The sequence below is a fragment of the Paenibacillus xylanivorans genome (assembly GCF_001280595.1).
GTDB classification, from domain to species: domain Bacteria; phylum Bacillota; class Bacilli; order Paenibacillales; family Paenibacillaceae; genus Paenibacillus; species Paenibacillus xylanivorans.
Map to the genome: position 1 here is coordinate 300,132 of NZ_LITU01000081.1, position 57,671 is coordinate 357,802.

Sequence of the window (57,671 nt, forward strand, 5' to 3'; positions counted from 1 at the left end):
GAGTGTAGAGGAAAAGGAAGTCAACACAGGGCGGGAGATTAAGCCGTTGATTGAATTGAATCTGCCCACAGCTGACGCTATCGCACTACTGGAGAAAGCTTATGCTGATTGGAATATTCTGCATCAGGAACATGTAACACAGACGATCGAAGAGGAAAAGTATCATGAACCGACACAGTTCCGTTGTGAACTGCTTCGTTTCGCAGCACAGAAGCAATAACAGCTCTGTCGGGATCGAGTAGTGAGGTCCCGGCAGTTCGTATGACTTGGTAGCGTAGCCTATAAACCGGGAGGACAACAGATTCATTACATTACCAGTAATGTGCCGGCAGTCGGAGGTGCGCTGCTGAATGCATATCATTTGGCAGGAATCCAGGTGCCTGAAGGTATCACGTCTGAACTCCAATGGGAGTTGAAACGTCATACGACTTGAACTTTTAAAGGCTAACGACTACAATACGATAACGGAATCAAGCAAGTTATAGGAGGAATCAGGGTGTTAATTCATTTGAAATCACGCATACAGGAGCCGGAAGTGCAAGAGCTGTTGTCCTACTCGGTCTTTCCTGACCCGGATCATCTGAATCGCGCGTTACAACAATATGTTGACAAGGACGAGCTGCATTTGGACGGTTATGAAGACGAAGGCCAACTGATTGGCCTGATTGGATATGAGAATACAGGAACGAGTGAGGTCACCATTCATCATATCGCAGTTCTGCCAGAAAACCGTTTTAAAAATTATGGTCGTGGCATGATTTCACAGGTGCTGGCCAAATATAATCCCGACAGGTTGATCGCGGAGACCGACGTGGAAGCTGTAGAGTTTTATCGCAATACGGGATTCGTGGTATATAGCCTGGGTGAATTATATCCGGGTGTGGAGCGATTCCGTTGTGTACTGGAGAAGGACGAGGGGCAAGACGAAGACTAGTATCTGCCTACTACTTTGTAACATAAAGAGAGCATATCATAACAGGATGTTGGATTTGGCGAAGCAGCTGAGTCGGACGTCCTGTTTTTTTGTCGTTTACTTAAAAAAATAGGAAAAACGTATTGCTTTGCAATATAGTTTCATTATAGAATAGTTTCATTGAAGAATAGTTCTATGAGTGAACTATATTTTAGGGGAGGAGAAATCAAGGATGAACACACCGGATGCCAAAAGTTTGGTTAACCGCTATTTGGATGCTTCTTTCCTAGTAACCAAACGGTTTGATACCCAGATACGTGAACGCCTGGGCCAAACCATTACCACAGATCAGTTCTGTGCACTTCGTATGATTAAGGAGAAACCGCTTTGTACGCCCTCCGATCTGGCAGAGCTTCTGTGTGTGGGCAAGAGCAGTATCACCGCACTGGTCAACAAGCTGGTGGATCGGGATCTGGTCCATCGGGCCGGGGATGAGCGCGACCGCAGAGTCGTGTATTTAACTCTGACGGATAACGGACGGGAAGTATACAGGGAAACGGAACAGGAAATACAGCAGCTTCTGGAGCCATATCTGGTTCATTTTAAACCGGAAGAGGTCCAAAATTTCATTGAATCATTTGAGAAGCTTGCAGCTTTGTTAACGCATGAAGGAGGACAGGAGAACGAATGAGAACGATTTTGAAAGCGCGATGGTGGTTGATGGGGCTATGGGTCGTTGTAGCCGCCGTATTGATGTTCACCGCTCCTAACATGAGTGAATTGATTCGGGAAAAGGGACAATTCTCGGTTCCTGAAGGACACTCCTCCACCCAGGCAGCGGCGATTCTGGACGAAGCCGCAGCACAAAAGGGAGAGCAGCAGGGTAGCCAGCTGGCTCTTGTATTTTATAATCCGGATGGTTTGGGTGCCGATGGTAAAGAAGAGGCAGAACAGGCCGTTAAGAAACTGGAGGCCGAAAAAGAGAAACTGGGCATTCTGTCCATACTGGAACCATTCTCTCAGCCTGAGTTGTCAGACAAAATGATCTCTGCCGATGGCAAGACGATCTTAACATCGCTTTCCATTGATCAGGGAGACCGTACAGTCAAGGAAATGCGCGAAGACCTCAATGGAGCGCTGTCATCGGTTAATGTGGAGCATTACATAACCGGTAAAGGCTTAATTGATGAGGATACGGTGGAGAGTTCCCAAGAGGGGCTCAAAAAATCGGAGTACATTACCGTTGTATTTATTTTGCTCATTCTGTTCGTTGTATTCCGCTCTTTTGTAGCTCCATTTGTTCCACTGCTTACGGTGGGGATTAGCTACATTGTTTCACAGCAGATTGTCGCGTTCCTTGTGGACGGACTAGACTTCCCTATTTCGACGTTTACGCAGATCTTTATGGTGGCGGTCATGTTCGGGATTGGTACGGACTATTGCATCCTATTGATTAGCCGGTTCAAGGAAGAATTGGCTCATCATGAAAATACGTGGGATGCCATCATTGCTACCTATCGCACAGCAGGCAAAACAGTATTCTTCTCCGCACTCGCCGTGCTGGTTGGATTCATTGCCATTGGTTTTGCACAGTTTATGCTGTATCGTTCCGCGGTAGCTGTTGCTGTCGGTATTGCCGTGATGATGCTGGCATTAGTCACGATTGTTCCATTTTTTATGGCAGTGCTGGGCAAAAGGTTGTTCTGGCCTTCCAAGGGTTCACTGGAGCATGCCGAGAGCCGGATTTATGGTGCAGCCGGTCGTTTCTCCCTGAAACGTCCTTGGGCAGCACTGCTCATCGTTGCAGCGGTATGTGTGCCATTACTGGCGACTTACGACGGCAAACTGTCGTTTAACAGTCTCGATGAAATTGGTGACAAATATGATTCGGTCAAAGCATTCAATATCATTTCGGACAGCTTCGGTCCAGGTGAATCCTTGCCGGGTCAGGTCGTAATCCAGAATGATGAAGCAATGGACAACGCCAAGTATATGGCGCTCGCCGAGAAGATCAGCCGGGAAGTGGAGAAGGTGCCAGGCATCTCTGGTGTCCGCAGCATGACACGTCCAACCGGTGATGAGATCAAGGATTTTGAAGTAACACAGCAAGTGGGGACATTATCTGATGGATTGGGCGAAGGTAAAACGGGTCTGGATAAAATCCGTGATGGTCTGAGCGAAGCCAGCAGTCAGTTAAGCAAAAATGAACCACAACTCAAAGAAGCTGCTGACGGAGCAGGAGAACTGTCGAAGGGTACTTCCCAGCTGCAATCGGGGATTACACAGTTATCTGAAGGACTTCAGCAGATTGAAAAAGGAATCCGTGACGGCTCTTCAGGTGCCGGTGAACTGAAAGCAGGACTTCAGAAAGCCAAAACGAGTGCAGATCAACTTGCACAGGCGAACAATCAACTGCTTCAAGCCTATCGTCAGGCAGGAGCAGGTGTCGCTGCGCTGGGTGATGGTGTAGGTGAACTGCAACAACAGCTCACAGGTGTATCTACAGCGTTGACCAGCCTGAACGAATCGTTTATTGCGCTTGAGGAGCGCTATCCTGATTTGTTGCAAGACGCCGATTATCAGCGTGTCAAAGGCACCCTTGGTGAGACGGGTACCGGAACGGCACAGCTCGCTCAAGGTTTGGGTCAAATTCAATCCAAGCTGGGCGAAGCCGCGGCTGGAATCAATCAGGCTAACAAAGGCTTTGCCTCCGCAGCATCCGGACAGAAGGCACTTGCCGATGGTTTGGGTCAGATTGTGACGGGAATCAGTCAGTTGCAATCCGGTCTCAAACAGGCCGCTGACGGTCAAGGTAAAGTCATTAGTGAAATTCCTTCCATCCAGAACGGACTTGGCCAGCTTCAGGGCGGTCAGGAGAAAATTCAACAAGGCTTCTCGGATCTGAGTGGTCAACTGACTCAATTGACGGATGGTCTTAATCAGAGTGTCGATGGAATCGAACAGGTTTCAGGTGGACTCGATTCAGCGCAGGACTACCTGACACAATTGCAAAATTCTCCTGATTCCGACCTGGCAGGCTGGTATGTTCCTGAAGAAGCTCTGAACAGTAAGGATTTCACGCAGGTATTTGATACGTATCTGTCCAAAGATCGGAAAACGATGACGATTGACGTTATTTTTGCCGAGAATCCATATGGAACAGAAGCCATTGATCGTGTTCCGGATATCGAAGCTGCTGTACATCGTGCCGTACAGGGAAGTGCACTTGAAAAAGCGGATATTGCCATTGGCGGGGTAACCAGTACGTTTGCAGATCTGCAGGAAGTCTCCAACAACGACTACACACGCACGGTTATGCTGATGCTTGCAGGAACGTTTATCATTCTGGTCCTGCTGCTCCGTTCGGTTATTATGCCGCTGTATCTGATTGTTTCGTTGTTGCTGGCTTATTTCACATCCATGGCCCTGACTGAAGCGATATTTGTGAATATACTTGGATTCTCGGGTATCAGTTGGGTTACGCCGTTCTTCGGCTTTGTCATGCTGATTGCACTCGGGGTGGATTACAGCATCTTCCTGATGGATCGTTTCAATGAGAACAAAGGCATGAAAGTACAGGATGCCATGCTGTATGCCATGAAAAACATGGGTACGGTCATCCTGTCTGCAGCCGTCATTCTGAGCGGTACCTTTGCCGCGATGTATCCATCGGGAGTTCTTTCGATGATGCAGATTGCGACGGTTGTACTCAGCGGTCTAATCTTGTATTCTCTTCTATTCCTGCCATTCTTCGTTCCTGTAATGGTGAAAATGTTTGGCCGTGCCAACTGGTGGCCATTCCCGAACAAGGAGCAAGCAGATTCCGTTGAATCGGATCGTAATATAGGCATGTAATCAAATGATTAATGAACAGCTCCGCTGGCATTGCCGGCGGGGCTTTCTGTATTGTTTTATGCAAGAAAACCGTGAAACGACAAATAAATGTGTATGCCTACGGACACCATCCCGCGCCTTGTCTGCGTTCCTCTCATACGATATATAGGAATTGTATATGGAGTGGTTTATAACATGGCAGAGAGGGGCGGCGGGATGGTATATCGATATGTGGCTATAGGAGATTCATTAACGGTAGGTACAGGAGCGCTGCTGGGCACCGGCTTTGTTCCTTTATATCGGAGAATGGCAGAAACGAATGTACGTACGTTTGTATCGATGGATAACTTGGGTGTGAATGGACTTACGTCAGGGGAAATGCTGCAGATGATATCCAACAATCCAAGAGTACGGCAATCACTGCGTGAAGCAGATATTATTACGTTATCGATTGGTGGAAACGATCTGATTCGTACGTTCAAAGCGAGTGGCGGGATCCCGAACGCAAGTAAAATGACACAGGTGCTTGGCGAAACGCGTAGTAACGTGTCCCAGATAATGAGGCACATCCGGCAGTTGAAAGGGAACAGTGTATATATGGTTCGTACGATTGGGTTGTACAACCCGTATCCGCAAGCAGCCGAAGCATCATATTGGGTGCGGCAATATAACTCCTTTCTGAATGGTGTGGGATCAGGGAACTATGCCTGTGCTCAGGTCTATGACCGGTTTGAAGGACGTGAACGTGAACTGTTATTTTGGGACAGGGTTCATCCAAATGCAAAAGGCTATCGCGTAATTGCAGAACAGCTAAATCGTACAGGATACTATCCTTTTGCCTGATCAGCAGGGAAGAAGCGTAGAATAACGAATATTACCTCGGAGCCGACTAGACCGAAAGAAGTACTTCCGTTAAGATGAGGACATATAGGGGTTGTATTACGTGAGACAAAGGAGTTATTTTTGGTGCACATCATCGATTCAGGTTCCCTAAACGATCCAGAACAGCAGCTCATATCCACTGTCTTATCCTCATATGGTTTCACGTCCAATTGGAATGCTCAGCGCGGAAGGGGAGGCATGAACAACTCTACCTTCATGGTAGAGATAGACCAAGGATGTTACGTGCTGAGGCAGTATGAGACGCATAATGATCTAATGAAAATTGCTTTTGAACACGAGGTGCTGGCTGCATTGTCACGTTCAGATTTTGAGCTTCATGTGCCTGCGCCCGTTAACCTTCCTGATAATAAGGATGCTACATTTCTTGTTGTGCAGGATCGTTCCTCGGGCAGGAGCAAAATTGTGACGTTGTTCCATTATCGTGTGGGCCATAATCCCGTGTGGAATACACCCGAGCAGCTGAGTGGGCTGGGCAAGGCAGCAGGCAAGTTGTCTTCTGTTATGGCGAGCCTTCCCATATCTCTGGCTCCCGTTTACCCTCCCTATTATCAAATTCAGGAGGCTTACCCGCTCTGTTCGCCTGAGAAACTGTTACAATTGTGTACCTCACCCCCGGATACGCTGATGGCATGTGCGGATGACCTGCAGAATCTAAAAGTTGTGTTACCAGACTTGTTCGATACGCTGCGAGGTATGGAGGTTTTGCCGCATCAACTGGTACATGGGGATTTGAATGCATCCAATGTATTGGCAGACTCTCAGGAAGGCATATGTGCCATATTGGATTTTGAATTTGCTACATGGGATCTGCGGGTGATGGAGCTTGCTGTTCCCATGTCTGACCTTCTGACGATGGACAAGGAGGAGGCATGGGTGTGGGCTGCTTTGGAGGGATTGATCCAGGGATTCAGACAACAGGTCAGCTTGGAACCAAAGGAACTGAGCGTGATTCCAGAGTTGATCTTGCTTCGAAGTCTGGATGTGGTAATGCATTTTATCAGTCGGTTGTTCGAAGGTACAGATGAGCCTGAAGTGGCTGTGCAGCAAATCAGGAAGCTGAGAGAACGGGTACACTGGATGAAAGTCAATGAGGAACGGCTGCGTGAGCTGCTAATCTAACTCGACAAGTTAAACGTTGTGGTGGTATTATTCGAATCCATCCGAATCTTCCTATTAAATTGGAATGGATAACAATTGGAATGAATTTTCAATGTGCAAAAAAGTGCACTGGCCCTGCCTCAAGGCAGGAACCAGTGCACTTTTATTTGGTGAAATCGTTTATCATGTGTGGTTGTAGACACTCATATCACGTAATATCTAACTGCTAAATCTAGGGAATTCAGCAGCTTTACAGTCCGCGCTTGCGGAACCAGCTGCGTACAGCCCAGCGACGCTCCTGACGCTTCTTATATTTTGGCAGGGAACGATATACGTTCAGTGATTGCTCGTAGGCTTGTTTTGCATCTGTGTTACGCCCAAGGGAGCGGTACACAGAGCCGAGCAAATAATACGCTTCACTGGATGAGGAATGAATCTCCTGGAACTGCTGAACGTATGCCAGCGCTTTGTCCCGGTGAGTATCCTTAAACGCACCTGCAAGTGTCAGATAAGGACGTCCATATTTTACTCTTGGATTAATATCCAGTGCCTGCAAAATATGACGCTCACCTTTTTCTGTTTGGCCCAGATGAAGTTCAGTTGTGCCCAGCGCCTCCCAGTATTCGGCTGATTGCTCGTAAGGACGCTCCAGTTCCAGCAGCAAGGCATGAGCTTCGCTATAACGTTTGCGTTCAATCAACAGACGGGCCAGATCCAGCTTGGAAGAGACTTCATTCGGACTCATGGCAAGCTGTTGCCGGAGCCGTGAGATGTTACGCATACGCTTAAGTGGCTTCATGAAGCTTGGCATCACCCCAACATAGCGACGATCCAGGAAATACAGAATGATGAGGAAAATAAGAACCGCCAGGAATGGATTGCCTACAATCCGCCATAGCAGGCCAAAGATTAGAAATTTAATCAGCACGACAAAGTCAACTCCAATTATGATGTAATCGCATTCCGAACACTTAAAATATATTTGGATTGGTCCAGCGGGTTAACTCCTCTGCGTTTGCGCGTATGGGTCACATCCGAAGGACAATCCTGATACCCGGCAAAAGAAGTGGTCAGCACCCCACGGCCGCTCGTCTCTGAACGCAGCTTCACCGGATAATCCATGGAGGTCGCCAGAGGCATGCGTCCTTCAACGATGCATCGTCCGCCTCCGATAATCGGTGCTTCAAAGGTTGCCCGCATATGTACCAGATCACTGAGCGCTTTGCCACCGTACTCCTCCGGGACCGTTAACCGGAAATTCAGAATCGGTTCCAGCAGGGTTGTACCTGTGCTTGCCAATCCGTCCATAATCCCCATCGGGGTGGCTACCACAAAATCAAGTGGATGGGTATGCCAGACATGGTGCTCTCCTTCAATTAGCGTGATGCGCAGGTCGGTAACTTCCCATCCCGACAACCCCTGAGATAGTGCTTCGGGAATGCGGCGCTCCACTTCATTTTGATAGCGAAGCAGGAGATGATCCGTCCGGACTGTTGATGAATAGATCAGACCGCTGCCACGCGGCAAAGGCTCAATGCTGAATCGAAGAATGGCCCAACAGGGCTTGGGCATCGTATACGCGATGAATCCCTCCCCAGAAGAACGGGGAGTTTCCTTATAGATGACGGACGGCGGATCGAATATGACATCCAGTCCGAAACGACTCATTAGCAAGCTGGACAGAATCTCAAGCTGAATGGTTCCCATGACTTTAAGATGCAGTTCCCGTTCTTCAGGCAACCATTGCAGATCAAGCAAGGGATCTTCATCCGTCAACTCCTGCAATGCCGCTACAAGGTCAGGATAACGTGCCGTGTCTTTACCATGGACCTGCACGGTCAATAAGGGAACAGCCATCTGAGGTATAGGGGGCACACCTTCGGGGTTGCCAATAATGTCACCAACATGTGTTTCGCTTAGTCCGTACAGGGCAGCGATTTGCCCGGCATGAACAGCGCCCGTATCCATCCATTTCCGACCATCCATCCGACGAATCTGTGTCACTTTCTCTTCCAGTTCCCGAGTAGAGTTATAGATCGTATCCCGATTATGCACGCTGCCACCATACATGCGAACATAGGCAGTACGGCCCATCGTTTTGTCCCGTTCAATTTTGAATACAACCCCGGATACCGAAGGTTCTTGAGGCTGTGCAGGTGCAGGAAGAAATTCGATAATGGCATCCAGCAGTTCAGTTACGCCGATCCCTTTGCCCGAAGCACCATAACAAATGGGGAACACGTCGCCCTTATGCACATGTTTGCGAAACGCTTCATTTAACAGGTGAGAAGGAAGCGTTTCACCATTGATGTAGGATTCCATCAGATCTTCGTCCAGTTCGGCAAGTAATTCAAAAAGACCGGGTATAGATGAAGGGGAGCCCATTACCTCCGTTTGGCTTGTGTTCCAGAGGGTGTCAATGCCGTCGAACACATCTTCATTCATCCGATAGGATTGAATTCCGCATACGAAGGGAGAGAGACTGGAGCGGATCTGATCGATAACCGTCTCAGCAGAGGCGCCAATCCGATCCATTTTGTTAATATAGATCAGGGTAGGAATTCCAAGCGAGCGGAGAGCATGCCAGATGGTCTCGCTCTGGGATTGAACCCCTTCTACAGCGGACACAATCAGAATGGCTCCATCCATAACACGCAGGGATCGCTCTACTTCAGAGCTGAAATCAATATGTCCCGGCGTATCAATCAGATCAATAATCGTATCTTTCCAGATCAAAGAGGTCATCGCCGCTTGAACGGAAATGCCTCGTTCCTTTTCAATATCCAGAGAATCCGTTGCTGTTGTTCCGTCATCTACGCGACCTGGACTACGTACGACACCGCTTTGAAATAACATATGTTCCGTCGTTGTTGTTTTCCCTGCATCGACGTGTGCGAAGATGCCGATATTTCTGCGATTCAATTCGTTTAACATGGGGTGTAAGGCTCCTCTGGAGGCAGAAACACATCGTTTCCGACTTTGTAATTCAGTATTATATCATACCACATGAAGGGTATGGAAAAATATGTTACACTCAGGCAATTCTCTACATTTCAGGATGTCATGATAATCACGTTTGATCCTGACTCTTCATGGTTTTACGGTAGGCAGCCGGTGTGGTACCCGTCAGTTTCTTGAATTGTCGATAAAAATGGGGCAGGCTCTCAAAGCCGCAGGCATCGGCAACAACGGCCATCGTCTCATCACTTCGTAGCAGGTGCTCTTTCGCCATAATGACCCGGCGGGCCAAGGCATAGTCCGTTAGCGTCATGCCGGTATACCTTTTGAACGCACGGCTGAAGTGAGCCGGGGATACGGCTGCCTGTCGTGCCAGTTCCGGCAAGGAAAGGCCACTGCGCAGCTCCTCATCCATATGAATCAACGTAGAGGAGAGCCAGCCTGGTCCAGGAACACTTCTCGCAGGACTCGCTGGACCGACTGCCTCCAAGCGCTCCAGATAAATAAGTAAGAGCTGTAACCGAAGCAGAGCTGCGTGGGCACTCAGGTGATGTTCCAACTGGAATTCTGCATGAATGTCGTCAATGAGTACAGCAACCTGGGCTTGTTCCTTGGTGTCCAGATGCCTCTTGTACACCCTACGTTTGCGACAGCGTTCAAACAGAGAGAGCATGGCTGACGCGCTGCCTCCCGCTGTGGAGGCCAGTAACCCTGGACTGAAGAACAATGCCGACGAAGTCACCGGATTCCCGGCATCCGGCAATGCGCGATGTACCGTGCTGCCTGGAATGATGAATAAATCACCCTCCTGCATATCTTCAAGACTGGCATCAATGAAAATGGTGCCCTGACCCCGATATACATAAATAATTTCATGCCAGTCATGAAGATGATCCGGCAGCTCGTTCTGGGGGGACTTGGTATCTGTATACACCAGACGAAAGGGTATCCCCGATTCCGCCTGAATGGTCTTACGAACGGGCAAACGTTCCATCCGATCTCCTTTCAAAACATTGGTCCCAGAAAAGATAGTACACCTGGTCATGAAAGAGTACATTTAACGCAATATAAGCAATTAAATTTCCTTTTATTGATGATACAATGAATTTAAAGCGTTTTCAATGGAAGTGTAAGCGGCTGTATGGCGTGCAGCGGCACATCTGATGATGACAAATAAAACGATGAGGTGAGTGTTCATGTCGGCGAGCACGAAAAGACCAAGACTAAACCTGAATCTGCTCGGAAATGATAGCCAGCGCAAGTGCAAAGAAGTGATGGAACGTCCCGTAAAGGTACTACAGATTGGGGAAGGCAACTTTTTGCGTGGATTTGCAGACTGGATGCTTCATGAGAGTGCCAGACAAGGCAAATTCCATGGCAGTGTTGCTGTGACCCAGCCTCGGCCTGGGGGAAAGGCAAAGCTGGAACAAATTCGTGATCAGGACGGATTGTATACGATGATTACCCGAGGTCTTTCACAGGGCAAAGCGGTGGAACGCACGGAAATAATCTCGATTTTTTCACAGTGTATTAACCCTTACGAAGAATGGCAGGATTTTCTGAGACTTGCAGAATTGCCTTCCCTGGAGTTTGTCATCTCCAATACAACCGAGTCGGGATTGAAATATACGTATTCAGAGTACTCGCAGGGTGAACCGGTACAATCGTTTCCGGGTAAATTGACGGTCTTTCTGCATCAGCGTTATCTGCGGTTTGATGGGGACCCATCCAGAGGATTGATTCACCTGCCGTGTGAGTTGCTTGAAGGCAATGGGGATGTACTGCGTAGTTGTGTACTGCGGCATAGTGAAGATTTTGGTTATACTGAAGGGTTCCGTTCATGGATTGAGAACCATAACTTGTTCTTGAACAATCTGGTTGACCGGATTGTCACGGGTGCACCGACCAAGGAAGAAGCCGATTCCCTGACCAATCGCTGGGGGTACGAGGATCAACTGATCAATACGGCAGAGCCATATCATTTCTGGGCCATTCAGGCAGATGAAGCACTGGACAAAAAACTACCCTTGAAACAGGCGGGACTCAACGTACACTGGGTGAAGGATCTGAAGCCTTTTCAGCTGCGAAAGGTTCGTATTCTGAATGGTGCCCATACACTCATGTCATCGCTCGGCATTTTGCAAGGCAAGGTGCATGTGAGAGAGACAATGGAAGACCCGCAGTTTGGCTCATGGGTCAGAGAAGCGGTACATCAGGAGATCGTGCCTGCACTGGATATGCCGGATCATAATCTGGATGAGTATGCAGCAGAAGTGTTTGAGCGTTTTCTCAATCCGTATATTAATCACAAGCTGCAGGATATTGCATTGAACACAGTAGGGAAATTCAAGGTTCGTGTACTGCCGACACTTTTGGCCTGTGAACAAAATCAGGGATCCTGGCCTGTTCGGCTCGTGAAGGGATTTGCCGGATTATTGTATCTTTATCGTCCGGTGAACACGCCAGATGGTTATATGGGACAGCGTTTGAACGGTGAGTCCGTCCTGCTTCGGGATGATGTGGATGTATTGGCTGCACTCGCCAAGCATTGGGACAGTTATGAGCCACAGAAGAGGGATAAGCAGCAATTAGAACACCGTGTAGCTGCTGTGTTGTCTGATGTATCGATCTGGGGAGAGAACCTGGATGATCGAGAGGGACTTCGCGAAGCACTCGTTCACGAAATAGGTTTGCTGGAAGGTGAGAGTTGATGAACACAACACATACAGTCAATGACTGGATTGCGATTCAGCCGCAGGATGATGTCATTATAGCCCTTCGGGATTACGTAAAAGGGGAAAGCATCACGCTGCCAGACAGTTCTACTTTTACACTAAGGGATGATGTGCCCAAAGGCCATAAAATTGCTGTGCATACCCTCGCACCAGGCGAGGATGTGATGAAATATGGTTTTTCCATTGGGATCGCCAAGGAACAGATCGAACAAGGTAGCTGGATTCATAGCCACAATCTGAAAACAGGACTTCACGGATTGCTGGAATATCAGTATCAGCCAGCACCGCCTGTTCAGACAGACATGCCTCCGGAACATCTGCGCTCCTTCGATGGATATTTGCGACCTAACGGTGAAGCAGGTATCCGTAATGAAATCTGGATTGTCAATACGGTCGGATGTATTAATAAAGTATGTGAGGCGTTGGCTCGTATGGGGCAGTCCCAGTTCGGCAGCAGGGTGGATGGTGTTTACCATTTTCCGCACCCGTTTGGATGCTCGCAATTGGGGGATGACCTGAAATATACACAGCAGGTACTGGCTTCCCTGGTGGAACACCCGAATGCCGGCGGCGTGCTGGTCATTGGGCTGGGCTGTGAAAACAATCAGGTAGACCAGTTCCGCGAATGTATCGCACCGGAATATCAGGAAAAAGTACGTTTTCTTAAAGCGCAGGAAACGGATGACGAGCTTGAAGAAGGACTGCGTCTGATGGAAGAGCTAGTGATACTCGTCGAACATGAAGAGCGTCAGCCGCTGCCCCTGAGCAAGCTCAAAATTGGATTGAAGTGCGGCGGTTCGGACGGTCTGTCAGGGATTACGGCAAATCCGCTAGTTGGCTCCGTTGCGGATATGCTGGTCGCTGCTGGAGGCACGGCCATATTGACCGAAGTTCCCGAGATGTTCGGTGCAGAGACCATTCTGATGAATCGGGCGGCCAATGAGCAGGTATTTGATGATTTGGTAGACTTGGTCAATGGCTTCAAACAATACTTTGTGAACCACGGTCAGAATATATATGAAAATCCTTCACCAGGGAATAAAGCAGGCGGCATTACTACGCTGGAAGAAAAGTCTTTGGGATGCACGCAAAAGGGAGGGCGTTCTGAAGTAGTTGATGTACTTCGTTATGGCAAACGTGTCAATCAAACCGGCCTGAACATTGTGGAAGCCCCGGGGAATGATCTCGTGTCTGTTACGGCACTGTCTGCTGCGGGGGCACACATTGTTCTCTTCACAACAGGTCGTGGGACACCGTTTGGAGGCCCGGTGCCTACGGTCAAGATTGCAACCCAATCGGATCTGGCAAATCGGAAAAAGCACTGGATCGATTTTAACGCAGGTCAGCTGCTGGAAGGCAAGACGATGGACGACATGAAAGTACAGCTGTTCAGCCAACTGATCGAAATTGCTTCAGGACGGGCGCATACGCTCAGCGAGCAGCATGGATTTCGGGAAATTGCGATATTCAAGGATGGAGTCATCCTGTAATCATGTGTCGGTTCGTTGCCATGCTCTTTGGCTCATCCATTATAAACGTAGCAAATCAAATCCCGGTAGCCCTCTCTGGCTTCCGGGATTTGTCGTATACACATATTTTAATCAATGTATCGCAAAGGCCTTTTTGATTTTGGTCAGTGCAGCAGCAGAAGCGTGTTTCTCCAATTGTTGTACCAGGAGTTCGTTCGCGTCCGCAACGCTGCCCTCAAACGGCTCAATACCTTGACGCTTCATCCAACAGCCTGAGGTCTCATAAGCAGAGCTGTTCCAGGCGACCTTGCCTTCAGCAAGGCCTTCTTTTTCTTTGGTGCCACAGATGACAATGGCGCCAGCGCTCTGGAGGTCCAGCAGCCCCTGGTCAAATGCCTTTTTATCCTCTTTGGCTCCAAAACCTGCCTGTGAACGCAGCGTCCGTCCATCAATCCCTTCTTGGTTCTCGATTATTTCATACAGTTTGAATGCTTCTCGAGAAAGCAATCCCACGTCATATTGTTCTTCCATGGTTCTGGAGTCCGCTAGCAGACGGTGCACCCATGGGAAATATTCGCGTGAGACCAAGATGGCTTTCTTTTTGACAAATTTGCCATAGGCAGCGATCCCTTCCTCGGCCAGACGTGAACGCCACAACCAGGGATCAAGCGCGTTATCCTTGTGCCAGTTTTCTTTAGGGGTAATGGAGGACAGTGACGGGTATTCAGGGAATAAAGGTGCGAGTGGGAGCAGTCCCACAGCTTCTATTCGCTGAACAGCTTCTTCGTAAGTTACGATGGATTCATTCTCATTCATCATGAATTTGGCAAGCTCCTTTTTAGCGTGTGTTACAACGATTATTGTTGGAAGCGAGATACATCTGGCTTACTTCCTCGGCATGTTGGCGAATCTCGCAGCGAAGGTTCTCGGGTTCAAGTACTTCTGCCTCACGTCCAAGTCGATAAAAGAATCGTACGGCCCAAGCCCACTCACCAGGAGGGCACAGAAAGGACAGTTCCCAGACATCCGGAGCAATCTCGGTCATCCGTTCGCCAATATGCTTGTCCTGTTCTGCCTCGATCATTCCGCTGTAACTCAAACGTGCCGTAACACGCGTTGGAGAACGCTCGGTAGATTTCGGTTTGCTGCGCTGCCGTTCAGCCTGTTCAGCCAGCTTTTGTGATTCGATCAGCTCAACCGGCGTAACGTCCAAAATTCGGTCTGCCCTGAACAGGCGCTGTTCACCATGCTCCTCCGAATACGCTTCACAATACCAGAAACCGGCAGAAGCATAGATTCGAATGGGGCAGATCGTAAGCCAGCGTTGGCGGGAAGCAGAGCGGTATAACATACGCAGCCACCCTTGTTCCGGGATACAATTCAGAAGCGGTTCCAGATGATGAAGGATGTAGTTCCGCTCCGGAACATCATGCTTTAGTTGTTTGAGCATGGGGTCCATCCTTGCCTTGACATCATCTGGAATAATACTTTTGATTTTGTCCATCAAAGTCCAGCGTTTCTCTTGAAAAGGGGTATCTGCATAATGGCTTAGGCCTTCAAGAGCAAAGATGAGAGTAGCTGCTTCAACCGGGTCCAATTGCAGTGGGGGCAGTACATACCCCTCCATAAGTCTGAAGCCGCCTCCGGGACCGGAGATAGCAATGATCGGGACATTCATCTCCGAGAGTGATTGGATATCCCGCAGGATGGTACGGCGGGAAACTTCAAACTTTTCTGCAAGTGAATGTGCCGTTTCGTGACCGTGCTGCAATGCCATAACGATGGCGGCAAGCCGATTTGTTCTATTCATGTCAGCCACTCCGTTTCGAAGGTTGCGCCGCCGGAAAGGATGCTGGAGTGTTCCTCCCATTGTAGCAGTGTATAAGTGACATCATGATTGTCACCAATATTTCGCAGCATTATATTATCTATTCAATATAGCGCAGCGCCTGCATACAGAGGGGCTGCTTCCTTTTTCCGGCAGGGCGTCGTTAAATTGTGTGTCTAGTCCAATTCGCTTTGCTTCTCGGTATTTCCTTCTAACCGAGAGCCTCACAAATAATGACAAAAACCCGTATCCGGTCTAAACGGATACGGGAAGTAGCAGATTGAAACAAGTTCATCCATATAATACTTTAAATTTTAACAATTGACACGCTTTTAATCCTCAACTATGGATCAATGCGATATACATGTAACATGTTGTATCATCTGTTATATCATCAATTTTCAAATATTATTTCATTTCAAGCAGTTGTACACCGCGGCCTTCAATCTCAATCATGCCTGAAAGGGGGCGATCTGTGAGCAAATCATGAGCCTCACCCTTGCCCAGATCATAGGATTGAGCAGTAGCATTGTGATTCATGACAAACAGGTACTGCTGTCCATCCTTGGTACGAGCAGTCACTTCAACACCTTCCGGAGTATCCAGAAGGGAATCAATATTTTTGTTGGCAGCCAGTTGTCCCAGCAATCCGTCCAGGAATCGATCTTCCGGATCGGAAGCTACATACCAGGCTTCACCTTGACCAAATGTGTTACGAGTTACCACAGGCATGCCTTTATAGAAGTCGTCACCATATTCGGCGATAATTTCCGCACCTTCACTGTGCAGCAAGTCACACAACATGCCGCAACCATATTCTCCTTGAAGATCGCCAAAAGCCTCTTTCAGGATAATACTGTTTTTTTGCTCAGGCAGCAGGGCATCAATTTCTTCGACCCAGATACCGAGCAGTTTGCGAAGCTCACCTGGATAACCCCCGGTAGTTACGATGTCACTCTCATTGACGATACCACTGAAGAAGGTTGTCAGGAATGTACCGCCTGCTTCAACGAATTTTTCCAGTTTGGTCGCAAAGCCTGGTTTGACCATATAGAGTACCGGAGCGAGCACGATGTCGTATTTGTTGATATCCATATCCACGCTAATGATGTCGACCTGAATGTTGCGGCGGAAGAAGGCAGCGTAGTATTTGTGAATTTGGTCTACATAGTTCAGTGCAACGGTAGGCCCACTTGATTTCTCAATTGCCCACCAGTTTTCCCAGTCGAACACAATTGCCACTTTGGCATCAACGGTGGCATCCAGCGTCTTGTTACCGAGCAGCTGCAATTCCTTGCCCAGCTCTGCGACTTCACGGAACACGCGCGTATTCTCATGGCCTACATGTTCAATTACAGCGCCGTGGTACTTCTCGCAGGCGCCGATGGAACGGCGAAGCTGGAAGAACATGATCGTATCCGCGCCGTGAGCGACGGACTGGTAACTCCACAGGCGCATGACACCAGGTCGTTTCAATGAGTTATAAGGCTGCCAGTTCTGCTGGCTTGGTGTCTGTTCCATCAGCATGAACGGTTGACCGTCCTTCAGTCCACGCATCAAATCATGGGCCATAGCAGTGTAACTTACCGGAGTTGCCAGGCCGGGATAACTGTCCCAAGAAATGATATCCATATGCTTAGCCCATTTGAAGTAGTCCAGCGGTTTGTAGAAGCCCATCAAGTTAGTCGTAACAACTGAATCCGGAATATGTTTTTTGATGGCATCATACTCCAGACGATAGCAGGCGAGGATGCTGTCAGAGTTAAAACGAGAGTAATCGAGCGAAATCCCCTGAAATGTGGAACTGTTGTTGCCCGAATGCTCGCTAAGGTTACTTGGCAGTACGATCTCGTCCCACTCGTAGAACGTGTGGCCCCAGAAATTGGTGTTCCAAGCCTTGTTGACCTGATCCAACGTCTGGTAACGTTCTTTCAGCCACACGCGGAAAGCTTTCTCGCAGTTGTCGCAGTAACAATCGTCACTGTATTCATTGGAGACATGCCAGACAAGAACTGCGGGATGATCTTTGTACCGCTCTGCGAGTTTGTCTGCAATTTTCTCCGAATATTTGCGATAGGTTGGACTGTTCGGGCAGGAGTTGTGACGTCCTCCGAATTTACGCTTGCGTCCATTGGTATCCACGCGGAGCACATCCGGATATTTTTTCGCCATCCATGCCGGATGTGCAGCTGTACTTGTTGCGAGGCAGGTATAGATACCGCTTTCATAAAGATTATTGATATATTGGTCAAGTTCTTCAAAATGGTAAGTGACTTCATCTGGCTGAATCAGTGCCCAGGAAAATACGTTGATGGTTGCAATATCAATACCTGCCAATTTGAACATGCGCAGGTCTTCAAGTTGGGTCTCATGATCCCATTGTTCAGGGTTATAGTCGCCGCCGTAGAACATTTTGGGTAATTTGCTGCTAATCAAATGTGTTCACCTCTTGTATAATAATAATTCTATATTATAGGATTCATAGGACTTTTAAAATATAATAAAAGTAATGAAATATATAAGAATATGGAACTAGAATTGTGGATTTTGTTCAAAGGAGGAATCCCTATACTTATCTCACCCGACCATCGGCGCTATTTAATGACCTCGCGGGATCAGCCGCTTCCGATCTATATCGAGAGTATCGGATATAACGGAAATCAGGAGAGTGTCTCCAGACCAGCGGGATATCCCTGCTATCACTGGCTTCAGACGGTGAAGGGAGCCGGAGAGTTCAGATTTGCAGGTTCAACTGTACTGCTGGGAGAGACATCCGGCATTTTGCTTCCGCCGAATGAGCCGCACGAGTATGTACGCTCGCAAGGAGAGTGGCAGACACTTTACATTACATTTGGAGGTTCCCAGTGTCCGGCCATCACAGAATCACTTGGTTTGGGGGAGGCTGCCCTTCATCAATGGGATTCAGAGAGCCCGCTTGAATACTATGGCAGGGAAGTGTTGGGTTCCATCAGCAGTGACCAGGATTTATCCGGCTTGGAAGCGTCAGCGGATATGTACCGATTTCTGATTTTGCTCAAAAAGCATGGCATGACCGGCAGTCGTTCTTCGATCTCCCATGCCGTGGAACGGCTAGCTCCGTTAATTTCATTTATGAATGAACACTACGCCGATCCCGAAATCGGCCTTGAACAGATGGCAGCCATACCGGGCATTACGCCCAGGCATTTGAATACCCTTTTCAAACAATCCTTTGGCATGACAGCCTACAGTTATTTCATACTCCTTCGCATCCGCAAATCGAAAGAATGGATGACAGGGAACAGTAAACTGACTGTCAAGGAAACGGCAGCGAAGGTTGGTTTTCGGGATGCGAGCCATTTTGTGGCTACATTTCGGCGGATTGAGGGCGTAACTCCGGAACAGTATCGAACGTTATATTAATCATTCAGAGATAATCAATGTGCTATAAAACACTGTTCAAGTAGGAACATTCGGTGTAACCTGTTACAAATTGAATAAAAAGTGATGCCAGGAAGGTATTGATGCGTAAGGGTGCTTCCCGTTATGATGGTATCGATTCCTTAGATTGGAAAACGATTATACGGATCAATGTATCCGTTCAATTTAGAGAGGATGATAGAAGTGACATCAACTATACCATTGTGGGACCATGCAGCACCTTATGCGGCCAAGGGGCATGAGGATGAAATGCCCCATCTGATTCCATTTATTCAGCCTGGTTCCGAGAGCGCTGTCATTATATGTCCCGGTGGAGGCTATGGATTTTTGGCTGACCATGAGGGAGCTCCAATCGCTGAATTGCTGAACCGTGCGGGAATTAGTGCATTTGTGCTGAAATACCGTGTGGCGCCTCACCAGCATCCGGCACCAATGACAGATGGTCAGCGTGCGATCCGTTATGTACGCGCTCATGCCGAGCAACTTGGCATCCAGCCTTCCAAAATTGCCGTGCTTGGATTCTCGGCGGGCGGTCATCTTACAGCGACGTTGGGAACTTTGTATGACGAGGGTCAACCAGATCATGAAGACCCTATTGAACGCGAGAGTTCACGCCCGGATCGGGTTATTCTTTGTTATCCGGTAATTACGATGGACTCCTATGGACATGCCGGTTCTCGTGAAAATCTGCTTGGGTCAGATGTGACTGCCGAACAGATCAAGGCCTTCAGTGCAGAGCAGCAGGTGAAAGCCGACGCTCCTGAAACATTCATCTGGCATACGAGTGATGATCAGGCAGTCCCTGTGGAGAACAGTTTGCGTTACGCGCTCGCCCTGGGTGCACACGGCATTCCCTATGATTTGCATGTATTTGAAAAAGGTTCACATGGTCTGGGATTGGCAGAGGATGACCATGCCGTTCGGGCCTGGTCTGATCTTTGCCTGACCTGGCTTAAGAATCAAGGGTGGTAACTCTGCAGCTGGCGGAGCTCTGTCTTTCCTGATTATGAAATATGAATATGAGTGATCTCACATATTTTAACGCTTATGAGAGCGAAGGAGAAAACGACAAAATGAAATTGCAAAAGAATGATAAGCTGCTTTTTATCGGAGATTCAATCACAGATTGTGGACGTGAGCATCCTGTTGGTGAAGGGAGTTCTGGACTGGGGCACGGCTATGTGGCGCAAGTGTATGCCTTGCTGCGTTCCATCTATCCGGAATTGATGCTGCGGATTCAAAATGTGGGCAATAGTGGGAATACGATCCGTGATTTGAAACAGCGCTGGGACCGAGATGTGCTTGATCTCAAACCGGACTGGTTAACTATCATGATCGGGATCAATGATGTATGGCGCCAATTTGACAATCCGTTATCTACGGACTCGCAAGTTTTCCTGGAAGAGTATGAATCCACACTGCGTGATCTGGTTGCTTCTGTTCGTCCTGGCTTGAAAGGACTTGTTCTAATGTCTCCTTATTATTTGGAAGCCAACCCGGAAGATCCGATGCGGGCTACGATGGACCTATACGGTGAAGCTGTTCGCAGAGTAGCCGCGGAATACGATGCCATTTTCGTGGATACACAGGCTGCATTTACTCCATTCTGGGATCATTTCTATACGTCTGTGCTGACTTACGATCGGGTTCATCCCGATGCAACAGGCCATATGGTGCTTTCCAAAGCGTTCCTGGATGCCATTGGTTTCGAATGGTCAGGCGGCGTCAAATCATAAAAGGATGTGATAGCATGGGCAAATTGAACATTGCGGTACATACCCCGGCTCTGCTGGGCGAAGGTCCAAGCTGGGATGCTGAACACAATCGATTATTATGGGTGGATATTGAAAGCTACAAGGTCCATGTATATATTCCGGCTACAGGAGAGGATCGGACTTATGATGTTGGCGAGCATGTAGGTGCGGTTGTTCCATACCATGGTGATGAGGTTGTCGTTGCTTTGCGCAGTGGTTTCCACACCTATAACCTGCTCACGGGAGAGCTGCAGCCGATTGAGGATCCGGAGAAAGGCAAGGACAACAACCGTTTCAATGATGGGAAATGTGACGCGCTCGGCCGCTTCTGGGCAGGGACGATGAGCTTGAAGAACGAAAGCAAGACGGGGGCATTTTATTGTCTGGAGGAAGGAAAGCCTGTTCGAACGATGTTCAGGGATGTGTCCACGTCCAATGGATTGGGCTGGAGTCCGGATCAGCAAACGATGTATTACATTGATACGCCAACACGTTCTGTTGATCGATTTGATTTTGATCTGGCTGCTGGAGAACTTACGAACCGGACAAGTGCTATTGCTATACCAGAGGAATTTGGTTTTCCGGATGGAATGACTGTAGACAGTGAGGGAATGCTGTGGGTTGCCCACTGGGGCGGAGGAAGAGTCACACGCTGGAATCCGCATACGGCAGAGCTGCTGCAACAGATTGAGATACCTGCAGATCAGGTAACTTCCTGCTGTTTCGGAGGACCTGATTTGGAAGACTTATATATTACGACTGCAAGAGTTGGTATTCGAGAAGAGCGGCTGACGGAGACGCCGAATGCTGGATCTCTATTTGTGATTAGACCGGGTGTGAAAGGGCAGAAAACCTACGCTTTTGGCGGGGGAGCACAGTCTGATACAAAATAAATGAAGGACCGTGTTACTGGACTGTGTTCTTCGTTTATAAAGTATTATCAATGAAGAAGGGTGCTGGTTTAAGCAGCATCCTTTTTTTACGTTTTCAAAAGCGATATGCAGAAAAAATTACAAAAAATAGAATTTAGGCAGAAGGGGTTTTTTAATTGCCATCGAATGTTATTTATTGAAAGTATAGTCCAATGAATGGTAATCGAAATCAATTTATGAAAGCGTTTTATAAAATGGAAAGGGGGTGGGGCTGGTTGTCTGATCCAATGCATTAAATCTTTGACACTGCACTCATGAACATGATGACACAGCAGGGTATACCGGATGCGATGAACATATTGAAGAGGAGGCTAAGAAATTATGAAAACGTTTTTGGGAAAACTGCGGGTGATGAGTTTGACGGTTGCCGTTGCAGCCGTTTCACTGGGCGTGCTCGCTGGAACAACAGATGCGGCGCCGAGTGATTCATACCAGTGGAAAAATGTCGTGACCGGGGCTGGTGGTGGTTTTGTGCCGGGGATTATTTTCAATGAGTCAGAGAAAGATCTGATCTATGCCCGGACAGATATCGGGGGAGCCTATCGCTGGAATCCTGTGAATGAGAGCTGGATTCCGCTCACCGATTTTGTCGGCTGGGATGACTGGAACAAAAACGGTGTTGATGCGCTGGCAACAGATCCGGTGGATCCGAATCGAGTGTATATGGCTGTCGGCACGTACACGAATTCATGGGACAAAAACAACGGCTCCATTCTGCGTTCTACGGACCGCGGTGATACTTGGCAGACAACCACTCTTCCGTTCAAAGTCGGCAGTAACATGCCGGGACATTCCATGGGGGAGCGCCTGATCGTTGATCCGAATAAAAATAGCATTTTGTATTTTGGTGCACGTAGTGGCAACGGACTCTGGAAAAGTACGGATTACGGCGTAACCTGGAACAAAGTAACGAGCTTCCCAAATCCGGGTACGTATGTCGAGGACCCGTCTTATGAGTATACCAGTGACATCGTAGGTCTTTCTTGGATCACGTTTGACAAATCAACAGGTTCTGCTGGACAGGCAACACAGACCCTCTATGTCGGGGTAGCCGACAAAAATCAAAGTATATACCGCAGTTCGAATGGAGGCGCAACGTGGACTGCTGTCGCTGGACAGCCTACAGGCTATCTGCCTCATCACGGGGAACTGGATGCCAATGGAAATCTCTATATTTCATACAGTGATGGTGCAGGCCCTTATGATGGGGAAAAGGGAGACCTCTGGAAATTAAATACGACTACAGGGGTATGGACCAACATTAGTCCGGTACCAAGCAGCAGCTCGGACAATTATTTTGGATACGGTGGACTGGCTGTAGATGCGCAGCATCCAGGTACACTCATGGTGGCCTGATGCGAATCTGTTCCGCAGTACCGACAGTGGAGCTACTTGGACCCGCATCTGGGAATTTGAAGGATATCCAAACCGCAAAATGCGCTATACACAGGATATTTCGGCTGCGCCTTGGTTGACCTTTGGGACGAATCCTGCACCGCCTGAAGTTTCTCCAAAGCTGGGCTGGATGATTGGTGATCTGGAGATTGACCCATTTGATTCTGACCGTATGATGTATGGAACAGGCGCGACCATCTACGGCACCAAAAATCTGACAGACTGGGATAACGGCAATAAAATCAATATTTCAGTGATGGCCAAAGGGGTCGAGGAGATCGCGGTTCTGGATCTGGTCAGCCCGCCAAGCGGGGCACATTTGTTAAGTGGAGTAGGGGATGTCTCGGGATTCCGTCATAACGATCTGGATCAGGCACCAGCTACGATGTTTACCAGCCCCAACTACTCTTCTACCGAAAGTCTGGATTTTGCAGAGTTAAGTCCGAATACCATGGTTCGCGTAGGGAAAGCAGATTATACTGCTGATCCGAACGCAAAATCCATTGGTTTATCCAGCGACGGTGGTACCACATGGTATAAGGCAAACGCAGAGCCTGCCGGTACAACCGGAGGAGGAACCGTAGCTATCTCTGCAAATGGTAACCGACTTGTATGGAGTACGTCAGACAAGGGTGTGCATTATTCCACTGGCGGCAACTCATGGACAGCGAGTTCAGGTATACCCGCACAGGCCAAAGTGATCTCTGACCGGGTAAATTCGAACAAATTCTATGGATTTGCTGCCGGTAAAGTCTATGTGAGCACCAATGGTGGTGCCTCCTTTACCGCATTTCCTTCTACCGGGCTTCCGGTAGAAGGAAATGCGGATCTGGACGCTGTTCCAGGTACGGAAGGCGAACTTTGGTTTGCAGGCGGCAGTGAAGAGGAAGGGCCATATGGTCTGTGGCATTCCACCGATTCAGGATCGACCTTTACCAAGCTTGCGAATGTGGAGGAAGCGGACAGCATCGGTTTTGGTAAAGCGGCACTTGGGCAGAACGTGGTCGCGCTGTACACGATTGCAAAGATCGATGGAACACGTGGATTTTTCCGTTCCGATGATGGTGGGGCAAATTGGGTACAGATTAACGATAATCAGCATCAATATGCACGTGTAACCACGATTACAGGTGATCCACGTCTGTATGGAAGAGTGTATCTGGGTACGAATGGACGGGGCATTTTATATGCTGACCGTATTGGTGGGAACAATGGAGGTGGAGAAGGTGGAGGCGAGTCTCCGGTGACCAGTTCGGCCATCACACCAGTCACTGCGGAATTTGACAAGAACACAGGCAACCAGACCAATATTCCTGTAACGTTGACACTGAACGGAAACACACTTAATGCAATACGTAATGGCAGTACAACGCTGGTTCCAGGTACGGATTACACATTATCGGGCAATCAGGTTGTGTTGAGTAAAACCTATCTGGCTTCGTTGCCCAAGGGAAGCGCAGCGTTAACCTTCCATTTCAGTGCTGGCAATGATGCGATCCTGAATCTGACTATTAAAGACACGACGGCTGTACCCGCGGGAGCCATTCGAATTGAGATGTTTAATGGAACGACTTCAGCAACGGGTAACACCATTAATCCCAAGATCAAATTAACGAATACAGGCACTACGGCGATCAATCTTTCTGATGTTAAAATTCGTTACTACTATACGATCAATGGCGCTCAGACTCAAAACTTTTTCAGTGATTGGGCAACAGCTGGAAACGATAATGTTACAGGGGCGTTTAGTACGCTGTCGACCCCAGTGACCGGAGCAGATTCCGTGCTGGAGATTGGGTTTAATGCTTCTGCGGGTTCACTGGCAGCGGGGCAAAGTACTGAAATTCAGGCCCGTTTCTCCAAAACCGACTGGACCAACTACACTCAAACGGATGATTATTCGTTTGCTCCAAGTCAAACAACTTACACCGACTGGACCAAGGTAACGGGATATATTGCGGGAAGTCTTCAATGGGGTATTGAACCTTAGACTTAAACATGAAATGAAAGTTTGAGTTAATCTAAACGTACATCAATAAGAAGTCCTAGCTCGCCGAAAATGATTCATGGCGGGCCGAGGCTTCTTATTTTGTCGAAATATAGTGTACACTAAAGAGAGTTTCCATACGCATTTTGCATCATTGGATTTAACTCGCTCCCGGGTACAAGAGCTAGACGAATAGAAACATTTCGATCTATATCTTGCTAATTGAAAGACGCTCTTTGGATTTATGCAAAATGCTTACCATTGCTTAAACGTTCGTTTTGAGATATAAAAAGAAGTACAAAACTTTCAAATTAATGTAACCGCTAACACGGGGAGGCCATTCTATCCGATATATGATGGTATATCTTGCACAGACATAGAAGAAAGATTAGACAAGGGGGTCAAGGGTCATGAACCGGTTGTGTAAGGTGCTGATTGTTGACGATGAGTTTCTTGTAAGGCAAGGCATTAAGCACCATATGAACTGGGAAGCTGAAGGTTTTCAGATTGTAGGTGAAGCTTCCAACGGGGAAGAAGGGCTTGAACAGGTACAGTCGTTACAGCCGGATATTGTCATTACGGACATCGTGATGCCTGTGATGGATGGGGAAACATTTGTCCGGACGTTAAAAGCGAGCCATCCGCAGATTGAGGTTATCGTACTTAGCAGCTTCAGTGAGTTCGAATATGTACGTTCAACGCTCCAGAATGGAGCAGCAGACTATATATTGAAACCGAAACTGGATACCAATGAATTATTACAAGTGCTTCAACGTACCGCTGGCAAAATTCCAGAATTGCAATTTGAGCCTTCACTTGATGGGTGGAGGCTCGGGCAATTGATGGAAAAGATGCTGTCCGGTTTTACGTTGGATGATAGTAACGAGATGGATATCATTAGCGAGACGTTTCCTCACCGATGTTTCCGTCTACTCGTATATAAGCCGCAGGATACACAAGTACATGTGCACAAGCTGGATAACGATCAGTTGGAGTCCAGGTTACGAGATCTGCTCCCTGATGTGGAGTGCGCAATCGTTCCGGCCGAAGGCACGTCGCCAGTGGTGCTTCTTAATGTTGAGCCTTCGAAGGATAAATGGATGGTGCAGCGGATTAAGGAGTTGGCGAGCGAGAATAAGGACGGGCAGGACGGACCTTGCTGGGTGCTGAGCGACAGCTTCTCTTCATTTGAAGAGATGGGGGACGTATATCGAACACGTCTGATCAAGCTAATGGAATATCGCTTTTATTATGAGGATCGATCTATTCTGGTGTATGGCGAACTTCCGCCTCTTCACCCTGCCGGGTATCAGTTCAATGTGAACATGTTTTTGCAGCATGTGAAGCGAAATCGAACAGAAGCGGCAAGGGAATATATGCAGGAGCATGCTCTCACGTTGGGACGGGATTATATTGCAGATGTGTTTGAAATCAAGTCCTTTCTGGGCAATCTGATCTTTAACGTGACCATTACCCTTGCAGATATGGATGTGCAGTCATCTGCGCTGGAAGAGAGCAAGTATGCCTATTTCAAACATGTGGATGGTGCTTCCAGTCTGGCAGAAGCGATGAAGGTACTGGATCAGTTCATGGCTGAGGTACAGGAGTGCACGACTGGAGAAGGTGGACGACGAAGTGATCCGAATATGAAAATGCTGCTGGAATATATGCATGAGCACTTTGATCAGCCGCTCGGACTTGCCGAAGTAGCCAAGCATTTTCATTTTAATCCATCGTACTTGTCCAGTTATTTCTCTTCACACAAAAAAGAAGGTTTTAACGAATATTTGAATAAAATTCGGATTGAAAAGGCAGAGGAACTTCTCCGCTCAGACGATGTCACCATTTCCGAAATTAGCAGTAAGGTAGGGTATTCCGACCACAGTTACTTTTGCAAAGTGTTCAAAAAATTTACCGGACTGTCACCGAGCCGATACCGGCGAAAATTCTGGGCATAACGTCAGAAGGAAGAAATAAATGAAGAAATGGATGAATGCATTTTCAAGGCTTGGACTTTTCCCTAAACTGTTCCTCGTTATGTTCGTTAGCATCATTCTTGTCTCTGTGCTCATCCTATGGACATCGATTCATATGTCGACCAAGCTGTTTACCGAGACGTTCAGTATTACGAACTCCAAGGTACTTAGCCAGATCAAAACGAACTTTGAATCCTTTAACGATGCGATCGCTGCTGTATCCAATAATGTTAGCCAGAGCGGGGCGATTCGTGGTTATCTGTCCGAAGGAGAGGGTGACTCCCTCACAATGGCAAAGTCCTATTATAATATGAGGGAAACGATGGACCGGATTCAGTCGATTACAGAGTCCTATGAAGTCGGTATTACGATTAGTGGTATTAATGGGCGTACGTATTCGACCGATCGGTCTCATCTTCGTTTATCGGCGGATGAATTGAAAGAACAGCCGATAACGCTAGAAGCAGCTGCAAGTCCGAATCGGATCATTTTTGATGACTATCAGACGAATGATGAGACAGCCGGGCAGATGATCTCAGCGACCAAGGCATTGACGGATCGTGCCCAAAACCGACTCTACGGTACGTTGTATGTCACCATGAGAGAGAACGCATTTCGTCAGTTTTACAGCAGTTTCACGAGCAGAGGCAACGATGTGGTTATCCTGAATGATGCAGGTGAGATTGTATCGTCCAATCGGGAAGAGTGGATCGGTACCACTCAACTTGAATTGCTGACCTATGCCAGAGAAATGAATAATAACGAAACTGCAAAAGGGTTAAATGCACGAGTCATGGATCAGGACAGTGTGGTATTGTCCGAGTACTTGCCATTTTACCGTTTTTATATCATAAACGTCGTGGACAAGGATCTCGCAATGGGGCAGCTGATTGATATGAAGACGGTTGCTCTGATTTGCGCTGGCATTGTGGCTGCTGCGCTCATACTGGTATTTCTAATTACGAATCAAATCACCAAATCACTGCGCAGACTCGTGAAGCAAATGTCGAATATTACTAAAAGTGATCTGGACAACTATATTCCGGTCAGCGGAAGTTATGAGAGCCGACAGCTAGGTCATGCCTATAACTACATGCTGGATGAGCTGCATGACTATGTGGATCAACTGGTACTTACACAGCGAGAGCAGCGAAACGCTGAGCTGGCGGCGCTGCAAAGCCAGATTAATCCTCATTTTCTATACAACACTCTGGCTTCCGTTAAAGTTCTAGTGCAGCAGGGGAACAAGGACAGGGCTGCCGAAACCATTAATGCGCTAATCTCTTTATTACAAAATACGATTAGTAACGTGAGTGAGACAATAACGGTGGAGCAAGAAGTCGAAAATCTGAAAAACTATGTATTCATTAATCACGTCCGATACGGAGGACGCATTAAAGCAGCCTTTTACGTAGCTCCGGATTGTACGCATTATCATGTGCCCAAGCTGGTGATTCAGCCCTTTATTGAGAATGCCTTCTTCCATGGATTCATTTCCAAGGAAACAGGCACCATTCATGTGATGGTCTCCAGAGCCGGAGAGTCATTGATATGCGAGATTATGGATAACGGCGACGGGATCGAAGGATTCTCCATGGGTGAGTCGCTGCCCAATCCGAAGAATAATCGGCAATTGTTCAGCGGTATCGGTATACGGAATGTACATGATCGCATAGAGCTGTTGTACGGGGCACCTTATGGTGTAACGATAATGAGCAAACCGGGAGAGGGGACAAGGGTTACCGTTACACTCCCGTTGATTACGAGCTAAACAATAGGGCTTAAGTGAAAGCAAGGACGTTATTTAAGTGAAAGCAGCTTCAATAGGAGACCTTCCTGTTTTGTCAATGACAACACGGGAGGGTCTTTTTGGTGCGCAAAGCCTGAGAATGAAGCCTGACTTGTAAAATATTCAGATCAAAAAAGTACAAAATCAAAAGAAATTACAAAAAAACAAATTTAATGCAAGCGGTTTCTGTAAAGGTTTTCATTGTGGCAATAAGATGACAAATCCATACAAAATTATTACTAACGAATGAAGATTTGGGAATGATAAGATGAATATATCGAAAGCAAACGCTTTCAGAAAACGTAAACAATTTACAAACAAAGAGGTTAAGGGGAGTTGAATGGTTTGAAAAAAATGTGGGTATTGATGCTCGTAACTGTTCTGTTATTGTCTGCATGTTCTTCCGGTGGTGGAGGAAATACGGCAAGTGAAGGTGAAAAAACCGCTAATGAAATTACGATTTGGGCTTGGGACAAGGCATTTAACGTTGCTGCAATGGAAGCAGCAAAAGAAGCATATCAGAAGGGAAATCCTGATCTGAAAATTAACATCGTTGAGTATGCTCAAGATGCTATTATTCAGAAGCTGAACACCGGCCTGAATTCTGGAACAAGCAGTGGTCTTCCTAACATCGTTCTGATTGAGGACTATCGGTCACAAAGCTTTTTGAGTGCATATCCTGATGCGTTTAAAGATATGTCCTCTACAATTAAAGCTTCCGATTTCGCAGAGTACAAACTGGGACCTACGGCTTTTGATGGTAAACAGTACGGTGTTCCGTTTGACTCCGGTGTAACAGGTCTCTACTACAGAACTGATCTGCTGGAGCAAGCAGGCTACAAAGCAGCTGACCTTCAGGACATCACATGGGATGATTACATCAAAATCGGTAAAGATGTGAAAGCCAAAACAGGTAAGGACCTGATCACACTTGATCCCAACGATTTGGGTCTGATCCGCATGATGATCCAATCCGCAGGTTCATGGTATTCCAAGGAAGATGGAAAAACACCTGATCTTGCTGGCAATGCAGCTCTGAAAGAAGCTTTTGTAACCTACAAAGAACTGATGGATGCAAACGTCGTTAAACTGAACTCTGACTGGAGCCAATTCGTGGCAGCATTCAACAACGGTGATGTAGCTACGATTCCTACAGGAAACTGGATTACACCATCTGTTCGTCAAGAAGCATCCCAATCCGGCAAATGGGCGGTAGCACCGCTTCCTAAAATGGCTGGACAATCGAATTCTGTACATGCTTCCAACTTGGGTGGTAGCTCATGGTACGTCATGAACAATGTTGCTGGTGCAGACCAAGCTGCTGATTTCATGGGTAAAACATTCGGTTCTGATAAACAATTGTATCAAGATTTGCTGAACAACATTGGTGCGATCGGTACGTACAAACCGGCAGCAGAAGGCGAAGCATTTGATAAAGCCGATGAGTTCTTTGGCGGACAAAAAGTATTTGCTGATTTTGCAAAATGGACACAAGAAATTCCTAGCGTAAACTACGGTATCAACACATATGCCATCGAGGACATTCTGGTTGTTGAAATGCAGAACTTCCTGAACGGCAAAGCGATTGATGACGTTCTGGCTGATGCACAGAAACAAGCTGAAACACAATTACACTAAGATGATCCACGGTAACTTATAGAACCCAAGGAAGCATCGGAGCCGTTCCACTGTCTGGCGCAAGCAATAGCCGACCCGGACATGGTGGAAGGCTCCCTGGGTTCTATCTATGTTGCACGGGAGAGAGAGGAGCCATACTGTGAAAGCCATGAATACAGGAGACAGTCTCCAAAAGAAAAATAATTTGACTGGATGGGCTTTTATTTCGCTCGCTGTTATCGGGATCGTTGCATTTTACTTCTATCCGATGCTGCAAGCGCTGCTCTTATCGTTCAAGTCTGGTGTAGGAGCCAATCTTGAATTTACGGGCCTTGATAATTATAAACGATTATTTATTGACACCACGTTCCGCACTGCCGTATCCAATACATTTCTGTACTTGATCATTCAAGTGCCTGTCATGATTATTCTCGGCTTGTTTATTTCCGTCTTGCTGAATGATAGTACATTGCGCTTCCGTAGCTTCTTCCGTACTGCCATTTTCCTGCCTTGCGTAACCTCATTGGTTGCCTACTCTGTCGTATTCAAATATCTGTTCTCTTCTGACGGAATGGTGAACCAATTCCTGATGAATCTGCATGTGATTGCTGAACCGATTCAATGGATCACCGACCCGTTCTGGGCTAAAATTACGATTATAATCGCCGTAACTTGGCGTTGGACCGGATATAACATGATTTTCTATCTGTCATCCCTTCAGAACATTGATCAGTCGATCTATGAAGCTGCACGGATCGATGGCGCGAATGCTTTCACTCAATTTTTCAAAATTACCGTTCCATTGCTCAAACCGATTATCCTGTTCACCTCCATTACATCGACGATTGGTACATTGCAAATTTTCGATGAAATTATGAACATCACCAAAGGTGGTCCGGGTAATGCGACGATGTCCATCTCTCAGTACATCTATAACCTTTCGTTCAAATATTCACCGGACTTCGGATATGCGGCAACCGTTTCGTATTCTATCGTGCTGATGATTATCGTATTGTCCATAATCCAGTTCAAAGTGGCAGGTGAGAGAAATGGCTAAAGCAAAAGCGAAACGTATATTCACATATGTCTTTTTGTCCATCGTTGCATTTGTGTCCATATTTCCGTTCTTCTGGATGCTCGTCAGTTCGACAAACGCTTCTGTAGATGTCACCAAAGGCAGATTGCTTCCGGGCTCATTTTTCCTTGATAACTTCAACAAATTGCTGGAGCAGACGAACTTGGTACAGGCTCTGGGGAATTCGGCTATCGTTTCAGTCATTTCCACGATCCTTGCCCTGTTGATTGGTTCCCTGGCCGGTTACGGATTCGAAGTGTATCGGACGAAATCACGGGATATCGTATTCAATATTCTGTTACTTTCCATGATGATTCCGTTCGCAGCGCTGATGGTTCCGTTGTACCGGATGTTTGCTACGATCTCCGGTTTTGCTCCATTCATCGGAATCAATACGATGGCAGCGGTGATTCTGCCTACCATCACAACAGCGTTCCTGATCTTCTTCTTCCGTCAGAACACCAAAATGTTCCCGAAAGAGATGCTTGAAGCAGGCCGGATTGATGGTCTGAGCGAAATTGGCATCTTCCTGAAGATCTACATGCCAACGATGAAAACAACATATGCAGCTGCTGCGATCATCACATTCATGAGCAGCTGGAATAACTACCTGTGGCCTCTCGTGGTACTGCAAACGCCAGACCAACAGACGATTCCGCTGTTAATTTCGAACCTCGGTTCCAGTTATTCACCGGATTATGGAGTCATTATGACCGCCATCGTCATCGCGACATTGCCGACAGCCCTTGTATTCTTCATTATGCAAAAACACTTTGTGGCAGGTATGGTTGGTTCCGTTAAATAAAGCATCATCATCAAACCGTCTGAATGGACGTCAATGCAGAAAAGAGAGAAGAGGACGCCTGGAATGGCGTGCCTCTGTCTTTCTGTTTGTTTATGTTTGTTTCGTAAAAGGGAAATAAGAATCTGTACTGAATAAGTAATAAATATATTTGTTTCAAGAGGGAGAGAGAGCCGAATGAAAGCAACATATGCAGATATCAACTGGCTGGGCGATGTGAGCGTATTTGAAGTAAATCGCCTGAACGCTTACTCGGATCATCGCTATTACCGTACTATGGAAGAAGCGAAAGCATCTGATGCAATGACTATGCGATACGACCTTAACGGAACGTGGAAATTTAATTATGCGATCCGTCCGGATTGCCGCCCTGAAGCTTTTTACAAGCAGGACTTCTCCAGTGACGGTTGGGATGATATTGAAGTGCCGGGGCATATTCAGCTCCAAGGGTACGGTCAGATCCAATACGTAAATACTCAATACCCTTGGGATGGGTTAAACGATCTGCGTCCACCTGCATTACCACAGGACCAAAACCCGGTAGGCAGTTATATTCGAACATTCCATTTACCAACAGGCTGGCAGAACAATCCGGTATATATTTCGTTTCAGGGTGTGGAATCTGCATTCTATGTATGGCTTAACGGACAATTTGTCGGATATGGGGAAGACAGCTTTACGCCATCCGATTTTGATCTGACACCATTCCTTCAGGACGGAGAGAATAAACTGGCTGTGGAAGTGTATCAACGCAGCACAGGCAGCTGGCTGGAAGATCAGGATTTCTGGCGGTTCTCCGGCATTTTCAGAGATGTGTATCTGTATACTGTACCGGCTGTGCATATTCGCGATGTGCGGGTTGTAACGAATCTGGACAAGTCTTATACCAATGGTACGTTAAACGTTGATCTCAAGCTTGAAGGGAAAGCTGCTGCCGGAGCAAAGGTGGAGGCTGAACTACGGGATGCTGAAGGCAACACGGTGAAAACGTTTGGTGGTATTGAAGTTACTAATGGTCTAGCGAGTCTTCGTGAGGCGATTGGCAAAGTAAACCTGTGGAGTGCGGAGATTCCTTACCTGTATCGTGTGTACATTCATGTGTATGATGCAGCAGGCGAGCTGTTGGAGGTTGTACCTCAGGCCGTTGGCTTCCGTACATTTGAAATGATTGATAAAGTGATGCACATCAACGGTAAACGTATTGTTTTTAAAGGGGTAAACCGTCACGAATTCAATCCGCGTCGTGGGCGCGCTGTAACCAAGGAAGACATGCTGTGGGATGTTCGTACAATCAAACAAAACAATATGAACGCTGTTCGTACATCTCACTATCCAAACCAAAGCCTGTGGTATGAACTGTGTGATGAATATGGATTGTATGTGATTGATGAAATGAACTTGGAGACACATGGATCGTGGCAGAAGCTGGGTGCAGTTGAGCCGTCATGGGTTATTCCTGGCGATAAACCGGAATGGCACGACATTGTCATGGACCGAGCAGTGTCGATGGTAGAACGGGATAAAAACCATCCGTCCATCCTCATCTGGTCTTGTGGTAACGAATCTCATGGTGGTGAAGTCATCTATAAAGTGTCTCAATACTTTAAAACAGCAGATCCAACCCGTCTCGTTCATTATGAAGGGGTTTTCCACGACCGTCGCTTCAACGAAACGAGTGACATGGAGTCCCGCATGTATGCCAAACCGGCGGACATTGAGGAATTCCTTAACGCTAATCCGGAAAAACCTTATATCAGCTGTGAATACATGCATGCTATGGGTAACTCTATTGGCGGTATGCATAAGTATACGGAACTGGAAGATAAATATCCGATGTACCAAGGCGGCTTCATTTGGGATTACATCGATCAGGCTATCTACAAAAAAGATCGTTACGGCAAAGAGTTCCTTGCTTATGGCGGTGATTTCGGTGATCGTCCTTCGGACTATTCGTTCTGTGGCGACGGCATTGTGCACGCAGATCGCAAAGTGTCTGCTAAGATGCAGGAAGTCAAATTCCTGTACCAAAACATCAAGTTGTTCCCGGATCGGGAAGGTGTGAAAATCGTTAACGGTAATTTGTTTGCGGACACGTCTGAATTCGAACTCGTATACAGTCTGAATTGTGAAGGTCACGAAGTGCTGCGTGGAACGCTGGAGGTAAACGTGGGCCCACAAAGTGAGACGATTGTGAAGCTTCCACTTGATGTGGAATCTCTTGCTGGTGGGGAATATGCGGTGGATACCGCGTTGGTATTAAAAGCATCAACATTGTGGGCAGAAAAAGGCGAGGAAGTTGCCTTTGGACAGTTTATATTCACTCAGGGCAAGTCGGATTCCCAATCAAACGATACTGTGGCGTCAGATCTGAATCTGACAAATGAAATTCAGGTCGTTGAAGGGGACGTTAATATCGGGGTAAGGGTAGGCCAAACCCATGTCCTGTTCTCCAAGGCTTTCGGAACATTGGTATCCCTTAAGCTGTCAGGCCGCGAGACGATTGCACAGCCTCCGATGCCGTTGTTCTGGCGTGCGACCACCGATAATGATAAGGGTACAGTCATGGGCTTCGAGCTTGGGGCTTGGTATGCTGCAAGTCTGCTGCCTAGATGTGTGAACTGGAAAGCGGAACAGAACCCGGATCAATATCGGATCGAATTCACGTACAAACTTAATATTTCGGCAGATGTACAGGTGAAAGTGGCTTATACCGTGCGAGCAGATGGTAGTGTGCATGTGCATAATACGTATAAAGGAACGGCAGGTCTGCCAGATCTTCCGATTCATGCTCTTTCCTTCAAGACTTCGCCGGACTATGAAAACGTGGAGTGGCTGGCGATGGGACCGGAAGAAAACTATGCGGACCGTGCATTTGGCGCTCGTCTGGGTATCCATGATAGCAAGGTAGCTGATACCGTTGCTCCATATCTTGTACCACAGGAGTCGGGCAACCGCACGGGTGTACGTTGGGCCAAATTGACCGACAACGCGGGACGTGGCTTCAAAATCGAATCTTCTGCAGCTCCAGTCGAGCTGAATGTATCTCCATATACCGCATTTGAGTTGGAGAATGCACAACATGCGTATGAGCTGCCTCCAGTGCATTATACGGTTGTAACGGTAGCTGGCAAACAAATGGGCGTAGGGGGCGACGATAGCTGGGGTGCACCGGTTCATCCGGAATACCGCATCGCCTCTGACGGCGAACTGCAATTTGAATTTGTCATTCGTGCGCTGTAATAGCGCTGTATAAAATGTAGCTAAAGGACAGAGGTCTCCGCAAGTTGGGGCCTCTTTTTTTGTGATCTGAGGATGGTCTCTGAAACCGCTACCGCATCTACCTCGTACAGTACTGAACATGGGTAAAGGAGGGGCTTATTTTGAGTAGAAAAGCAAAGACGGGTGTATGGGTAACGCTGCTTGTCATATTAGGCATTATTGTGGGGTGTTTCATCTGGTATTTCAACACGGCTTCAGGTGAACGTGCGTTAAAAACGATGAGATCCAATAACTCCGGCGGTCTGGAACGCGTGGTTAAAGTGTACAGTGACTCGGGAGAATTGATCCATACGTATGAAGGTAAGATTGATTTGCAGGATACAGAGTATGGGAATAAAGTACTTTTTGATCTGGATGGCAAACGGATTGTGATCTATAACGCGACCGTTATAAGTGAAGAGAAGTAAATGGGGGGCGGTGTGGAGAGTTCAGGCAGGATCATTCCGATGACACTCTTTCGCTCATATGGTAAAATTAAGGGGATTAGGTTGAGAGGTGAGAGGCATGTTCTTGGAGATGTTGTTGGTGCTGATTGCCATACTGGGAATGGGCGCGTTTTATTGCTTAATCGCTTATTTCCTGATTCGTCTCATTTCCAGAAAAGCATTCAAGCGCACGTTAACCAAGTATGAAGCAATTGAAATAATGGTATGGGCAGCTATGGTGTTTTTCGCTATCGTGATGATTAAGAATCAGTCATGGAATATCTTTTTGCCTATAGTTCTCCTTATGATTACAATGAATAACTTGCGCCGTTCAAATCGGAAATACAGAGAGATGAGCAAAGAGATGAACAAAGAGGGGCTTTAACATGATACTGGTCAAATCTACTGATACCTCAGGATTAACGAAGGTTGCGGCACTTTCGGATGAATTACAGCCTGTGTTTGACAAAGCAGAAGGTAAATATCAAGCGTGTGACATTGAGCTGTTCTTTGTTTTTAGATGTCTGCCTGAAGAATATGAGAGAAAATCGACGGTCAGGTATGCAAAGAAGGACCATACGATTTACTTTGATATGACGGTCAGTGAGGATCAGTATAAAACGTTCAGCAAAAGCAGGCAGCGATATGAGCTGAGTCATTATTTCTATGCTTTTCTGAACGACAAGCTGAAGAAATATAAGATCGAACACTTGAATCGTACAGACTTTATGAATGACATGGAAGAATGGCTTAAAGATATTGGATGGCTGGAATTCGAATGGGAAGCCAGTATGGATGAATATGGAGAGTAGTGTTACACAAGGCAGCAGTTTTGTGATTGGTGGTGCAGTCTGATACATAATATGGGATAACAAAAAGAAGCCCTCTTTCGAGAGCTTCTTTTTCATGGGAGAGGAGAAACCGGACGAAGAGCTTATGGGGAAACGTAAGTCTTCTCCGCGGTTGTCTACGACACTTGTGATGTCGATAATTACAGGATGGCCTGGAAGTTTCCTTTTTATACATATCCGTCAACAATTGCGTCAACAATTTTCTTGAGCGAAAGCAGACGCACTATTTTTCAAACTGAACCCGATTGTGGTACGATAGCTTTATCAATAAACTTACATAGAGAGAAAAGGTGACTCATCAGTGAGAGTGGTATCTGGGAGTGCGAAAGGCAGACCGCTGAAGGCTGTTCCTGGCACAGGAACGCGGCCGACCACCGACAAGGTGAAGGAAGCGTTGTTTAGTATGATTGGCCCTTATTTTGAGGGCGGTACAGCATTGGATCTGTTTGCAGGCAGTGGTGGTCTCGGTATCGAGGCACTGAGCCGCGGCATGGACAAGGCTGTTTTTGTTGACTTGGAATCGAAGAGCATTGAAGTGATCCGTGCCAATCTGAAGGCAACCAAGCTGGAAGATCAGGCGGCCATATATCGTAACGATGCCGGTCGTGCATTGAAGGCGCTCGCCAAGCGAAGCACACAATTTGATCTGGTTTTTCTTGATCCGCCCTACCGTATGAAAAATGGGGATGAGTTAATGCTTACGATGCACGAACTGGAGCTTCTTGAACCGGAAGCGACCATCGTGCTTGAATATGAATCCAAATATAGTTACCCTGAGCAATTCGGCCCGTTTGAACAAACGCGCAAGGCATTGTATGGGGAGACAGCTGTATCCATCTATCATTATGCACCTGTTGCAACAACAGAAGATGGAGAACCTAGCACAGCGGAAGAGGAGGCTCCTCATGAGTGAAATGATACATCGTCAGGAACGAATTGCCGTATATCCAGGGAGTTTTGATCCCGTAACTATGGGCCATCTGGACATTATCGCCCGGGCATCGAAGCAGTTCGATCGCGTCATCGTGGCTGTATTGAATAATATGAGCAAGAATCCATTGTTTACGGTGGAAGAACGCAAGAGTCTCATTACGGAAGTCACGAGTCATCTGCCTAATGTGGAAGTGGACAGCTTCCGTGATCTGACGGCAAATTATGTACGGCAAAAAGATGCTCAGGTCATTGTCCGCGGTATTCGCTCGGTGACGGATTTTGAATATGAGCTGCAGTTGGCTTCCACCAACAGCAAGCTGAACCCGGATGCGGAAACCATTTTTATGATGACCAATCCGAAATATTCTTATCTGAGCTCCAGCATCGTCAAGGAAATTGCCCACTACCACGGAGATGTCACTGATCTGGTCTCACCTGAAGTGGAAGCTGCGCTTCGTCAGAAGATTAGCGAGAAAACCGGCGGTTAAACCAGAAGGTCAGCCCGGACAGGCTGATCATGATGGTGAGCAGCAGTGCCAGACCGATACAGGCAGCAGGAAAGCCGCTCCATACGGCCTCGATGATGTCTGCGGTGTTCATGCCAACCAGGGATTGCTTGGTTAGGAATGGTGCTAAACTATTGCCTGAAGTGGTCTGGAAAGTGGCCCAGACCTCGGAACTGTAACGCCTGAATGGCAGCCACAGCAGCAAACTAATGAGAAATGCACCCAATGCATGAAGCAGGCGGATTCCGGCAAAATACAACATGGACGTTGTGGCAAGTCCGGCAGCTTTCAGCACGGCGGAGACTTGCAAATGGGAGCACAGACCTCCCCAGCCAAGAACGGCTGCCAGCAAGGACATTAGGAGAACAGGTGTCAATGGGCTCTGACTCAGGTGATAGGTTCCCAGATGAAGCTCCAGCAGTGAAGGCCAAAAAGCAACTGAAGTACCGGGGGTGATATAGAGAGTGAGCAGCCGAACAAACACGGCAAACACAATCATATATCCTCCGGTCATCATTAAGGTTTGTACAGCTTGGGAGACCGTGTCACCAAGCAATTTGCCGAACCCGCGCCCGTCACGTTCCTGGGCATCGCGTGCTGCAAGCATCATTTGGGACCACAGACTACGCTTTTTAAGTGAGGCAGCGTGGCTCGCAGCTGTGAGTTTTTTGGGATCGGACGCAACCTTATTGCTTTGCAAATCAGCGGATGAAATGGCGATACGTGTACTTTTGGATTTCACAGGCAGGAGACGTACTCCGATCATGGTAGCGATCCAGCCACTAACCCAGTGAACGATCAGAAGGAAATATCCAGCCGCAGGCTGGTGGAGAAAAGCTGCACCAATGACAAGTATAATCATCAGTGGATTGGCGAAATGAGCTGCTGCTGCCACAATACCCGCCTGTTTGGCGGTAATTTGTTGATCCTGCGCTAATCGAGATACGGTATCCGCTCCTGCTGGAAAACCGCCGCACATGCCGACAGCAATAGCCAGTCCGGCCTTGCCGGGCAGACGGAACCAACGTTGCATCAAGGGTCCTAGCAAGACGCCAAGCGCGTGGGTGAAGCCGAATGCAGTTAGCATTTGGGATAACATCAGGAATGGAAGCATGGCAGGAAAGATGATTTTCCACCAAATATCCAAACCTTGAATAGAGGCATCAAATGCATCTTTCGGAGATACAACTACTGCAACTACCAGTAATAAAGCGCCGGTACTCAGAAGTACCGTTCGTAACGGTCCAGAGCCCGTAACTTCGCTCTGCATTGTCATTGTTTCACCTCATATGAATAGTGCCGCATACACTCGGCCTGGATTAGTTGTGGACGGCCGAATGACGTCCGTGGACGCTTCGGCCTTGACCGGATAGGCTACTGTAAAAAGCGGCCTATCCGGCCTGTACCATTGTATGCAAAAGCATGAGAGTGTTAGACTTATAATTATTGAAAAGATACGCAAAGAACGGGGGCTCATGCAATGAATCGGATTCGGAAATCTGGCGGATTCAGAGCTTCGATCTTTGTGATCGTGGTTGCTCTAGTCGTCTATGTTGCGGTATATATGCCAACGCCATATATCATTTATATGCCTGGTAGTGCCGACGAGGTAAAACCCATGGTTACCGTGAAAGAGGGGGATAAGGAAGAACGTGGTGTGTTTATGATGACGACAGTGTCGGCAACATATGCCAATGTGTTTTTGCTAGGAACCTCCTTGTTTAATCAAAATGCACAAGTCGATAAAAAAGAAGATCGGCTGCGCGGCAAAAGCGAAGCGGAATATTCTGCCGAACAGGTCTGGTTCATGAGTGATTCGCAATCCTCGGCAATGGAGGCGGCTTATGAGCAGGCGGGAGTGAAATACTCCATCGTTCCTGATCATATTTTTGTATTTGGGCTGTCCGAAGATCCCAAACCTAAGGGAGATATTGAGCCCGGAGATATTATTTTGGGTGTAGACGGAACGGCAACCCCGGACAATACGGTGCTGTCTGAGCGGTTAAAGAACAAAAAGGTCGGAGATACAGTTGAGATGCAATTGGAGCGAGGCGGAGAGACCATCAGCCGCGACGTTCAACTGATTGAAGTGAAAGACAGCAAAACGGGTGAAACTCGTCCGGCATTGGGTGTCATGATCGGAGCGGTTCAAAAGGTCAAAGCAGAAGATCCGGATAAACAGATATCTTTCACGGATACTCAGGTAGGTGGCCCATCTGCCGGACTGATGTTCACCCTGGAGATTTACAATCAGTTGACCCCTGGAGATTTGACGAAAGGTCACCGGATTGCTGGCACGGGCACCATTAACAAAGAGGGTGTGGTTGGCGCAATTGGTGGCGTTGTACACAAAATTGTTGCGGCGGACCGGAAAGAAGCAGAATTTTTCTTTGTGCCGAAGGACAATTATAAGGAAGCTGAAGCCAAGGCTGAACAGATTGGTACCAAAATGAAACTCGTACCTGTTAGCACGGTGGATGACGCACTGGCTTATCTGAAAACCTTGTCCGTTAAATCATAAAAGGATCATTATTTGTGGACAGGATGGCTGAAAGAATACTAGAATAATGTAAAAATCCCCTATTGCAACGATGCCGAATCGGTGTGCAATAGGGGATTTTTGGTTGAGTAATCGATATCAAATAACGCATCCTCAACAGAGTGTTATCACTTATTGTATTGGTACAACGGAATTGCATTAATTCAGTTACAAGTGTTGGCACCTGACGAAAAATTGTGAGTCGATCCAATTGAACAAAGTGGAGGGCTTCGAAATGGTTATGTTCATTAAGCTATGGATATGACTGAATGTAGAGCTAAAGCCTCACAGGTGGTTCATAGTAGTCGCTGTACATCATGCGTGTATCGATGTGTTTGCAGGCGAGTGCGTATGCTGCCTGAGCTTGTACATCCAGCTCCAACTGGTTATGGACAAAGGTCGATGGTTTCAGCAGAACAGGCAAAGAAGCCGTCTTTTTCATGTGTTTCAAGAGGCTCTGCCCTTGTGCGTTAAACCCTAGCACCCGAAGGTATGCTGGCCCTTCAGCCAGTTTCTCGGGTGAACACTCGGCCTTGGTATGATTTAGCAGTATATGGGTCAGCATGCGCTGCAGCTTTGTGCGTGTGTACCTTTTCGTCTTGAGCGCGTTCAGCAACGCTTCGACTGAAGGCTCTGGCAGCTGAGCAAGCGTGCGGCTCAGCCGGTGCTCGAGTCCTTCCGTGACCTCGGCGATCTGCTCCAGCTCGGAGGCACGGCGTGTGGCCGCAATGTGCAGCAGCGGCTGCGCAAAGCGCTCCCAGTGCACGGGAGCGCGCCCTTCCTGCCATTCGCGTCGAAGAATGGCAAGGGTTGCCGCCGGCACGTATGGTGCGGCGGCTTCGGGCCCGTCCGCCAACAGCAGGCGGCGGACGGCGGTTGCACTGGCGATCGCCCCCGGTCCGGGCGTCGCCTCGTGATACGCGGCACCGGTACGCGCCGCCGTAAAGGGCTTGATCGCGCTGCCTAGCCGTTCCAGCGCGATCAGGTAGTGCAGCCCAAGCGAATTGTTGGGCTGCCCCAGCAGTGCAGCGGCGTCGTCCGCATCGACGCCGCCAGGCGCCAGTGCTGCCGCCGCACCTGCGTACGCGGCGGGGTAGCTGGCGCCTTCCCGCAGGCGGCGCGCGATATCCTCGCGCAGCCCTGCGGGCTCCACAGCCAGCACGCGCGCAATGCGCTGCAGGCTGTCCAGGTCGCCGGACTCGCTGCCGAAGCAGAGCGAGTCTACAGCGCCGGTGCGGTGCAGCAGCGAAACCGCACCAAAAGCGAACCACTCGGCCGGTTGTACAGCATAAGCAACCGGCAGTTCAACCACAAGATCGGCGCCAGCATGCAGCGCCATCTCGGTGCGTACCCTTTTGCCCACGATGGCGGGTTCGCCGCGTTGGAGGAAAGGGCCGCTCATCACAGCCACAACAACATCTGCTCCACTGAGCCGTCTGGCTTCAGTCAGATGGTAGACATGTCCATTATGTAAAGGGTTATATTCAACAATGACGCCAACGGCTTTCATATGGGAACACGCTCCTTTCGGTAATAATACAATTAGGAAGAACTTCTTCACTTCCTGGCCCGATAACATACGAGCTCATCTTGTTCCATAATAGGACATGGATACACCTTTGTTCAAATCATAAAGCAATATAATAAAACGAAATAGACACGAATTCTTCTCATGGATAGAGCCCAAACCTGCTATCAAAATGCATGACTTGTAGTTTAGCCTATAGTAAGCCTATAATGTACCAGAGATTGAATGCGGTTCGGGATCTTCATTTTCTAAAGGGTGTAAAGTTAAAAGTGTTGACAAACGTCTTGGAAAATCGGTATAATGATTTTTGTTTGTTAAGTCAATTTCATAATACTTTTAACGATGATTCGTCAGAATACATACAGTCAGGAATATGATGTGTTGCAAGAGTCAGGCTTGACCTGTATAACTGTCGTAAGGCGTTTAACTTTAATTATGAGATTGGTTTCGTTTGGAGTGATGGGAAATGTTAATGCCATTTCGCAAAGTGGCTACCAGTGACCGACCCCTGCAGTTCAATGAACAGTGGGATATAAAGGAACTGGTTTCTAACCGACAGGATATCACAGCCGTTACCCCGTTGACTGCAGATTTATCTGCAGAGTATACAGAGGGCGACGTTGTGGATGTTCATGGCAAACTGACAGCAGGAGTGGACATGTTATGCTCCCGATGTCTCAAGCCGATTAATGAACATTTTCATATTGATTTTCATGAGCAATTCAAGCAGGGGAAACAGCCAGAGGAATTGCCCGAAGACGACGATACTTTCTACGTGGATGGAGAGAGCGTTGATCTGAAAGGTTATGCCGAGGAAGCTTTTCTGCTGGATCTTCCGTTTATACCGCTATGCAGCGATACATGCAAAGGGTTATGCCCCAAGTGTGGCCATGAGCTGAACGAAGGTGACTGCGGTTGTGATAACCAAGTTATCGATCCGCGGCTTGCAGGGCTCAAGGATTTTTTTAAATGAGCATGAGTGAAAATCGAACATTGTAACAACTACCTGCAAAGGTTGATTTTGATAAGGAGGTGGGAATAATGGCAGTACCTCAACGGAGAACGTCCAAGACGCGTCGCGACAAACGTCGCACTCACTTTAAATTGGCTGTACCGGGTATGGTGAAATGTGAACAATGTGGCGAACTTAAACTTAGTCACCACGTGTGCAAAGTGTGCGGAACGTACAAAGCAAGAGAGATCATCTCTCAATAATAGCTAGACATCAAGTAGCACTTCATTTCGATGAGGTGCTACTTTTTTTAGACTGTAACATCGCAAGATTGACCACCCCTACCTGTATTCTATCTCCTTGAATTTAATTCAAAAAAACGATTTTCATATTTTAGTAATGCACCGTACTGGCTGTGTTCGGGACTGTAAAGCCAGACTCTACAAGGCGGGATTGTTTTTGTTCAGCCAGCCTTTCTTTTTGACACGGGATGAGATATACTATAGTTTAGTACCAGGTTCTAAGATTTGACGTTACATAAACATGAGCCATGATTCGTGTGAGAACGACCCTGCTGAACAGGGATGCAACTATAGAAGCACGTGGAAGAATGTTGAACTGACCGGATCGGGCGGTTCCTTAAACGATACAGCGGGGGGTGTCAGGCATCGAACGTGTACCGAAGAGACAGAGGCAGCAGCAGTTGACCAAAATGATCGAAGACAACCCGTTTGTGACGGATCAGGAACTTACACGCCAATTGAAGGTGAGTATTCAGACGATTCGTCTCGACAGGCTTGAGCTTGGGATTCCCGAGCTGCGAGAGCGGATGAAGCTGATGGCCGAGCGTTCCTACGATCAGGTGCGCTCCTTGCCCCTGCATGAGATTATCGGTGATATTGTGGACTTGCAGCTGGACAAGAGCGGCATTTCATTGTTTGAAATTAAGGAAGAACACGTATTTTCGAGAACGGGCATCGCTCGGGGGCACTATGTATTTGCACAGGCCAATTCCCTTGCAGTAGCGGTTATCAATGATGAGATCGCTTTGACGGCTTCCGCAGACATTCGTTTTGTCCGTTCGGTTCATTTGGGAGAGAAATGTATTGCGAAGGCATATGTGAGATCGATCCCGGGTCAAAAGGGTAAAGCGAAAGTGGAAGTTTTTACTTACGTGGGTGAAGAAATGGTGTTTCAAGGCAACTTTGTAATCTACCATTCAGGTGGAGAAGACAGCGTAGAAGGAGGTCATATGGAATGAAAATCGTCATTGATGCCATGGGAGGCGATAACGCACCTGCGGCAACAGTAGAAGGCGCGATCGCCGCAGCTACGGAATGGGCGGATACACAGATCGTTCTGGTCGGCGATGAAGCCAAGCTGGAACCTCTTCTAAGTAAGTCAGGCGCTAAACCTGCCAATCTGACGGTTCGGCATGCTTCCGAAGTGATTGGTTCGGATGATGAGCCAGTGAAGGCTGTCCGGCGCAAAAAGGATGCCTCCATGGTAGTCGCAGGCCGGATGTTGAAGGAAGGCGAAGCAGATGCCATGATCTCTGCGGGCAATACCGGAGCGCTGATGACAGCCGGATTGCTTGTGGTTGGTCGTATGGAAGGCATTGAGCGCCCGGCACTTGCGCCCATGATTCCAACGATCGATGATGTGGGTGTACTGGCACTTGATCTCGGCGCGAATATGGATGCGAAACCGGAACACCTTGCACAGTATGGTCTGATGGGCAGCTTGTATCGGCAAAAAGTGCAGGGAATTGCGTCGCCAAGAGTTGGCCTGCTCAATGTGGGGACGGAGCCTGGTAAGGGGAATGAGTTGACCAAACATGCATATCCTTTGCTGGAGCAACTTCCGATCCGTTTTGTTGGTAACGTAGAGGCACGTGACGTGCTTACAGGTGCGTGTGATGTGCTTGTATGTGATGGGTTTGCCGGAAATATATTGCTGAAATCGCTCGAAGGCACAGCAGGTGCCATTTTCGCTCTGCTTAAGGAACAATTCTCATCGTCGCTCAAAAGTAAACTGGCTGCCGCTGTGCTCATGCCTGAGCTGCGTGGTTTGAAACGGAAACTGGATTATACCGAGCATGGTGGTGCACCGCTCCTCGGTTTGAGCAGACTTGTGGTGAAAAGTCATGGATCGGCTGATGGCAATGCCATCAAAAATGCTGTGCGCCAAGCACGGATTGCAGTACAGAACCAGCTGGTGGAGAGCATATCTAAGGAAATTAGCGGGAAGTGAGTGACGACATGAATAATTTGCGCCCGGTAGGGGTTATCGGTACAGGTAAATATGTACCTGAGAAAATTTTGACAAACAGCGATTTGGAAAAAATGGTTGATACGAATGATGAATGGATCGTCAGTCGTACTGGAATCAAGGAGCGTCACATTGCTGCACCGGATCAGGCAACTTCGGATCTGGCATATGAGGCGGCCATCAAAGCACTTGAATCTGCTGGCATGACTGGCAGTGATCTTGATCTGATTATTGTGGCAACCATTACACCGGATTCTTCGTTCCCATCTACTGCTTGTATTTTACAAGATAAGCTTGGTGCAAAGGGCGCTGCGGCATTTGACTTGTCTGCTGCTTGCTCTGGATTTGTATATGGTCTGGCAACAGCAACGAGCTTCATCCAAAGTGGTATGTACAACAATGCACTTGTTATTGGTGCAGATTGCTTGTCTCGCATTACTGACTACACTGACCGTAATACTTGTGTGCTGTTTGGCGATGGCGCGGGCGCGGTTATCGTTGGTGAAGTGCCGGAAGGCCGTGGGTTCAAATCATTCGATCTCGGAGCCGAAGGTGCGGGCGGAAGCCTGCTTCAAATGGAAGGCGGAGGTTCACGTCTGCCTGCATCCGCAGAAACGGTTGAGAACAAAAAACATTACATTTACATGAATGGCCGTGAAGTGTTTAAATTTGCAGTACGGGTGATGGGTACAGCGACAATCGAAGTACTGCGCAAGGCGGGTCTAGAACGTACGGACGTGGATCTGTTTGTTCCTCACCAAGCGAATATCCGGATTATCCAATCTGCAATGCAGCGACTCGAGCTTCCTGAAGAGAAAGTTGTAGTCAACGTGGATAAATACGCGAACACATCAGCAGCTTCCATTCCGCTTGCTCTGGTAGAAGCTGCTGAAGAAGGCCGCATGAAAGCCGGAGATACCGTTCTAATGGTTGGTTTTGGCGGCGGATTGACGTGGGGCGCATCGGTACTCGTTTGGTAAACTAGACAGCTGGGAGAGATGAATGGGATGGGTAAAATAGCATTTGTATTTCCCGGACAGGGATCGCAGACTGTAGGCATGGCTAAGGACGCGTATGAGTCTGTGCCTGCGGCAACAGAGATTTTCCGCACAGCAGATGAAGCGCTGGGTTTCTCGCTGAGTAACCTTGTTTTTGAGGGTCCAGAGACCGAGTTGAAACAGACATCGAATACACAACCGGCTCTGCTGACAGCAAGTATTGCATTGCTTGAGGCTTTTAAAGAAAAAGGAATTCAGCCTGATTATACGGCCGGACACAGTCTGGGTGAATACAGTGCACTGGTCGCGGCGGGCGTTCTTTCGTTCGCGGATGCAGTAAGCATTGTGCGGGCACGTGGTCAATATATGGAACTGGCTGTACCTGGTGGACAGGGTGCGATGGCTGCAGTATTGGGTGCGGATCGGGAAGCGCTGGGGGTGCTTTGCCGGGACGTATCCGAAAGTGGTCATGCAGTTGAACTCGCCAACATAAACTGCCCGGGACAAATCGTGATTTCCGGTGTGAAGGAAGGGGTAGCTGCTGTCGCTGAACGGGTCAAGGAAGCGGGCGGCAAACGTACCATTACACTTGAAGTAAGCGGTCCGTTCCATTCTTCCTTAATGAAGGATGCAGCAGAGAAGCTGGCCGAGAAACTGAAAACTGTTTCGTTCTCACATGGAACGGTCCCTGTAGTTGCGAATGTGACTGCAAGACCAGTGAAGGACGGTAAGGTGCAGGATTTATTGACAGCTCAGGTCTATTCTCCGGTTTTATGGGAAGACAGTGTGACATGGCTTATTGAGCAAGGTGTGGACACCTTTATCGAGATTGGTTCTGGCAGTGTGTTAACAGGTTTGATTAAAAAAACAGATAAAACCGTTAAACTGTACAATGTGAACAGTCTTGAGACGCTCGAAGCAACGGCAGCTGCACTAATCTGATTAACCATGATTAGATTTGGGGAAAGGAGGAATGATTATGTCTAAACCATTACAAGGCAAAAATGCGCTCGTTACCGGTGCATCCCGTGGCATTGGGCGCAGTATTGCGCTCGCTTTGGCCGAGGCAGGCGCCAATGTGGCCGTGAATTATGCGGGCAGTCAAGCAGCAGCTGAGGAAGTAGCGGAAGCGATTCGTGCCAAAGGTGCTCAGGCAATTACGATCCAAGCGAATGTGGGCCAGATGGACGAAGCCGAACAAATGGTCAAAGCTACGATTGAAGCGTGGGGCAACGTTGATATTCTTGTCAACAATGCTGGAATTACCCGTGATAATCTGATCATGCGTATGAAAGAAGAGGAATTCGATCAGGTAATCGAAACCAATCTCAAAGGGGTGTTTAACTGCCTTAAGGCGGTTACGCGTCCAATGATGAAGCAACGGTCTGGAAGAATCATCAATATCTCCTCTGTTGTGGGTGTGCTCGGAAATGCTGGACAAGCCAACTATGTTGCTGCCAAGGCAGGGGTCATCGGTTTGACGAAGGCATCTGCACGTGAGCTTGCCTCTCGCGGCATCACAGTTAACTGTGTTGCACCAGGATTTATTGAGACCGATATGACGAAGGAATTGTCCCAAGAGATTGTGGACAACATGTTGAATGGTATTCCGTTGTCCCGTCTGGGCCAGCCGGATGAAATCGCCGGTGTTGTCACGTTCCTGGCTTCAGAAGCTTCATCTTATATGACAGGGCAGACACTGCATGTTGATGGTGGCATGTACATGTAATTCTTCCCGGACTTGAACAATAGTCGGGGAACAGGCGCTGGACGATCCGAAATGCCGGAAAAAGGCCGGGTTCCCCGGCCGGGAGCCGCATATGTCTTCTATGGCATTTTGCCTGCGATTCTCGTATAATACCAAGGAGGAGGTGAACCGGATGTCCGATGTATTGGAGCGTGTAAAACGCATCGTCGTCGACCGCTTGGGCGCAGACGAAGCTGAAGTTACACTTGAAGCATCTTTCAAAGAAGATTTGGGTGCTGATTCTTTGGATGTAGTGGAATTGGTCATGGAATTGGAAGATGAATTCGATTTGGAAATCTCTGATGAAGATGCAGAAAAAATCACGACCGTAGGTGAAGTTGTAAACTACATACAATCTCATACCTAAAGTCAATTCAGTCCCGCTCCTGTTTTCGAACAGGCGGGACTTCTCATCATTCATTGGTTTTTCTCATTCCGTAAGAGGCGCCGGTCAAATGGATCTTCGGATCTGCTTGGCTAGACGTCTGCTTGCGGATATTCCCACAAAATACTTGCGTAATGCAGTCGATATAGAGGTGAGTCGGTTTGAAACAAAGAGTTGTAATTACCGGAATGGGCGTAATGACATCGCTCGGAAAAGATTTGGAAACGTTCTGGGGCAGTTTAATGGCAGGCAAGTCCGGAATCTCTCAGATTGAGGCGTTTGATGTAAGTGAATACACTACTCAAATTGCAGCCGAGATCAAGGATTTCAACCCGGAAGAGTACATGGATCGCAAAGATGCACGTAAAATGGACCGTTTTGTTCAGTTCGCTGTAGCAGCTGGTTTCAAAGCCGTTGAAGACAGTGGTCTGAAAATTGACGAGAACATTGATGCAGAACGTTTCGGTGTGTCGATCGGATCGGGTATCGGTGGATTGGGTACTTGGGAAGACCAACATAATGCATTGTTGCAAAAGGGTCCTAAACGTGTAAGCCCATTTTTCATTCCGATGATGATCTCCAACATGGCTTCTGGCCAAATGTCGATATCTCTCGGGGCAAAAGGTCCTAACATCAACGTGGTAACAGCCTGTGCTACAGGAACGCACTCCATTGGAGATTCCTTCAAGCTGATTGCAAACGGTGATGCGGATGCGATGATTTGTGGCGGAGCGGAAGCAACCATTAGACCAACCGGTCTGGCTGGGTTCTGTGCGATGCGTGCCATGTCTACACGTAATGATGATCCGGCTAAGTCGAGCCGTCCTTTTGATACAGAACGTGACGGGTTTGTTATGGGCGAGGGCGCGGGTGTTTTGATCCTTGAATCACTTGAACATGCACAAAAACGTGGTGCCCGTATTTATGGAGAAGTAATTGGTTACGGTCTCACAGGTGATGCACATCACATGACAGAACCTGATCCGGATGGAGCAGCTCGTTGTATGAAGATGGCATTGCGTAATGCGGGAATCGAACCAGAAGAAGTGGATTATATCAATGCACACGGAACATCAACACCTGTAGGTGACAGATCCGAAACGCTTGCGATCAAAAAAGCGTTTGGCGATCATGCGTACAAGCTTGCGGTGAGTTCGACCAAATCGATGACAGGTCATATGCTTGGTGCTGCTGGTGGCGTGGAAGCCGTAATCTGCGGATTATCGCTGACACATCAGACGCTTGCTCCAACAATCAACCTGGAAAATCAAGACCCGGAATGTGATCTGGACTATGTTCCAAACGTTCCACGTCAAACTAAAGTCAATATTGCCATGTCCAATTCATTTGGGTTCGGCGGTCACAATGCCACCATTATTCTCAAAAAATTTGAAGCATAAGGGGCTAGTTCGTTTGAGTGAAGATCTGAAGCAGTTACAACACAAACTTCAAATCAAATTTGACAACAGGCAGCTTTTAAAACAAGCGTTTACCCATGCTTCATATGTAAACGAACACCGGTTCAGTCAGCATCAGGATAACGAGCGTCTGGAGTTTCTAGGCGACGCGGTACTGGAACTGACTGTGTCGGAATACTTGTATCACTTGTTTCCTAACCGGCCGGAGGGTGAATTAACTAAGCTGCGGGCATCGATTGTCTGTGAGCCTTCCCTCGTCAAATTTGCTGAAGCGTTGGGTTTTGGGCAGTATGTACTTCTTGGTAAAGGTGAGGAACTGACGGGAGGACGAACAAGACCGGCTTTATTAGCGGATGTGTTTGAATCTTTCATCGGTGCATTATATCTGGATCAGGGGTTGGCGCCTGTCCGGACATTTCTGGATCAGCATGTATTTCCGTTAATCGTTCTGGGTAGCAAGCTGCAAATGAGCGATTACAAAACGGAATTGCAGGAACTCACTCAGCATCACAATATGGGAGCTCTTGAATACCGTATCGTTGAGGAACGGGGCCCTGCCCATGAACGGGAGTTTGTCTCCGAGGTCCATATGGGTCAAGAACGGCTTGGCAGAGGTACAGGACGTTCCAAAAAGGAAGCCGAGCAACAGGCTGCATCCGCAGCACTGGATCGACTGAAGCTTCCGGAAGCCTGAGCTTTACCGTAAGCGCATAGACAAACGAAGAGCAAAGAGCAGCCCGCGGGTCCGCCTGGCGGAATTTATCGGCCGGACTGCTTTTTGCTCTTTTTTTTGTAAGGAGGATCAGGATTTTCTTTTTCTGATCGATAACTAGGCGCTGAATGCAACACTTGAAATTTGCAAGAGGAGGTGACGGGAAACCCTATGTTTTTAAAACGGATTGAACTGGGTGGATTCAAGTCATTCGCCGACAAAACGGAAATGGAATTCGTTCGTGGCATAACCGCTGTTGTGGGACCGAACGGAAGTGGGAAAAGTAACATTTCAGACGGTATACGCTGGGTTCTTGGGGAGCAAAGCGCGAAATCACTGCGTGGCGGCAAGATGGAAGATATCATTTTTGCCGGTAGTGATGCACGGAAGGCTGTTAATTATGGTGAAGTTTCGTTGACGCTGGATAACGAAGATCATGCGCTTGCTTTGGATTTTGGTGAAGTGACGGTAACGCGTCGTGTACATCGCAGCGGAGACAGTGAATATTTTATCAACAAGCAGTCGTGTCGTTTGAAGGATATTACGGAATTGTTTATGGATACCGGCATCGGAAAGGAAGCTTACTCGATTATTGGACAGGGACGAATCGAAGAGATTCTGAGTACCCGTTCAGAGGATCGCAGGGGGATCTTTGAAGAGGCATCAGGTATTGTTAAATATAAATCTCGCAAGCGGGATGCTACTCGTAAACTGGATGAGACGGAACAGAATTTATTGCGCATTCATGATCTGGTCACCGAGCTGGAAGACCAGATTGGTCCGTTAAAGGAACAATCGGAAAAAGCGATCCACTACAAGGAATTGCGTGGACAGCTGAAATCACAGGAAATCTCCATGTATGTGTATCAGATCGAACAAATTCACGCTTCCTGGAGCAAAGCAAATCAACGACTCGAATCGTTGAAACAGGAAGAAGTCGGGTTGGCTGCCATCGTCTCGACTCATGATGCCAAGCTGGAAAGTGATCGGAATGCACTGCGTACGCTGGAAACGGAGACAGAACAGCTGCAATCCGCCTTACTGCAATTCAGTGAAGCAACGGAGAAAAGCGAAGGACACGGGGAACTGCTCAAGGAGCGTTCACGTCATCTGCAGACGAACCAGGAACAGCTTAGAGTGACGCTTGCGGCGAGTGAAGAGAGACATCGGGAGCGTGAAGCCGAGTTACTGGCATTACGTGAAAAGTTTGCCAAACTTGAGCTTGAACTGAGTGATGTGAGAAATCGACTGTCCGAAGAAGAGGCCAAACTCATCGGTGTCACGGGCGGCATTAGCCAACAGCAAGAGGAAAGTCTCAAGGGCAACTTGCTGGAGCTGATGAATCAGATGGCTCAGACACGAAATGAAATTCGTTACGCGGACCAACAGAAAGAGACGTTGGAGCGACGAATGAATCGCGCGACGGAGGAATCCGGCAAGTGGGAAGGCCAGAAGGAAACGCTGGAAGCCCGCAAAACGGAGATTGAGAAAAAGGTCGTTCGCTTGGGCAAGGAAATCAGTGATCTGCGCGGTGGATATATTACGGAAAGTGAACGTCTCCAGTCGTTGCAGAAGTTGCTTGAAGAAAGCCGGGGAACTGTCCGTAAATGGGAACAGAAGCGTGAAGCTCAGGTTTCTCGCCGCGATACAATGAAAGAAATGCAGGATGATTTCGACGGTTTCATGCTGGGTGTCAAAGAAGTTCTTAAGGCATCACGTAAAGGTACACTGAACGGGGTTCATGGAGCCGTTGCAGAGCTCGTTAAAGTGCCTGAGAAGATTGAGCTTGCGGTAGAGACAGCGATGGGAGCTTCTTTGCAGCATGTCGTTATGGAGAATGAATCGGTTTCCAGACAGGCGATCGCTTTTCTGAAACAACGTCAATTGGGCAGAGCTACGTTCCTCCCGCTGGATGTTATTCGTCCACGTACCATTGGTGCGGGTGAACGTTCAATGATTGAAGGCATGGATGGGTTTGTGGGCATTGGTGCGGATCTCGTACAATACGAATCCCGATATGCTTCGATCATTGGAAGCTTGCTCGGAAATGTCATTATTGCGGAGAAGCTGGAGGATGCCAACAAGATCGCGGCTCGCTGCCAATATCGTTTCCGGGTCGTAACTCTGGAAGGCGATGTAGTGAACGCGGGTGGTTCAATGACCGGTGGTAGCCAGCACAAGAAAAATGTAAGTCTGCTCAGCCGAAAACGGCAGCTGGACCAGCTGGATCAGGATATTTTAGACACCGAGAATCAAATTGTAAAACTGCATCGCAGTGTGGATGATGTGAAAACTCAACTGGAGCAGTGTCAGGATAAGCTGGACGAGCTGCGTCAGTCTGGAGACGACACCCGGAATGCAGAACAGCAGGCTTCAATGGAAATGAAGCAGGTTGAGCATGAGCTGCGTCACGTGCTGGAACAGGTTGCGGTAGCCGGGCAGGAAAAGAGCGGGTTTACCGAGGAAATCAAAGAGATGGATACAGCCCGTGATGTCGCTGTGAAGAAGCTGGAGCAGCTTGAGGAAGAAGAGAAAGCGACCCATCGTGCCATTCATGCCGCAGAGTTTGCCCGTAAAGCGAATGAATCCGCGAAGGAGGAATTGCAGACCCAGCTTACCGAACTGAAAGTACGAGAAGGTAAACTGGATCAGGAGCGATTCTCCAACGAGGAGCAACTGCGGCGTCTGGAGCGTGAGGTGGATTCACTGGTGAAGGATCTTCGTCAAAATCGCACGCTACTGGCCTCCATGGAAGCCGATCTGAAGAAAACAGAGACTGAGAGTGTCAAACAGATTGAAGATCTTAACCAATACAAGCTGAAAAAAGCAGAATCTGCGCAGGAGCTGGACTTCAAGCGTGCTGCCCGAAGCGAGCTCTCGAAGAGGCTTGAGCTTGCCGAGAGTGAAACCAAGGAACAGCGCACACAACTGAAAGCTGTGGAGGAACAGATGCGCCAAACGGAGATTTCCGTGAACAGACTTGATGTTGAACTGGAAAATATTTTGCGCAAACTGATGGATGAGTATGAGCTCGGCTATGAACTTGCCAAAGAGCGTTATCCAGTACCTGAAGATGTGGAGAGCACACAAGCTGAGGTCCAGAAACTGAAGCGCAGCATTACAGCTCTCGGCGACGTCAATCTCGGAGCCATCGAGGAGTTTCAGCGGGTTAACGAACGATATGAGTTCCTCAGCACGCAGAAGAATGACCTGGTCGAAGCCAAAACAACGTTGTATCAGGTCATTCGAGAAATGGAAGACGAGATGGCTAAACGGTTCAAGACAACGTTTGATGCGATTCGCCGGGAGTTCGGCACCGTCTTCACCAAGCTGTTTGGTGGGGGACGTGCGGATCTTGTCCTGATGGACCCTGAGCGATTGCTGGACACAGGCATTGATATCGTCGCCCAGCCACCAGGCAAAAAGCTGCAAAACCTGCAGCTATTATCCGGTGGGGAACGAGCTTTGACAGCGATGGCACTTTTATTCGCTATACTGCATGTTAAGCCTGTACCGTTCTGCGTATTGGATGAAGTCGAAGCAGCGCTGGATGAAGCCAATGTGGTTCGTTTTGCCCAGTATTTGCGTGAGTTCTCGGAACAAACACAATTCATCGTCGTTACACACCGCAAAGGCACGATGGAAGAAGCGGATGTGCTGTATGGAGTCACGATGGAAGAGGGCGGAGTATCCAAACTCGTTTCGGTTAAACTGGAAGATGAGGAAGCTGTCATTGCCTAATCTTTGATTGATTGTCACACATGAACTCATCTAATATCATTTAAACTAAGAAATGTACACGATGGAGGGGCTTTATGAGTTTTTTTAAAAAGCTGAGAGACAGCATTGCAAGCAAAACGGAGTCGGTTACCAAACAGTTCAAGGACGGTTTGGAAAAGACACGTAAAGGCCTTGTAGAGAAAGTGTCGGACCTCGTCATCCGTCGCAAAAAAATCGACGAGGAATTCTATGAAGAGTTGGAAGAGATTCTGATTGGAGCCGACGTAGGTGTCAATACGGTCATGAAATTGATCGAAGATCTGCGTGACGAAGTCAAAAAACGCAAAATTGAGGATGCGGCTGAACTACAGCCTGTATTGTCCGAAAAACTGACGGATTTGCTTCGTGGTGAGCAGAATAATGAACTGAAAATGAATCCGGATGGGATCACGGTCATTTTGTTTGTCGGTGTTAATGGTGTTGGTAAAACAACAACGATTGGCAAGCTGGCCCATCGCTTCAAACAGCAGGGTAAAAAGGTCATCATGGCAGCAGGCGATACGTTCCGCGCCGGAGCGATTGAGCAGCTCGAAGTATGGGGACAACGTGCTGGTGTGGAAGTCATCAAGCAACAATCAGGTTCTGACCCTGCGGCTGTAATGTATGATGCGGTACAGGCTGCGAAGCAACGGGGTGCTGATGTGTTACTCTGTGATACAGCGGGCCGTCTTCAGAATAAATCCAATCTGATGGACGAACTTAACAAAATCTACCGTGTCATTCAACGTGAAATTCCGGAAGCACCTCATGAAGTATTAATGGTGCTGGATGCAACTACAGGTCAGAATGCACTGAATCAGGCCAAACTCTTCGGAGAGAAGAGTGGGGTAACCGGATTGGTACTGACGAAGCTGGATGGTACGGCCAAAGGTGGAATCGTTGTTGCCATCCGTCAGGAGTTGGATCTGCCTGTGAAGCTGGTCGGACTCGGTGAGAAAATTGATGATCTGCAACCATTCGACTCGGAGCAATTTGTGCATGCGTTGTTTGCCGGATTGATTCAGGAACAGCCAGAGCAAAGCACAGAAGAAGAGGAATCCAATTCGTAGTCGTTAAATAAATCAATATTTTTGACCGTATTGCCACTGATATACGTGATAAGTGTCACGTGTTATATCAGTGGCAATACGTGTATAATGAAATGAAATAGGCAATTCCTCAGGATTAGAAAGGACGGTTGAAATGGCCAATACCTATACCTATTCCCGCCGTGAAGAAGTCGCCAATGCGGTGACACATGGTATCGGCGCTGCGCTCAGTGTAGCTGCACTGGTGCTATTAATTGTATTTTCCAGTATGAAAGGCACAGCCTGGCATGTGGTCAGTTTCACGATCTACGGGATCACGATGCTGCTGCTTTATACAAGCTCAACACTCGTGCATGCATGGAAAGATGGAAAAGTAAAAGATTTATTTGAAATTTTTGACCATTCTTCAATTTATTTGTTTATTGCGGGATCATACACTCCGCTTTTGTTTATTGCTGTTCGCGGCACGCTCGGCTGGAGCTTGTTCGGTGTGATCTGGGCAATTGCATTATTCGGCGTGATCTTTAAGGCGTTTTTCACGAAAAAGTTTCTATTCATGTCCACGATTTTCTATATTGCGATGGGCTGGCTCATCATTATTGCTTGGCAACCACTTGTGGCTGCCATTCCTACAGGCGGAATCGTGCTGCTGGTTGCTGGAGGACTGATGTATACGCTAGGTACACTTTTTTATGTGTGGCGTGGTTTTCCGTACCACCATGCGATCTGGCATCTCTTTGTGCTGGCAGGCAGTATTCTTCATTTCTTTATGGTATTAATATACCTGACTCCTCTTCGCTAGGGGCGTGGTAGGTCATGTGAAACGAATCGGCTCCACCTGGGGAGACGCATTCGTTTTTTGTTCTATATAAAGGACAAAGCAGGCTGTAATTTACAGTAGATGAATGGCTGAGATCAACCGTGTAGGCACGAAATATGAGCTCCAGATGGACGTTTTTATTGTGACAAGTATTTTTGCTTGACAACCTGATTTGTTTTAGGTATTATTAGGAACGTTGCAAGAGTGTAAAGTGTTTTTCCTTGACGAAGGGAGTGCCCCGATATGAGTCAAGAAAACCGGCTTGAGAAAACAAACCGGATTAACTTGCTGTTTGCTTTCTATGAACTGTTGCTTACCGAGAAACAGCAGACTTTTCTGAAGTACTACTTTCATGATGATTTCTCACTTGGTGAAATTGCAGCCGAGTTCGAGATCAGCCGCCAGGCGGTATACGAGCATATCAAGCGTGCCGAACAAGTGCTGGAAAATTACGAAAGCAAGCTTGGCTTGCTGGAGAAGCACGAACGACGCAACCGTAATCTTGAAGATTTGCAAAATGCATTGGAGCGCGCAGGCGTTTCCATTGATAACAACCAACAAATAAACGATATTGTTCATCAGCTTAGAGAATAGTTCGTAAGAGTTGAACGAAACGTATCGGTCCTGAAAACAGTATTACAGCTTAAGGAGGTGGGATCATGGCATTTGAAGGATTAACGACCCGATTGCAGAATGTGTTCAGCAAGCTGCGCGGCAAAGGCAAGGTGTCTGATGAAGATGTGGCCGAAGCTATGCGCGAGGTACGTCTGGCATTGCTCGAAGCGGATGTAAACTTCAAAGTGGTCAAGGAATTCATCGCCAAGGTGAAAGAGAAGGCTGTTGGCAAAGAAGTGATGGAGAGCTTCACGCCCGGAATGGTCATTATCGACATCGTAAACAAGGAATTGACGGATTTGATGGGTGGAAGCCAGTCGAAGCTGGCCAAAGCCAACAAACCGCCTACGGTACTGATGATGGTTGGTTTGCAGGGTGCGGGTAAAACGACCACATCCG

General features: G+C 47.8%; 47 protein-coding genes and 1 pseudogene (2 of these 48 cut by a window edge). 40 read left to right on the plus strand and 8 right to left on the minus strand.

Annotated elements, in window-relative coordinates; all coding sequences use genetic code 11:
- The 6 genes from AMS66_RS27135 to AMS66_RS27160 form a co-directional block, all read left to right on the plus strand.
- Positions 1–220 carry the 3' end of a class I SAM-dependent methyltransferase gene (locus tag AMS66_RS27135; RefSeq protein ID WP_053783738.1) on the plus strand. 494 nt of this gene lie to the left of the window's left edge, so 220 of the gene's 714 nt are visible here — the last part of the coding sequence; the start codon falls outside the window, past its left edge; it ends in the stop codon at positions 218–220.
- A gap of 276 nt (positions 221–496) precedes the next feature.
- Positions 497–934, plus strand: a complete 438-nt coding sequence (locus AMS66_RS27140; protein ID WP_053783739.1) for a GNAT family N-acetyltransferase — start codon at positions 497–499, stop codon at positions 932–934.
- A gap of 211 nt (positions 935–1,145) precedes the next feature.
- Entirely contained in the window at positions 1,146–1,604 is a 459-nt protein-coding gene (locus AMS66_RS27145) for a MarR family winged helix-turn-helix transcriptional regulator (RefSeq protein WP_053783740.1), read from the plus strand.
- Entirely contained in the window at positions 1,601–4,768 is a 3,168-nt protein-coding gene (locus AMS66_RS27150; RefSeq protein ID WP_053783741.1) for an MMPL family transporter, read from the plus strand. The genes AMS66_RS27145 and AMS66_RS27150 overlap by 4 nt, the downstream gene beginning before the upstream one ends.
- A 174-nt stretch (positions 4,769–4,942) precedes the next feature.
- Positions 4,943–5,590 (plus strand): GDSL-type esterase/lipase family protein, encoded by a 648-nt coding sequence (locus tag AMS66_RS27155; RefSeq protein WP_236703651.1) that lies wholly within the window; start codon positions 4,943–4,945, stop codon positions 5,588–5,590.
- Positions 5,591–5,827: 237 nt separating this feature from the next.
- On the plus strand, positions 5,828–6,769 hold the full coding sequence (locus tag AMS66_RS27160) for a phosphotransferase (protein WP_144424621.1): 942 nt from the start codon (positions 5,828–5,830) through the stop codon (positions 6,767–6,769).
- A gap of 229 nt (positions 6,770–6,998) precedes the next feature.
- Here the strand turns inward: AMS66_RS27160 and AMS66_RS27165 are convergent, their stop codons facing one another.
- The 3 genes from AMS66_RS27165 to AMS66_RS27175 all read right to left on the minus strand — a co-directional run bounded on the left by AMS66_RS27165 (position 6,999) and on the right by AMS66_RS27175 (position 10,700).
- On the minus strand, positions 6,999–7,676 hold the full coding sequence (locus tag AMS66_RS27165) for a tetratricopeptide repeat protein (RefSeq protein WP_053783743.1): 678 nt from the start codon (positions 7,674–7,676) through the stop codon (positions 6,999–7,001).
- Between the two features lie 17 nt (positions 7,677–7,693).
- On the minus strand, positions 7,694–9,682 hold the full coding sequence (locus AMS66_RS27170; RefSeq protein WP_053783744.1) for an elongation factor G: 1,989 nt from the start codon (positions 9,680–9,682) through the stop codon (positions 7,694–7,696).
- A gap of 136 nt (positions 9,683–9,818) precedes the next feature.
- On the minus strand, positions 9,819–10,700 hold the full coding sequence (locus AMS66_RS27175) for an AraC family transcriptional regulator (RefSeq protein ID WP_053783745.1): 882 nt from the start codon (positions 10,698–10,700) through the stop codon (positions 9,819–9,821).
- 202 nt (positions 10,701–10,902) lie between these two features.
- Here AMS66_RS27175 and AMS66_RS27180 point away from each other — a divergent pair, with 202 nt between their 5' ends.
- Both AMS66_RS27180 and AMS66_RS27185 read left to right on the plus strand, forming a co-directional pair.
- On the plus strand, positions 10,903–12,417 hold the full coding sequence (locus tag AMS66_RS27180; RefSeq protein WP_053783746.1) for a tagaturonate reductase: 1,515 nt from the start codon (positions 10,903–10,905) through the stop codon (positions 12,415–12,417).
- Complete coding sequence (locus tag AMS66_RS27185) at positions 12,417–13,931, plus strand: UxaA family hydrolase (protein ID WP_053783747.1); 1,515 nt, start codon at positions 12,417–12,419, stop codon at positions 13,929–13,931. The genes AMS66_RS27180 and AMS66_RS27185 overlap by 1 nt, the downstream gene beginning before the upstream one ends.
- 111 nt (positions 13,932–14,042) lie before the next feature.
- Here the strand turns inward: AMS66_RS27185 and AMS66_RS27190 are convergent, their stop codons facing one another.
- From AMS66_RS27190 to AMS66_RS27200, 3 genes are all read right to left on the minus strand, one after another.
- Positions 14,043–14,729, minus strand: coding sequence for an AlkZ-related protein (locus tag AMS66_RS27190; RefSeq protein WP_236703652.1), 687 nt, complete (start codon positions 14,727–14,729; stop codon positions 14,043–14,045).
- Between the two features lie 19 nt (positions 14,730–14,748).
- A complete protein-coding gene (locus AMS66_RS27195; RefSeq protein ID WP_053783748.1) occupies positions 14,749–15,720 on the minus strand; it encodes a helix-turn-helix transcriptional regulator in 972 nt (323 codons plus the stop codon).
- A gap of 426 nt (positions 15,721–16,146) precedes the next feature.
- Positions 16,147–18,174: a beta-galactosidase gene (locus tag AMS66_RS27200; RefSeq protein WP_053783749.1), complete on the minus strand. Its 2,028-nt coding sequence runs from the start codon at positions 18,172–18,174 to the stop codon at positions 16,147–16,149.
- 90 nt (positions 18,175–18,264) lie between these two features.
- On the opposite strand from AMS66_RS27200, the gene AMS66_RS27205 reads away from it, so the two are divergent.
- The 16 genes and pseudogenes from AMS66_RS27205 (at position 18,265) to coaD (ending at position 38,461) form a co-directional block, all read left to right on the plus strand.
- The gene (locus AMS66_RS27205) at positions 18,265–19,140 is read left to right on the plus strand and encodes an AraC family transcriptional regulator (RefSeq protein ID WP_330219357.1); all 876 of its coding nucleotides are present in this window, start codon (positions 18,265–18,267) and stop codon (positions 19,138–19,140) included.
- A gap of 201 nt (positions 19,141–19,341) precedes the next feature.
- A complete protein-coding gene (locus AMS66_RS27210; protein WP_082350921.1) occupies positions 19,342–20,130 on the plus strand; it encodes an alpha/beta hydrolase in 789 nt (262 codons plus the stop codon).
- A gap of 101 nt (positions 20,131–20,231) precedes the next feature.
- Entirely contained in the window at positions 20,232–20,894 is a 663-nt protein-coding gene (locus tag AMS66_RS27215) for an SGNH/GDSL hydrolase family protein (RefSeq protein WP_053783751.1), read from the plus strand.
- Between the two features lie 14 nt (positions 20,895–20,908).
- A complete protein-coding gene (locus tag AMS66_RS27220) occupies positions 20,909–21,805 on the plus strand; it encodes an SMP-30/gluconolactonase/LRE family protein (protein WP_053783752.1) in 897 nt (298 codons plus the stop codon).
- 360 nt (positions 21,806–22,165) lie between these two features.
- Positions 22,166–25,229, plus strand: a pseudogene (locus AMS66_RS27225) (X2-like carbohydrate binding domain-containing protein).
- 407 nt (positions 25,230–25,636) lie between these two features.
- Positions 25,637–27,184 carry a response regulator transcription factor gene (locus AMS66_RS27230; protein WP_053783753.1) on the plus strand — a complete coding sequence of 516 codons (1,548 nt, stop codon included), beginning with the start codon at positions 25,637–25,639 and terminating at the stop codon, positions 27,182–27,184.
- 19 nt (positions 27,185–27,203) lie between these two features.
- The gene (locus AMS66_RS27235; protein WP_053783754.1) at positions 27,204–28,973 is read left to right on the plus strand and encodes a cache domain-containing sensor histidine kinase; all 1,770 of its coding nucleotides are present in this window, start codon (positions 27,204–27,206) and stop codon (positions 28,971–28,973) included.
- 363 nt (positions 28,974–29,336) lie between these two features.
- Positions 29,337–30,629, plus strand: coding sequence for an ABC transporter substrate-binding protein (locus AMS66_RS27240; RefSeq protein ID WP_053783936.1), 1,293 nt, complete (start codon positions 29,337–29,339; stop codon positions 30,627–30,629).
- Positions 30,630–30,777: 148 nt separating this feature from the next.
- On the plus strand, positions 30,778–31,665 hold the full coding sequence (locus tag AMS66_RS27245; protein WP_053783937.1) for a carbohydrate ABC transporter permease: 888 nt from the start codon (positions 30,778–30,780) through the stop codon (positions 31,663–31,665).
- Positions 31,658–32,488: a carbohydrate ABC transporter permease gene (locus tag AMS66_RS27250; protein WP_053783755.1), complete on the plus strand. Its 831-nt coding sequence runs from the start codon at positions 31,658–31,660 to the stop codon at positions 32,486–32,488. Before AMS66_RS27245 ends, AMS66_RS27250 begins: the two co-directional genes overlap by 8 nt.
- A 174-nt stretch (positions 32,489–32,662) precedes the next feature.
- Positions 32,663–35,725, plus strand: coding sequence for a glycoside hydrolase family 2 TIM barrel-domain containing protein (locus tag AMS66_RS27255; RefSeq protein ID WP_053783756.1), 3,063 nt, complete (start codon positions 32,663–32,665; stop codon positions 35,723–35,725).
- 140 nt (positions 35,726–35,865) lie between these two features.
- On the plus strand, positions 35,866–36,171 hold the full coding sequence (locus AMS66_RS27260; RefSeq protein WP_053783757.1) for a hypothetical protein: 306 nt from the start codon (positions 35,866–35,868) through the stop codon (positions 36,169–36,171).
- A 103-nt stretch (positions 36,172–36,274) separates the two neighbouring features.
- Positions 36,275–36,574: a hypothetical protein gene (locus AMS66_RS27265; protein WP_144424622.1), complete on the plus strand. Its 300-nt coding sequence runs from the start codon at positions 36,275–36,277 to the stop codon at positions 36,572–36,574.
- Between the two features lies 1 nt (position 36,575).
- Positions 36,576–37,001 carry a hypothetical protein gene (locus AMS66_RS27270; RefSeq protein WP_053783759.1) on the plus strand — a complete coding sequence of 142 codons (426 nt, stop codon included), beginning with the start codon at positions 36,576–36,578 and terminating at the stop codon, positions 36,999–37,001.
- 340 nt (positions 37,002–37,341) lie between these two features.
- A complete protein-coding gene (gene rsmD / locus AMS66_RS27275; RefSeq protein WP_053783760.1) occupies positions 37,342–37,953 on the plus strand; it encodes a 16S rRNA (guanine(966)-N(2))-methyltransferase RsmD in 612 nt (203 codons plus the stop codon).
- A gap of 1 nt (position 37,954) precedes the next feature.
- Positions 37,955–38,461 carry a pantetheine-phosphate adenylyltransferase gene (coaD, locus tag AMS66_RS27280; RefSeq protein ID WP_090807427.1) on the plus strand — a complete coding sequence of 169 codons (507 nt, stop codon included), beginning with the start codon at positions 37,955–37,957 and terminating at the stop codon, positions 38,459–38,461.
- Here the strand turns inward: coaD and AMS66_RS27285 are convergent.
- Positions 38,439–39,755: a nucleoside recognition domain-containing protein gene (locus AMS66_RS27285; protein WP_053783762.1), complete on the minus strand. Its 1,317-nt coding sequence runs from the start codon at positions 39,753–39,755 to the stop codon at positions 38,439–38,441. The genes coaD and AMS66_RS27285 overlap by 23 nt on opposite strands.
- 204 nt (positions 39,756–39,959) lie before the next feature.
- Here AMS66_RS27285 and AMS66_RS27290 point away from each other — a divergent pair, with 204 nt between their 5' ends.
- A complete protein-coding gene (locus AMS66_RS27290; RefSeq protein ID WP_053783763.1) occupies positions 39,960–41,000 on the plus strand; it encodes a SepM family pheromone-processing serine protease in 1,041 nt (346 codons plus the stop codon).
- Between the two features lie 295 nt (positions 41,001–41,295).
- On the opposite strand, the gene AMS66_RS27295 is transcribed toward AMS66_RS27290, so the two are convergent.
- On the minus strand, positions 41,296–42,528 hold the full coding sequence (locus tag AMS66_RS27295) for a nucleotidyltransferase (protein WP_053783764.1): 1,233 nt from the start codon (positions 42,526–42,528) through the stop codon (positions 41,296–41,298).
- Positions 42,529–43,012: 484 nt separating this feature from the next.
- Here AMS66_RS27295 and AMS66_RS27300 point away from each other — a divergent pair, with 484 nt between their 5' ends.
- The 15 genes from AMS66_RS27300 to ffh form a co-directional block, all read left to right on the plus strand.
- Positions 43,013–43,519 carry a YceD family protein gene (locus AMS66_RS27300; RefSeq protein ID WP_053783765.1) on the plus strand — a complete coding sequence of 169 codons (507 nt, stop codon included), beginning with the start codon at positions 43,013–43,015 and terminating at the stop codon, positions 43,517–43,519.
- Positions 43,520–43,587: 68 nt separating this feature from the next.
- Positions 43,588–43,761 carry a 50S ribosomal protein L32 gene (gene rpmF / locus AMS66_RS27305; protein ID WP_017689233.1) on the plus strand — a complete coding sequence of 58 codons (174 nt, stop codon included), beginning with the start codon at positions 43,588–43,590 and terminating at the stop codon, positions 43,759–43,761.
- Between the two features lie 449 nt (positions 43,762–44,210).
- Entirely contained in the window at positions 44,211–44,759 is a 549-nt protein-coding gene (gene fapR, locus AMS66_RS27310) for a transcription factor FapR (RefSeq protein ID WP_052016600.1), read from the plus strand.
- Positions 44,756–45,751: a phosphate acyltransferase PlsX gene (gene plsX, locus AMS66_RS27315; RefSeq protein ID WP_024630172.1), complete on the plus strand. Its 996-nt coding sequence runs from the start codon at positions 44,756–44,758 to the stop codon at positions 45,749–45,751. Before fapR ends, plsX begins: the two co-directional genes overlap by 4 nt.
- An 8-nt stretch (positions 45,752–45,759) precedes the next feature.
- The gene (locus AMS66_RS27320; RefSeq protein WP_053783938.1) at positions 45,760–46,749 is read left to right on the plus strand and encodes a beta-ketoacyl-ACP synthase III; all 990 of its coding nucleotides are present in this window, start codon (positions 45,760–45,762) and stop codon (positions 46,747–46,749) included.
- Positions 46,750–46,776: 27 nt separating this feature from the next.
- Positions 46,777–47,709, plus strand: coding sequence for an ACP S-malonyltransferase (gene fabD, locus AMS66_RS27325; RefSeq protein ID WP_053783766.1), 933 nt, complete (start codon positions 46,777–46,779; stop codon positions 47,707–47,709).
- A 37-nt stretch (positions 47,710–47,746) separates the two neighbouring features.
- Complete coding sequence (gene fabG, locus AMS66_RS27330; RefSeq protein ID WP_053783767.1) at positions 47,747–48,496, plus strand: 3-oxoacyl-[acyl-carrier-protein] reductase; 750 nt, start codon at positions 47,747–47,749, stop codon at positions 48,494–48,496.
- A gap of 151 nt (positions 48,497–48,647) precedes the next feature.
- Positions 48,648–48,881, plus strand: coding sequence for an acyl carrier protein (acpP, locus tag AMS66_RS27335; RefSeq protein ID WP_024630176.1), 234 nt, complete (start codon positions 48,648–48,650; stop codon positions 48,879–48,881).
- 179 nt (positions 48,882–49,060) lie between these two features.
- On the plus strand, positions 49,061–50,299 hold the full coding sequence (fabF, locus tag AMS66_RS27340; protein WP_024630177.1) for a beta-ketoacyl-ACP synthase II: 1,239 nt from the start codon (positions 49,061–49,063) through the stop codon (positions 50,297–50,299).
- A 13-nt stretch (positions 50,300–50,312) separates the two neighbouring features.
- On the plus strand, positions 50,313–51,011 hold the full coding sequence (rnc, locus tag AMS66_RS27345) for a ribonuclease III (protein ID WP_024630178.1): 699 nt from the start codon (positions 50,313–50,315) through the stop codon (positions 51,009–51,011).
- A gap of 189 nt (positions 51,012–51,200) precedes the next feature.
- Positions 51,201–54,770, plus strand: a complete 3,570-nt coding sequence (smc, locus tag AMS66_RS27350) for a chromosome segregation protein SMC (protein WP_053783768.1) — start codon at positions 51,201–51,203, stop codon at positions 54,768–54,770.
- Positions 54,771–54,844: 74 nt separating this feature from the next.
- On the plus strand, positions 54,845–55,858 hold the full coding sequence (ftsY, locus tag AMS66_RS27355) for a signal recognition particle-docking protein FtsY (protein WP_053783769.1): 1,014 nt from the start codon (positions 54,845–54,847) through the stop codon (positions 55,856–55,858).
- A gap of 133 nt (positions 55,859–55,991) precedes the next feature.
- Positions 55,992–56,639 carry a PAQR family membrane homeostasis protein TrhA gene (gene trhA / locus AMS66_RS27360; protein ID WP_053783770.1) on the plus strand — a complete coding sequence of 216 codons (648 nt, stop codon included), beginning with the start codon at positions 55,992–55,994 and terminating at the stop codon, positions 56,637–56,639.
- A 261-nt stretch (positions 56,640–56,900) separates the two neighbouring features.
- Entirely contained in the window at positions 56,901–57,251 is a 351-nt protein-coding gene (gene ylxM, locus AMS66_RS27365; RefSeq protein ID WP_053783771.1) for a YlxM family DNA-binding protein, read from the plus strand.
- Positions 57,252–57,316: 65 nt separating this feature from the next.
- A protein-coding gene (gene ffh / locus AMS66_RS27370; protein WP_053783772.1) for a signal recognition particle protein crosses the window boundary here: on the plus strand, positions 57,317–57,671 show its beginning. Its footprint extends 1,022 nt past the window's final position; 355 of the gene's 1,377 nt are visible here — the first part of the coding sequence; the start codon lies at positions 57,317–57,319; the stop codon falls past the right edge of the window.

Bases quoted from the DNA above. Each gene is read 5' to 3' on its own strand.
- AMS66_RS27145 (WP_053783740.1), top strand. From the start codon at position 1,146: ATGAACACACCGGATGCCAAAAGTTTGGTTAACCGCTATTTGGATGCT.
- AMS66_RS27150 (WP_053783741.1), top strand. From the start codon at position 1,601: ATGAGAACGATTTTGAAAGCGCGATGGTGGTTGATGGGGCTATGGGTC.
- AMS66_RS27155 (WP_236703651.1), top strand. From the start codon at position 4,943: ATGGCAGAGAGGGGCGGCGGGATGGTATATCGATATGTGGCTATAGGA.
- AMS66_RS27160 (WP_144424621.1), top strand. From the start codon at position 5,828: ATGAACAACTCTACCTTCATGGTAGAGATAGACCAAGGATGTTACGTG.
- AMS66_RS27170 (WP_053783744.1), bottom strand. From the start codon at position 9,682: ATGTTAAACGAATTGAATCGCAGAAATATCGGCATCTTCGCACACGTC.
- AMS66_RS27175 (WP_053783745.1), bottom strand. From the start codon at position 10,700: ATGGAACGTTTGCCCGTTCGTAAGACCATTCAGGCGGAATCGGGGATA.
- AMS66_RS27180 (WP_053783746.1), top strand. From the start codon at position 10,903: ATGTCGGCGAGCACGAAAAGACCAAGACTAAACCTGAATCTGCTCGGA.
- AMS66_RS27185 (WP_053783747.1), top strand. From the start codon at position 12,417: ATGAACACAACACATACAGTCAATGACTGGATTGCGATTCAGCCGCAG.
- AMS66_RS27190 (WP_236703652.1), bottom strand. From the start codon at position 14,729: ATGATGAATGAGAATGAATCCATCGTAACTTACGAAGAAGCTGTTCAG.
- AMS66_RS27195 (WP_053783748.1), bottom strand. From the start codon at position 15,720: ATGAATAGAACAAATCGGCTTGCCGCCATCGTTATGGCATTGCAGCAC.
- AMS66_RS27205 (WP_330219357.1), top strand. From the start codon at position 18,265: ATGGAACTAGAATTGTGGATTTTGTTCAAAGGAGGAATCCCTATACTT.
- AMS66_RS27215 (WP_053783751.1), top strand. From the start codon at position 20,232: ATGAAATTGCAAAAGAATGATAAGCTGCTTTTTATCGGAGATTCAATC.
- AMS66_RS27220 (WP_053783752.1), top strand. From the start codon at position 20,909: ATGGGCAAATTGAACATTGCGGTACATACCCCGGCTCTGCTGGGCGAA.
- AMS66_RS27230 (WP_053783753.1), top strand. From the start codon at position 25,637: ATGAACCGGTTGTGTAAGGTGCTGATTGTTGACGATGAGTTTCTTGTA.
- AMS66_RS27235 (WP_053783754.1), top strand. From the start codon at position 27,204: ATGAAGAAATGGATGAATGCATTTTCAAGGCTTGGACTTTTCCCTAAA.
- AMS66_RS27245 (WP_053783937.1), top strand. From the start codon at position 30,778: ATGAATACAGGAGACAGTCTCCAAAAGAAAAATAATTTGACTGGATGG.
- AMS66_RS27250 (WP_053783755.1), top strand. From the start codon at position 31,658: ATGGCTAAAGCAAAAGCGAAACGTATATTCACATATGTCTTTTTGTCC.
- AMS66_RS27255 (WP_053783756.1), top strand. From the start codon at position 32,663: ATGAAAGCAACATATGCAGATATCAACTGGCTGGGCGATGTGAGCGTA.
- AMS66_RS27270 (WP_053783759.1), top strand. From the start codon at position 36,576: ATGATACTGGTCAAATCTACTGATACCTCAGGATTAACGAAGGTTGCG.
- coaD (WP_090807427.1), top strand. From the start codon at position 37,955: ATGATACATCGTCAGGAACGAATTGCCGTATATCCAGGGAGTTTTGAT.
- AMS66_RS27285 (WP_053783762.1), bottom strand. From the start codon at position 39,755: ATGACAATGCAGAGCGAAGTTACGGGCTCTGGACCGTTACGAACGGTA.
- AMS66_RS27290 (WP_053783763.1), top strand. From the start codon at position 39,960: ATGAATCGGATTCGGAAATCTGGCGGATTCAGAGCTTCGATCTTTGTG.
- AMS66_RS27295 (WP_053783764.1), bottom strand. From the start codon at position 42,528: ATGAAAGCCGTTGGCGTCATTGTTGAATATAACCCTTTACATAATGGA.
- AMS66_RS27300 (WP_053783765.1), top strand. From the start codon at position 43,013: ATGTTAATGCCATTTCGCAAAGTGGCTACCAGTGACCGACCCCTGCAG.
- rpmF (WP_017689233.1), top strand. From the start codon at position 43,588: ATGGCAGTACCTCAACGGAGAACGTCCAAGACGCGTCGCGACAAACGT.
- fapR (WP_052016600.1), top strand. From the start codon at position 44,211: ATGATCGAAGACAACCCGTTTGTGACGGATCAGGAACTTACACGCCAA.
- plsX (WP_024630172.1), top strand. From the start codon at position 44,756: ATGAAAATCGTCATTGATGCCATGGGAGGCGATAACGCACCTGCGGCA.
- AMS66_RS27320 (WP_053783938.1), top strand. From the start codon at position 45,760: ATGAATAATTTGCGCCCGGTAGGGGTTATCGGTACAGGTAAATATGTA.
- fabD (WP_053783766.1), top strand. From the start codon at position 46,777: ATGGGTAAAATAGCATTTGTATTTCCCGGACAGGGATCGCAGACTGTA.
- fabG (WP_053783767.1), top strand. From the start codon at position 47,747: ATGTCTAAACCATTACAAGGCAAAAATGCGCTCGTTACCGGTGCATCC.
- acpP (WP_024630176.1), top strand. From the start codon at position 48,648: ATGTCCGATGTATTGGAGCGTGTAAAACGCATCGTCGTCGACCGCTTG.
- smc (WP_053783768.1), top strand. From the start codon at position 51,201: ATGTTTTTAAAACGGATTGAACTGGGTGGATTCAAGTCATTCGCCGAC.
- ftsY (WP_053783769.1), top strand. From the start codon at position 54,845: ATGAGTTTTTTTAAAAAGCTGAGAGACAGCATTGCAAGCAAAACGGAG.
- trhA (WP_053783770.1), top strand. From the start codon at position 55,992: ATGGCCAATACCTATACCTATTCCCGCCGTGAAGAAGTCGCCAATGCG.
- ylxM (WP_053783771.1), top strand. From the start codon at position 56,901: ATGAGTCAAGAAAACCGGCTTGAGAAAACAAACCGGATTAACTTGCTG.